The following is a 57,671-nucleotide window of genomic DNA, read 5'->3' as shown; positions in this document are numbered from 1 at the left end:
GAGGCAGATTAACTACGCAGTGTGATGTCGCGGAATATCAAAGGGCGGTAGCGTTCCTATCTTTGATATTAAGTGGGAGCGATATCACAGTAATAGCCCTCCTTAACTCTATTAAATACTGCGTAGCTGATAAAATTGTTTGTTCTAACTTCTTTGGGTGTCCTTTGGGATATCACGACACATTCCGTTTCTATGACTTGGTTAACATGAAGATTAATAAAAATCGTCTCCTTTTAGCGCTCCTTCCTGTATTGCTTGCAGGGTGTACTACTCCAGGAACTCACCTTTCTACTGGCAACAAGAATGTGATTCAGCCTTCAGAGGAACAGCAAGAATCTGATATCTCTGATGTGGTGAATGTGTATCCGCTGACGGCGCAGCTAGTGTCGACTTACCAAACGGGTACATTGTCGGTGTCACAAGCCAACCCTGAACTCGACGTAGACATCGCAAAGTATGAATACAAAGTCGGCGTGGGCGATATCTTAAATATCACGATCTGGGATCACCCTGAACTGACAATTCCTGCGGGTTCTTACCGTAGTAGTACTGAAGCGGGTAACTGGGTTCATGCTGACGGCACCATCTTCTACCCGTACATTGGTACAGTCGAAGTGGCAGGAAAAACGGTTCGTGAAATTCGTTCTGATATAGCGGAACGTTTGGCGAAATACATCGAAAGCCCTCAAGTTGATGTAAACGTAGCGGCTTTCCGATCTAAGAAAACCTACATTACCGGTGAAGTATCTAAACCTGGCCAGCAGCCAATCACTAATATCCCTTTAACGTTACTGGATGCCGTGAACCGTTCTGGCGGTTTGTCTGAAGATGCTGATTGGCGTAATGTTTCATTAACCCGCAATGGCGTGGAAGAGAACCTTTCACTTTACGGTTTAATGCAACGTGGTGACCTAACCCAAAACCGCTTACTGCAAGCCGGTGATATTGTTCACGTACCGCGTAATGACAACCAGAAAGTGTTCGTGATGGGTGAAGTGAACGATCCTCAACTACTTAAGATTGATCGCGTTGGGATGAGCCTAACCGAAGCACTCAGCAACGTAGGTGGTATTAACCAGCTGACGGCAGATGCAACGGGTGTGTTTGTGATCCGAACTTCTGATGATAAATCAGAACGCATGGCAGACATCTACCAACTCAATATGGAAGATGCATCAGCTTTAGTGATTGGCACCGAGTTTGATTTAAAGCCTTATGATATTGTTTACGTAACGGCCGCACCCATCAGCCGCTGGAACCGTGTAATCGGTCAGCTTGTACCAACCATTTCAGGCTTCAACGACCTAACCGAAGGTATGTTGCGCGTTCGTAATTGGTAATAAGCCCTGGTTTGTAATAAACCCTAATTAATCATCAGGTTGCATTGTACGTGTAACCTGATTTTTACATCTAAAAGTAAACCCAGCTTATAAGCCCAATACAATTAGAGACCATTATGTTTAATAAAATTTTAGTCGTATGCGTGGGCAACATTTGTCGTTCCCCGACTGGAGAGCGAGTTTTACAAAACTTGCTGCCCAACAAAGAAGTGGCCTCTGCCGGTATCGCTGCTGAGAAAAGCCGTTTAATTGGTAAGCCTGCAGACGACACTGCTATTTTAATCGCCGCTGAAAATGGGGTTGATGTTGAAAACCATCAGTCTCAGCAAGTTACGCCACAGCTTTGTGCTCAGTATGACTTGATCTTGGTGATGGAGAAGGGCCATTTAGAAGCGCTTACTCAAATATCGCCGGAGGCTCGCGGAAAAACGATGCTGTTTGGTCAGTGGATTGGCCAGAAAGACATTCCTGACCCTTATCGTCAAAGTCGTGAGGCGTTTGAACACGCTTATAAGCTGATTGACGAAGCGGCGCAAGCTTGGGCAAAAAAACTGTAGGTTTAAATGCAATAGATTTTAGATGCAGTAGGTTTTAAATAGACAGCTTTTTAAATGTCATGCTCTAAATGTAGGCATGGCAAAGCCACCAACGGAATAATATAAAAGAGAAGTACGCGGAGCGTATATAGTCTCTTAAATAGCAATACTTTAGGAAGTAGCAAACAAATGACAACACAACCCTCTCAGCAATCGCATACAGATAACTCTGATGAGATAGATTTAGGAAAACTGCTTGGCATCTTATTAGATGCTAAATGGCTAATCATGCTCACCACATTCGTTTTTGCTGTGTTTGGTATTGCGTTTGCTTTGCTTTCGACGCCGATATACAAAGCGGATGCCCTGATCCAAATTGAAGAGAAAAGCTCTGGTGGCATCTCTTCTATGGTTGGTGATATGGGTGAATTGTTCTCTCAAGAATCTTCAGCTACAACCGAAGTCGAGATCATCAAATCTCGTATGATTTTGGGTGAAACGGTTGATAAGTTTAACTTAACGACTGTGACCTCACCTAACTATGCGCCAATCGTCGGCAAAGGCTTTGCACGCTTAACTGGCGACATCAACCACATTGCGGTTAGCCGTTTCAACATGCCAAGCTATGCGAGCGACTACGGGCACACGATCCAGATCCTAGATGCCGAGCAGGGCACTTACCAATTAGTTCGCGACGATGAGCGCGTTATCCTAAAAGGCAAAGTGGGTGAGCTAGCAACAGCAGACGACTACAGCTTGTTTGTGGCAGGTTTTGAATCACACAACGATTTTGAATTCTCGATTGGTCAACGTAGCCGATTGCAAGCGATCGAATGGCTGAAATCTTCTTTGTCTCTTTCTGAGCAAGGAAAGCAAACCGGTATTTTGAAGCTAAGTTTCGAAGGGGAAAACAAGCAGCAGATTTCTGAAATTCTTAATCATATTAGTCAGACTTACTTCTTACAAAACGTGAAACGTAATTCTGCGGAAGCAGAGAAGAGCTTACAGTTCTTAGAGAGCCACCTTCCTGGTATTAAATCTGAGCTAACGGGCTATGAAGACACGCTAAACAACTATCGTCAAAAGAACGAATCGATCGATTTGGGTTTAGAAGCACAATCAACCCTGAAGGTAATGGTAGAGCTTGAAGCGCAATTGAATGAACTGACGTTTAAAGAGAGTGATATCAGTCAGCGTTTCACTAAAGATCACCCGGCGTATAAGTCACTGATTGATAAGCGTAAAACGTTGTTGGGCGAGCGAGAGCGCCTGAACAAGCAAGTGCAAAAGCTGCCGAAAACACAACGTGAAGTACTACGTATGACACGTGATGTTGAAGTAAACCAACAGATCTACATCCAGCTTTTAAACAAGGTTCAAGAACTGAGCATTATTAAAGCCGGTACGGTCGGTAACGTTCGTATCTTAGATGACGCGCAAGCTTACGCTCGCGCCGTTAAACCGAAGAAGCCATTGATTGTTGTATTAGCGACGCTACTGGGTGGCATGTTAAGTGTCGCATTTGTATTAGTGAAAGCAGCGTTCCACCGTGGTGTGGAAAGCCCAGACCAAATTGAACAAATCGGCCTGCCTGTTTACGCAGCGGTACCAAAATCTGATTTACAGATTGAGCTAACCAACCGCTTTAAATCGAAGAAAGTACAAACAAAAGGCGTTCAGGCACTGCTTGCTGAATCGAACCCTGCCGATCTTTCGATTGAAGCGCTGCGTGGCCTTCGCACCAGTTTGCACTTCGCAATGCTAGAAGCGAAAAATAACATCTTGATGATCTCTGGCCCTGCGCCAGGCATTGGTAAATCATTCATCTCGACTAACTTTGCCGCAGTAGCCGCAAAAACAGGCCAGAAAGTATTGTTGATTGATGCCGATATGCGAAAAGGTTACCTACAACAAAGCTTTGGTGTGAACTGGGACAATGGTCTTTCTGATGTGCTGAGCGGCAAGCAAGAGTTCGCTCAATCAGTGAAAACCACACCGGTAGAGAACCTAGATATTATTACTCGCGGCCAAGTGCCACCGAACCCATCAGAGCTGCTGATGCACCCACGCTTTGCAGAACTAATGGAATGGGCATCGAAAGAGTATGATTTGGTGATTGTTGATACCCCGCCCGTACTTGCGGTAACCGACCCAAGCATTGTCGGCGCCTTCGCTGGCACCACATTAATGGTGGCGCGTTACGGTCAAAACACCATTAAAGAGATAGAAGTGGCTCGTAACCGTTTCGAACAATCAGGTATCGAAGTGAAAGGCGTTATCTTCAACGCCATCGAGAAGAAAGCATCAAGCTCTTACGGCTACGGTTATTACAACTATGCGTATTCGAGCGACAAGAAATAAAGTTAAAGAGCAGTAACGAGATGCGAGTAACCGGGTAAACGAAGAGCTAAAGACAGGAACGGGATGCGAGTGGCGAGATACGAAAAGCGCCACTCGAATCCGTTCTTCATCTCTTGTTACTCGTTTACCCGCTCCGCTGCTCGAATCTGCTCTTTTAGCTCTTCGAATCCCGTCTACCCACCACCCGTATCTATTCTTTATCCAATCTTCAAATTATTCGAAGACTTAGCTTTTGGTTCTCCCCCTTGAACACCGGACTATTGTGAGTGATGGTGTTAATAGAAGGGGGAGTTAGAGGGGGTTGCTAGCGATGCCTAATCAACCCCTCCCAGCCTCCCCTTATATTGATATTTTCTGCCAAGTAATAGTCGTGATAAAGGGGAGGAGCTAAAAGCACCACTATCATATTCTTGTCCTCGCTCTTCACCTCTGCTCTTCACCTCTGCTCTTAATCTCCTCGCATCCCGTCTACCCGCCACTCGAATCCGCTCTTAATCTCCTCGCATCTCGATACCCGTCACTCGAATCTGCTTTTCTACTTCTTCACCACGCCACCCGTTAAATACAATCCAATCGCCGCTAACACCGGATAACCAAACGCTTCATTGGTCATTTCCCCTAATGGTTTCCAATCGTAGCCGTGCATGCAGCCTAAAATAACCATCACATGCAGTGCCACATAAGGAATGGTGAACAACAACACAATGTAGCGCTGTACCAACTTAAAAGGTTCATACGCTTTAAGCAGTGCCAGCTTGTGCTTCGCTTTTTCTTCATCAGTAAAAAACATCGCATCTCCTGTGTTGGTGAGTGCATCTAACCCCTTGCTAATCGAAGACTGGCTCCCGAATATTCTTCCGAACAATGTCATACTGCTCCTTGGTTGATTGATTGGCTTTGACCGCATGTATAGCCTTTGACTGTATAACCCTCTCACTCTTCATCTCTGCTTTCCGTTCTTCGAATCTCGCTACCCGCCACTCTCATCTGCTCTTAAGCCTTTCGCATCTCGTTTACCCGAATCCCGCATCTGCTCTTAAGCTTTTATCTTCAAAACAGGACACGCCTTATTCACGCCCCAATCTTTATGCCCCTTAACATTCTCATCTGAAATCAAGAACTGCTCTTGCAGTGCAGCCATCAAACCAAACAGTGCCTTGCGCTGCGCAAGTGTGGAGTTATCTTCTGGTTGCAGCTCGGCATTACAACCGCCAACCAAACAAACCCCAATATTGCCCTTGTTGTGTCCTTTCACATGCGCGCCAGTTTGCGACAGCGGCCTGCCCAATTGGACATCCCCATTGCGACGAATAACAAAGTGATACCCCACATCGCGCCAGCCTTTCTTTTTATGCCATTGGCGAATCTCGGCTACGCCTACATCTTGCTGTGGCGGCGTGGCGCTGCAATGCACAGTAATAAAGGAATATGGCGGGCAATGAGGTAAGCGGAGTAAAACCGAAACCAGGCTGAATGAATAGGATGCTGAAGGTAAACAAGGATCTAACGAAGGGATAAGCTCCATCTTGCTAGCCTGCTCTTCCGAATCAATTCGTTCTTTGGTGTCAGCCCGCTCTGGCAAAACAGACGCTTCTAACGGCTGATTTGGAACTCGATCAGTTGCTGGTGGAGTGTTTGACAAAATAAATCCTCGTGTTGTTGTAAATAGGCGATTAAAGACGTTGATAGCGATTCTTTTAAATCAGGGTGCAATGCGATGTGTTGTCGCAGACTGGTGGCTACGGTTTTTTCATAGCCGGGGTGGTGGCTGACATAACGTAAATACATCACGTAATAACCCAGAGGCTGCTTACGCCGTGCTCGGCTGATCATCCAACAAATATCTTCATAGCTGGGGGTGTCACCGCATTCATCCTCATTAAAATAACAACCTTCCAAATGGCTTTCTTTATAACCGTTAACTTCATAGCTCAGTACTTGGCCAAACCCATCACTATCACTAAAAAATAACGGCTGACGTGATTGAGTGAGGGAGTTAGCACGGCACTCGATGCTCGCCATACCGGGTTGATACGCTGAAATAAAAAGAGAAACTATCGCCTTCATTAAGCACCTTATTACTGCATGGGGAGGGCAATGTACTTCAACATTCTTGATTGGGGTTGGCGGGAATAACACGAAAACAGAGGAATACAGAAAAATGAGAGGTGCTTCGAAAAGCCATTGCTTAATAAGGTTGATGTTGCATATCTATCCGAGGCGATTAACCAAACATCTTTTCTTACAACTTATCTCATGGGCCTTTCGCCCCTAAAGCGCCAAAAAGTGTTGTTAATGCTCTGTATATCAATGGATTTCTATACGAATGACTAATTAACAAGGAGCGTTAACCATGTGTGTTTCTCTAATTCTTTCTTTCATCCCATTAAAAACTGGCTCTCCAATAAGCAAGTTGGTGTTATTAAAATTGGCCGATAACGCCGACGCGCGCGGCGTGTGTTTTCCTTCCCTAAATTACTTGGCGCAATATTGCGAAGTGTCGGTAAGAACCGTGAAACGACATGTTAACGAGCTCGAAAAGCAAGGCTTTGTGAAGCGGATAAAGCGGTTTGATGATTCAGGACGCCAGCGCAGCAACATATATCAGCTGCGCCTTCCCAGCGACAGCCACATTCAACAGATCGATCTAGACCAAGCGAATCAAGAGAACACGAATGTAGAACAAACAGGTTTACCGTCAGCTTCGTCGGAATATCCACAGAAGACAGAACATGCGAAGAAAACCGACCATTCAGACACTCCCCTGGGTGACTCAAGATCCACCACGGAGAGTGATCACCTGGCACACATAATCTTTCATAAAGAACATAAAACAGAGTTGAGCTTGAAAAACGGCAGCTTGGATGACACCGATGTACTTGATCCCCCAAGCGGTTCTGAACAACATGAGATCTCGACACCTAAAACCAACGTCACAAACCCCATAAGCCAACAGAATGAAGCCGTGATTCACCTGCTCACCAAAGAGGGCAGCGCGCCGATTTATCATGAGTTCTACAAAATCTTAGAGCGAACCTACCCAAAGTTAGATGTGCTGCAAGAACTGCATGCCATGCAAGCCTGGCTGTACATCAACCCCGATAAGCGCAAACCCTTTGAGCACATTGGTCACTTTGTGAATGGCTGGCTAAGAAGAAGCGCCCAAGCCAAAGCGAAGCGAGACTCATCGCCAGTCTTTAAGCAGGCTAGAGCGGCTAAGCAAACAAAAGCGGCTAAACCAGCAAGGGCTTCTGCTTCTACATCGACCAAGGAAGCTAAAACCCAACCGGCAGCCAAGCCCATGGTTCACAAACAACCCACGCCCGTCTCTCAGGCCCTAGCGGATTACCAAGCCAAAAGCACCACCAATCCGTTCGAAGCACGTATCAAGGCCCTAGTTCAATCCAAATCGCCCTGCACGGATTCTAAAAAGTGACCATTCGATTATTCACAGACGAAGCGCTTGCTCACACAGCTAAAAGCTATTGAAAACCAATAATTTAGGAAGCGAAAAGCTTAGGGAAACCAAAGGCTAGGGCAGACCAAGCGCGAATACAGACAAAAAACGTCAAGATACAAAAGTAGAATTAGGGAGAGGGCAAATGGACGATATCAGCCTAAAAAAACTGACAACGGAAGAAAAAGTCACCATTTTAGAAAAAGAGATAGCGCGAGTAGAAGGACGCATTGGCGAGTTCTTGAAACTGCTGGTTAAGCACTACCCACAAGGGCTAACACGTACCGAGATTAAAGCGTTATTGGCGGTAAACAATAACCCGAGCTTCGTCTCGCTGTACAGAAACGGCAATATTTTCATTGATATAGAAAAGCGCTACTGCGATGCAGCACAAGAAAACCGCTACTTCATAGGCACTCAGTACCTGCAAGACGTACAATGCTCTCGCTGGTTGAATGCGTGGTGAGAGGATTGTCCAAATAGGGTAAATTCCAAACTAGTCAATATGCACTTACTTTGCTAGAATACGCAGAAAATTAAAACCGTATGAAAACCGCATAAAGCGAACAAATTGTCACTATTGCCTTTAGGAGCCAAACCTAAGGGCGGTAGCATACCCAAATGCAAGAGTGGCCAGTGAGTAGTTAGCAAGTAAAAAGCGCTACAAGCCACAGAAAATCTGTTTTCCCCCCGTTGAGGCGGTTTTCAGGGCAAGATCATGAAAAACCCATATGGAATAAGGGGTAGCGTGAAGTGATGTTTCCACTAATTTGTACACTGAAGTCACAACAAATTCAATACATTCAAGATCGATTTGATGATCAGATTTAGGTGTGATCATATACTGTTTTTTAACAGCAGATATTTAGCCATAATGAATGGATTAAGCCTTTTGGACCATATTTCAGTTATTCGAGACCCTCGCCAAGCTTGGAAAATAGAGCACACGCTAACCGACATTATCTTCTTAACAATTGCAGCAGTGATTGCTGGTGCTGAAGGTTGGGAGGATATTGAAGATTTTGGTGAAGATAACTTGGAATGGCTTAGGCAGTATGGTGATTTCAAACAAGGCATACCAGTACACGATACCATTGCCCGAGTTATCAATCTTATTTCCGCCAAGCAACTGCAACGATGCTTTACTGCGTGGATGAAAGACTGTCATGAGACGACAGAGGGTGAAGTGATTGCTATCGACGGCAAAACTCTCAGAGGCACATACAACAAAGACAAGCGTTGTGGTGCAATCCATATGGTTAGTGCCTTTAGTGCAGCAAACCAAGTTGTACTAGGACAAGTGAAGACTGCGGATAAAAGCAATGAAATAAAAGCGATCCCTGAACTGCTTGAAATGCTTTCCTTGCGAGGTTGTTTAGTGACTATTGATGCTATGGGATGCCAGAAGGATATAGCTGAAAAGATAGTCGCTCAAGATGCAGATTATCTCTTAGCGGTAAAAGGTAATCAAAAACGATTGGAGCAAGCGATTAGCCAAGTGTTTAATTCTAGTATGATTAATAGTTTTGAAGGTGATAAATACGTCACTCAAGAGAAAGGGCATGGTCGTACAGAAACGCGTTTGAGTATGGTTGTTCACAATACAGATTTCTTAGGCTATATAGCGTTTGATTGGGCTGAACTCTCCACAATTGGTATGGTCGTTTCAATTCGTCAAGAAGGTGATAAGCCAGCAGAAACAATGCAAATCAAGCACTACATAAGCTCAGCAAAACTAACGGCTAAAGCTTTACTAGAGAGCACGCGAGCACATTGGAGCATTGAAAATCAGATGCACTGGCGATTAGACGTTGGTTTTAAAGAAGATGAATGTCGGATACGTCGAGAGCAAGCCGGTGAGAATTTAGCAGTTATAAGACATATAGCTTTAAATCTGCTGACGGAAGAAATCAGCTTCAAAGCAGGGATCAAAAGAAAGCAGAAAAAAGCGAACCGCAATAACGCTTACCTTTCGCAAGTCCTTGCAGGGCAAGGGGCTTCGTAATCTTGCCCTGAGGCGGTTTTAAGAAAGTAAGCAAAATCTAAATTTTATAAGATACTATTTAAAATAGACTATCTCAAAATGAATGAGAGTTTTGTGTAAAAACGTTGAGAAAAAATATCAAATATCACTTCGTGTAATTTAAAGTCTTGTAAGGTTTAATTTTAGAGAAAATGATTGAAATACGCTAAAGTACCACAAAATATGCGTGATGAATTCTGAGTTATTTTTGAGAGGTTTTGTAAGCCCTATGTAACAGTGATATTCATACTATTTCTTTCCCTTAGGTAAGTGTATATGTTTTTTTTAATAAGAGAAAATGTTGAGTAAACTAAAAAAAGACCTATCAATAACTTTTTTAGGGTCAATAATAAATGCTGTATGTAACATAATATGGTTAGCTTTAATATCAAGAGAATATGGAGTAGAAAAATACGGAATATATGTAATTTGTCAGAATTTAGGTGTGTTTATAGCTACATTTGCTAGTGTCAGAACCGGTGACTTGATATACAAAAATCACAAAGAAAACTCACTTTATAATTTCATAAAACTATTTTCCTTTATATTGACAATGGTTGTTTCAATATTAGTATTTGTTGCTTGTTATTCCTTCATTGACTATGTTAGTGAGAGCATATATTCCGAAATACCGAAGAATATGATTGTGTTATCTTTTGTTTACATAATTTTATTTAGTTTTAATAATTACGCACTTGCTATTTTGAGATGTGAAGGGAAGTTCAATACGTTAGTGAAAGTTGAATCTACGCTTAAAGTTATCCAGTTACTGACGGGAGTAGTGTTACTTAATTTCACAAGTTTACTAAGTAAAGTCGAATATATTTTTTATATATGGTTTAGTTTCAATAGTATATTGCAGATAGTACTAATTGTTTTTGCAACCAAAGGTGTTTTTAATAATTTCTCTTTTTGTGACTTTAAAATTAATTATTTGTCAAATAAAGATAAAATATTAAATGTATTATTTCACTCCAATTTGTTAGGATACTTCAAAATAGCAACTAGCCCAGGAGATACTTTTTTAATTGGATTGTTTGCGGGGGCGCATCAAGTTGCTATTTATAATGTGGCGCTTCAAGTGATCAACATTGGAGTGCTAGTTAAAAATAATTTAAGTAATGTTCTTACCGCGAAGATAATACAATTATATAATGGCAGTATAAGTACTCTAAAGACTTTTGTTTTTAATTACATGGCTATAACTTCAATTTTATCTGTGTTGTTTATATTGTTTATATGGTTTTTAGGTAAGCCTATACTTGATATTTTTTTTGGAACACAACCAGATGAAATATTGTTGCTTTTAGTGTTAATGTCATTTAACTATGTTATCACTCTCATTTCACTTTGTTATTACCCTATAGCTTTATCTGCTGGAGATCTAAAATCTCGAACAATATTGCTAACTGTGAAAATATTATTCCTTATTAGTTATATACTTCTGTTTGAATTGTCTGCTATAGCTTTCGTAATAATAGAGCTTGTATTTTCAATTATAATAAGATTAATTAATGACTATCCGTTACATAAAAAGGTTTTTCATGTTTAAAAAACTGTTAAAAAGAGTATCTCTAATTGTTTATTCTAAGAGGTTGATTAGAGCGATTTTACAAATCTCAGCAAACTATCTGGCTGATTGTAAGAGATATATTAAGTATTCTTCTTCAATAAAGTTTGATGATGATATAAGCAAGCTGGAGGGAAGAATATGCGTTTTTTATCATGCTCTAGAAAAAGGGTTGTCATTACCAAATCCACGTAAGGGGTTTGGTGAGCAAAAAACGTCAGATTTGATCGACTTTACAGTTAAATACGCCTCATTTAAAAAACATAACCCTGCACTTATTTCAACCGTTTCAGGTGTACTTGAAGAATACTTTAAATTCAACAGTGGTTTTCTGAGCGAAGAGCTAGAGATTAAATATAAAAGGCAATATCAAGAAAAGTTACATATTAAACCAAGTTGCATATCAGGGACAACAGTAGTTTATAAGCCAAGAATGTCTTTTGATGAATATAGTGAATTTTCAAAAGCTAGGCGTAGTATTAGAGAGTTTATAAACAAACCAATTGAGCGTGAAGAGATTGAAGAATGCATAGAGTTAGCAATATTTACACCATCAGTATGTAACAGACAGCCTTGGAAAGCATATATATACCAAGGTAATGATGATGTACAAACTGCTTTATCTGTTCAGCACGGTAACAAAGGCTTCTGTGATGAATTACAATCGCTAATTCTTGTAACATGTGATAGGTCTAAATTTTGGCATGCACTTGAAAGAAACCAAGCATATATAGATGGAGGTATGTTCTCTATGTCAATAGTAAATGCTTTGCATGCTAAAGGCTTTGGAAGTTGTTGTCTAAATCTTTCTTTAACTAGTTCTCAAGAAATGAAACTACAAAAAACACTAAACATTCCTTTTTCTGAAGTACCAATAATGATGATTACAGTTTCACACTATGAAAATGGAGCAAAAGTAGCTTCATCAGAAAGAATGCCACTTGATATGATTTTAGGTAATTAACAATGAAAATCGGAATTTTAACTTATCATGACACTTTTAACGCTGGTGCCTTTTTACAGACGTTTGCTACCTATGAGTATTTAAAAAAAATAGGACTAGATGTAGAAGTTATTGACTATGTTCCTAAAACTGGTTTTATTAAAGAATATAAAACAAAAGTTATTACAAAACAGCCTTTAAGAGGGATAAGAGCAATTTTATCTCAACGAAAATTTTTAAAGAACAATTTAAATTTGTCTACTAAAAGAGTTATAAGTGACTCATTCGATACTTCTAAAAAACAACTAGCAGGGTTTGACTTGTTAGTTGTAGGTTCAGATACTGTTTTTGAAGTAAGACCTAGAGAAAAAGCTTTCGCTCCCGAAATTCCTAATATTTACTATTTGCCCGCAGATCTAGAATGCAAAAAAGTATCTTTTGCTGCTTCTGCAGATAAATCTGATTTCAGTCTACTCAATGCAAAGCAAAATAAATACTTAAAAGATTCATTGCAAAACTTTTCTCATTTATCTGTTAGAGATAAGTTCACTCAGAATTCACTCTCAACGATTGCTAACGTTTCATCAGATTTAGTATTTGATCCCACTTTCTTAATCGAATTCCCTAGTACAGGTGTGGAACGGAAATTGAAAGGATTTGGGAAGTTTGCGATTTTAAATGTTGCAAATAAGAAGTTTGGACAAATTGTTGCGAATGAATATAAGAGAAGAGGGTGGACGATAGTTTGTCCTACAAAATGTAGTTTGGCCGATGTGAATTTAAATGGATTAATAAATCCACTCGAATGGGCAGAACTCTACAAGTTTGCACAATTTACGGTAACAGATCGTTTTCATGGCACTATTTTTAGCCTTAAAGCTAACTGTCCGGTACTTTCAATTGATGATGCGGTAGAGTATAAGAATCAAACAAGCAAAAAAGAAGATATGCTTGCCAGACTAGATCTTATTTCACTTTTAGTCGATTATGAAGCTGTAAATGCAATATCACATAGCGATATTGGTAAGTTGATTGAAAATACGATGAAGGATTGGGATGAGTCTAAAATTATTAATAGTTTAGAGATGGCTGCCAATGTATCAAAGAGCTATTGGTCAAAGGTTCTTTATGATTAATATAGGTTTTTACGTACCAAAGTTAAATGGTGGTGGAGCGGAGAGAGTCTTTGTTAACCTTGCTAATGAGATGTCAAAAAATGAAAACTACAATGTTTTTATTTTTGTCTCAAAAATGGGCGGGGAGTACGATGATCTAGTTTCTGACTCTGTAAGGTTTATATCTTTAGGTAATGTTTCATTGCTAAAAAGCATTATTCCTTTAGCAAAGTTTTTAAAGAAATATTCTATTAATAACCTATTTTGTGGAATGCCATTCCCTAATTTGCTTGGTGTCATTCAGAAAGTAGTTAACCCTAAGTTGTACTTAACTCTGGTCGAACATAATGATTTAAGTGTCCAACTACGCGAAGGTACGGGAGGTTGGAGGAAAAAGGTAACTCCCATTATCATTAGACATACCTACTTTATTGCAAATAAAATAATATGTGTTTCTGGCGGGGTCAAAGATTTTGTTTTATCTTGCGATTCGAAATTGATAAATAAAACAGAAGTAATATACAATCCAATATACTCTAATGAATTAGTTAACAAAAGCTTAGAGCCATTAGTTGATGATGACTTTGTTAAGGCTGATTTAACGCTGATTACAGTCGCGAGACTTAATAGGCAAAAAAATTTGTCACTTTTTATCGATGTTTGTAATGAACTTAAATCTAGGGATATGTCATTCAAAGCTTATATATTGGGTGAAGGTGAAGAAAGAACTAAACTTGAGAATAAAATTAAGTGCATGGACTTATACAATAATGTTAAGTTAGTTGGTTTCAAAAAAAATCCATATAATTATGTACGAGAATCAGATGTATTCTTACTTACCTCTAAATGGGAAGGCTTTGGAAATGTAATTGTAGAATCGGCAAGCTGTCATACGCCAGTGGTTAGTGTCAATTGTCCAAGCGGTCCTGCTGAAGTTATTGATTTTTTGAAGTGTGGTGAACTCGTTGATAGCTATGATCCTAGAGTATTAGCCCAAGCTATAATCTCTTGTAACAATAACAAATACACAATATTAGAAAGCAACCTTTTAGAATTATCTATTAGAAAAATAGCTAATAAATATCTTGAAGTTACTTTTGATTGAGTTTTATTAATTAGGATAAGATTAGTATTGTATATTAAAAAATATAAGGAGCTAAAGTATCGCACTTAATAAAAATAGAGAGTTTTTTTTTATAGTCATTTTTTGCTTTGCATATTTGTTCTATCGCTCTTTTAGTCCTATTCTTTTCTATATAAGTTGGGGACTGCAGTTTTTACTCGCAGCTTATGTCATAGTTTTTGTTTTTTATGTAAAAGAGCTGAAAAAAATATCAGTTAAGTTGTTCTGCTTTTTTTTTCCATGGTTAATGCTTTCTATATTTTTAACTCCTCAATATGACTACGTTGATCATCATATTAGAACATTAATAATTTCATTTTGGTATACATTTGTGTCCATTTTACTTATTGGATATTTTGAACATAAAAAAATAAATTTACATTTAATTTCATCATCATTATTATATATTTGGTCTTGGCTTAATATATTCCTATTGTTTCTATTTTTAATTGGATTATATATACCACCTAAAGGTGATTTCTCAGGAGTTTTTCATGATCGAAATGTATATGCCATAAGTTCTGTATTGGTAGTTATTTTCTATTATTGTACCAACAAATTTTGCGATATAAAAATAGGGCTATTAGCAAAAGTTACAATAACGACTTTATTGATTAGCATTTTGATTTCAAAATCTGTTACAGGGTTTATTGGAATAATTGTTATTTCTATAATGGTTTCTCAATCGAAAAAAACTGTAAGTAAAGCTGTAGCATTTTTTATCCTTATCTCTTTTTTAATTGCATTCTTTACCATAGATAATCCACTCCTTGAAAGGATGTCCCGATTTTCTATGATATTTACTGGTGATTATTCTCAGTTAAATAATAATGAAAGTGCATTTTTGAGGTTCTATTTACTAGAATCAGGTTGGAATCTTTTTATTCAATACTGGCAGACTGGTATTGGTTTAGACTCTGCAAGATATTATGTTTTTTGGCCGACAGATGGCAGAGGAACTTTCTTACATAATAATTACCTTGATATGGCAACTAGTGGTGGGCTATATGTTTTTATTCTATATTTCTTCCCTATGTTATATGTACTATTCAAACTAATGGTACAGAGGGGTTTGATTCGTAATAGGAAGTTAAAATTATATTGGTCTTTAGCTTTTTACACCTTGTTATATAAATTGCTTTATAACTTTACTTGGCCAGATTATTTTGAGTTTGGCATGGTTTTTTTCTATATATTGGGTGTATATTCATATTTTAAGTTTAAGATCCTCCTTGCACAGTGTGGTTCATGATTCGGTAATGGTAGAGTTAAAAATAATTGGTAAGTGATTATGAATAGAAAAAAAAAGATATTGTATATAGTTAGTAATTTAAGACGGACTGGGCCTGTAAACCAATTGTCTTATATCATATCTCATCTAGATTTGGATAAATATGAATGCAGAGTATTAACACTTTCACCTGAACCTATGGACTCAAAATTTGAAAGCTATGTTTCCCAAGGGATCATTGTGGATACTCTTTCTTTAACTCGTGTTCAAAGTGTCTTGTTTGGTAGCTCTAAGTTGTCTCAATATGTAAATAATTATTCTCCAGATATTATTCAGACACAAGGGGTTCGAGCTGATTCATTGGGTTGCGCTCTTAAAAATAAAATTCCTTGGGTTACTACTTCTCGAAATTTCCCAATTGAGGATTATCCATCAAAGTTTGGTAAAATTAAAGGAACGTTGATGGCCAAAAAGCATATTAAAGTGTTGGCTCAGTGCAAATATTTGGTTTCTTGTTCTAATGCGATTGCATCTAAATTGAAAACTGTTGGTATAACGTCAACAGTTATTTCAAACGGTGTTCCTCCAAGCCGTTTTCCTATAATTGAAAATATGGATACAACTACAATTAAGCTGATTACAGTTGGTAGTCTTATTCCAAGAAAGAATATGGAGTACTTAGTAAGACTTAGTAACAAGCTTGATGAGTTGAATTTAGAACATGAGTTTTTAGTTTTAGGCGATGGTCCATTATTGAGTGAATTAAAAATGCTCTCTAATGGCCGTATGAAATTTATCGGAAATGTTAATAATGTAGGGGAACATTTATCCAGGTCTAATATTTTCTTGTCATCTTCTTTATCTGAAGGTTTACCCAATACTGTTCTTGAGGCCATATCATTTGGAGTTCCCGTTTTCTTGTCTAATATTCCTCCTCATCGTGAAATAGCAGATAAGTTGCCGAAGAATTCGAGTTTTATTTTCTCATTAAGTACTCCTCCTGAAACTTTGGCTTTAGAGTTTATTGACAATGTTAATAGAATTTGTAGTGTAGATCGAAGTGAGTTGGTTGATGCGGCTAACGATAAGTTTGGTGCGAAGGCTATGTCTGAAAAATATCAAAAAATATATGAGATTTCTGAAAATGAGTGATGATTATAACCCTTTAGAAAAAATGATTGCACGAGTATTGTCTAGTAGCCCGGGAATAAAGAAGCTTGTAAAGCTTTCCTACTCTTATATCTTTTACCTTCTAAAAAAGAAAGATTATAAATTTTACTCAAACGAAAAGGTTGAAGTCATAGAAGATAATAATAATGAAACCTTTTTTGGCTATTATGATAAAACTCCTGATAATGGGAAAGGGCTTGTATTGGTCTTTAGCACTGCTAGTTCAACAACCCTCTTACCCAGAGATGTAGAATTAATCGAGCTTGATGTTTATTGTCTTAAATCTAAGAAGTTTATTCTTTCAGATAGGATTAAAATTTCAGCTTTTAACTGGCAGCAAGCGAGTAGAGCTCATTGGTTAGATGAGGATATATTTGTTTACAACAACTTTGATTTTTTATCAAACACATATAAAACTTATATGTATTCTATCTCTTCTCAGGAAATTATTGATTCATTTGAAAGTGCTGTTCAAGATTCCTTCAAAAATAAATTCATGCTGTCAATTTGCTATAAGTCTCTTGCATTATTAAGACCCGACTATGGCTATTTTAAACACACAGGTAATACACTGCCAAATTACAATGAAACAGGTATCTTAAAATGTGATTATAGTTCTCATGAAGAGAGAATGTTATTTTCTGTAAGCGATGTTTTTAATTTTAGGTTTGAAGGCAATAAAAATAATTTTAAACACAAATTGAACCATGTAATGATTTCACCTAATGGTGAATTTTTTATCTTCATGCACAGGTATTATAATGATAGTGGAAGAAGATTCGATCGTTTGATCTTAGCTAATTCAAATGGAGACTTATTAAAAGTATTATCAGATTATCAAATGGTTAGTCATTGTTTTTGGTATAATGAAACTACTATACTCGGTTATTTACGCTCTCCTGAAGGTAAAGATGCATACTGGTTAATAAATATAGAATCAGGTACTTTTACAGCGTTTCATGATAATGTTTTTGTCAATCGGGGGGATGGACACCCATCTGTCAATGGTAATTATATCATTACAGATACTTACCCTAATAAATCGAGAATGCAGTCTTTGTTTATGACGAAGAAAAACTGTTCTATGGAAGTTCAAGTTGGTGAGTTTTTTCATGGTTTTAAGTTTTCTGGTGAAACTCGTTGCGACTTACATCCTCGATTCTCAAATGATGGAAACACTATATTCTTTGATTCAATTTTTAGTGGTAAAAGGCAGTTGTGCTATATAGATGTTAGCGTTACAAAAAAGAAGCTTGATGATGATGTATAAAAAAGTTGCTGTTGCAATGTCCGTATATAAATCAGATATCGCCGAAAATATTAAGTTATCTATAGATAGTATTTTGGGGCAAAGTTACTCAAACTTGGATGTTTTTATTGAAGTCGATGGTTATATCTCTGAAGATTGTGTTGAACTATTAAATTTATACTCTAAATTAGATAACGTATTTGTTAATTTTAATTCAGAAAACCGAGGTTTAGCAACTCGGTTAAATAGCATTATTGATAAAATAATAGAAATTGGTGAATATACTTATATTGCTAGGATGGATGCTGATGACATTGCGTTTACAGAAAGAATTACTGAGCAAGTAAATTTTTTAGATGAAAATTCAGAAGTATCTGTTGTTGGTACCGATTTGATTGAAATTTCTGATTCAGGAGAGGAGATTTTTCATAAGAAGATGTATTATGATCATCATAGTATTTCTATTGCTATTATTAGAAAGTGCCCTTTTAGCCATCCAACAGTAATGTTTAGGGAAAATGTTTTTAGTAAATCTTATATTCGGTACAAACCAGAACTAATGAATACGCAAGATTATTATTTATGGGTTGACTTATTAAGTGCTGGTCATATATTTGCAAACATTCCTCGACCGTTACTTTATTATAGGGTTAATGACGACTTTCATTCGAGAAGGGGGTGGAATAAAGCTATGAACGATTTACGGTCTAGAGTTTATGCCTTCAAAAAATTGGATGTGCTTTCTTTTTCAAATGTTCTTCATACATTGATGCTTTTCTTACTCAGAATTTCCCCATCATTTGTTAAATCTGCAGCGTATAAGTTTCTGAGGTAGTTAGACAATTTAACTTTTAATTTTTTCTGGCCCTAAACTAAACTGTTATCTTTTTTATTTTGAGGTGAATTTTGTCTTTTTACCTTTTGTTACAACAGTCATTTAGAGAACGGATATTTATAGCTAGATAGCTTTATCCATATTATTTAACGAACACTCTAGAAATCTCATACTATTTACAAGTATGAAAATTGATTTTTATTTAATCTAATCTATTAACTCACCAGTTGGCTAACATATGAAAATTGCAATTGCCGGAACAGGCTATGTAGGCTTATCAAATGCGATGTTGTTATCACAGCATCATGATGTTGTCGCAGTCGATATTATCGAAGAAAAAGTAAAATTACTGAACGATAAATTATCTCCAATCGTTGATGCTGAAATCGAAGATTTCCTGGCGAATAAGCCATTAAACTTCACCGCGACACTCGATAAAGAGTTAGCGTATGCTGATGCGGAATACGTCATCATCGCGACACCCACGGATTACGATGTTGAAACTAACTACTTCAATACCTCTTCAGTGGAAGCGGTAATTAAAGATGTGATGGCGATTAACCCAAATGCGGTGATGGTGATCAAATCTACCGTGCCTGTGGGTTATACCGCCCGTATTAAAGCGGAACTTGAATGTGAAAACCTGATGTTCTCACCGGAGTTTTTACGTGAAGGTAAAGCGTTATACGATAACCTGCACCCGTCTCGCATTGTAGTTGGTGAGCGCTCTGAACGTGCACAAGTTTTTGCGAACCTGTTGTTAGAAGGCGCGGTTAAAAAAGACGTTGAGGTCCTTTATACCGATTCAACCGAAGCCGAAGCGGTAAAGCTGTTCTCTAACACCTATTTGGCACTTCGTGTCGCTTACTTTAATGAGCTAGATACTTACGCAGAATCCCACGGGTTAGATACGCGACAGATTATCGATGGTGTCAGTTTAGACCCTCGCATTGGTTCGCACTACAACAACCCTTCATTTGGTTATGGTGGTTACTGCTTACCAAAAGACACCAAGCAACTACGTGCTAACTACTCTGATGTTCCAAATAATATTATTGGAGCGATTGTCGATTCTAATACTACACGTAAAGATTTTATTGCCGACTCTATTATTAAAAGAAACCCAAGACGCGTTGGTATTTACCGATTAGTGATGAAGTCTGGCTCTGACAATTTCCGCGCTTCGAGTATTCAAGGCATTATGAAGCGCCTTAAAGCAAAAGGCATTGAAGTAGTGGTGTTCGAACCCGAACTTAAAGAAAAAGAGTTCTTTCGCTCATTAGTGTTAACGGATTTCGAGCAGTTTAAGTCAAGCTGTGATGTAATTGTCTCAAACCGCATGGCTCAAGAGTTAGCGGATGTAAAAGACAAAGTGTATACACGTGATCTATTCGGTTCAGATTAAGGATTAAGTAATGAAGTATTTGGTAACAGGCGCAGCGGGTTTTATTGGCAGTGCTGTGGTAGAACAGTTAACTGCAAAAGGCCATCAAGTTGTTGGTGTTGATAACCTAAATGATTACTACGATGTCGCTTTGAAAGAAGCGCGCTTGAATCGCATCCAGCATGACGACTTCAAATTGGTTCATTTGGATATCGCCGATCGTGATGGCGTAGCTAGCTTGTTTGACGCTGAGCAATTTGATCAAGTGATTCACTTGGCTGCACAAGCGGGTGTTCGCTATTCCATTGAAAACCCACACGCGTATGCGGATTCCAACTTAGTCGGTCATTTGAACATTCTTGAAGGGTGTCGTCATAATAAAGTGAAGCACTTGGTTTATGCCTCTTCAAGTTCTGTATACGGGTTGAATGCTAAAACACCGTTTGCAACGTCAGATTCGGTGGATCACCCCGTTTCATTGTACGCAGCGACCAAGAAGTCTAATGAGCTGATGGCGCACAGCTATTCTCACTTATACGACATTCCAACCACAGGCCTGCGTTTCTTTACCGTGTATGGCTCATGGGGCCGCCCTGATATGGCGCCGTTTATCTTCACTAAGAAGATTTTGGATGGCGACACAATCGATATCAACAACAACGGTGACATGTGGCGTGATTTTACTCACGTCAATGATATTGTTGAAGGCGTGGTGCGCATCGCGGATGTGGTACCAACACGTGATAACGATTGGACAGTAGAAGCGGGCTCTCCAGCAACCAGCTCTGCGCCTTATGCGGTGTATAACATTGGTCATGGCTCTCCAATCAACCTGATGGATTTTGTGAAGGCGATTGAAGACGAGCTAGGCGTTGAAGCGAAGAAAAACTTTCGTGAAATGCAACCTGGTGATGTTTACCAAACTTATGCTGACACACAAGACTTGTTTGCAGCTACGGGCTACACGCCAAAAGTAACGGTTAAAGAAGGCGTCGCTGAATTTATTCAGTGGTACCGCGAGTTTTACAATAAGTAACTCTCTATAGGGGCGTACTTAAAGTGCGCCTCTAGGAAATACCTGCATTTATAAAAATAAAAAATTCTTATATCTATAGTGTCTTGTTTCAATTTTGATGTTGAGACACTTCGTTTCGGTATTTCCAATACTATCCGCAATATTTTATACATACGTCAGTTAATAAAACATAAGAAATTAAATAATGATTAAACACTGCTTATTCCCCGCCGCTGGTTATGGCACGCGCTTTTTACCTGCAACTAAATCCATGCCAAAAGAAATGATGCCTATCGTTAACAAGCCGTTGATTGAATATGGCGTTGATGAAGCCATTCAAGCGGGCATGACCAGCATGGCCGTTGTTACTGGCCGTGGTAAAAGCTCGTTAATGGATCACTTTGATAAGAACTACGAGCTTGAGCACCAAATCCAAGGCACCAATAAAGAGTCTTTGCTGGATGACATTCGTTCCTTGATCGACTCCGCTCAGTTTACCTACATTCGCCAACGTGAAATGAAAGGGCTAGGCCATGCTATTTTAACGGGCAAAGAACTGGTGGGTGATAACCCATTTGCTGTGGTATTGGCCGATGACCTTTGCATTAATGATGACCAAGGCGTGCTAGCACAAATGGCCGCGCTGTACCGTCAGTTCCGCTGCTCTATTGTCGCGGTAGAAGAAGTACCAGAATCGGAAACGCATAAGTACGGTGTGATTGCCGGCGAGCACCTAAGTGATGACCTGATTCGCATTACCGATATGGTCGAGAAGCCTGAGCAAGGTACTGCACCAAGTAATCTCGCGATTATTGGTCGCTATATTCTAACTCCAGATATCTTCGATATTTTGGAAGACACACAGCCGGGTAAAGGCGGCGAAATCCAAATTACGGATGCGCTTTTAGAACAAGCCAAAAATGGTTGTGTGATTGCGTATAAGTTTAAAGGTAAACGTTTTGACTGTGGCAGTGTCGATGGTTACATCGAGGCGACGAACTACTGTTATCAAAATGTCTACCTCAAAGGTAACAAAGCCGAAATGGATAAAACAGCAACTGAAAAGGTGTAGTGAATCCAAATTTGATGAATCGCGATGGCAGTTTTTATTGTCGTCGCTTCATCGTTCTACTGAATTACCTTTATCTAATAACCCAAAGGGCTTAAATCAATGTCGCTGTTTGATTACCTTATCGAACTCTCTATGTTCTTCTTTCTTGCCCTTGCGGTGTTGTATTGTATGCGAAAAGTCGGCTACGCCATTGGCTTAGTTGATAAACCGAATGCTAGAAAACATCATGAGGGTGTGGTCCCTTTGGTGGGCGGTATTTCCCTTTGTATTACCTTGTTGTACTTCTTCTACGTGAGTGCGTCAGAAATCAATAACATAGAGGTAATCGCCACGTGCTTAACGATACTGGTGCTGATCGGTGTGGCAGATGACCGCTTCGATATCAGTTTTAAACTTCGCATGGGTGTGCAAGCTGTCTTGACGCTGATCGTAATGCATTATACCGGTCTAACGCTTTCTCATGTTGGTAATGCGTTTGGGTTTGGTGTTTGGGACTTTCCGGTTGCCATCGATTATGTTGTTACCATATTAGCTGTGATCGGTGCAATTAACGCTTTTAACATGGTTGATGGTATTGATGGGCTGCTGGGTGGCTTAAGCATGGTAGTGTTTGCATCGTTGGGTGTGGTGTTCTTTGCTTATGAAATCGAGTTTTACACCTTTTTTATGGCTGTGATGGTGGTGATCTTATTACCCTTTGTTCTGTTCAATTTAGGGTATTTTGGCAAACTACGTAAAGTGTTTATGGGCGATGCCGGTAGCATGATGATCGGCTTCCTTGTGATTTGGATTTTAATCCGAGGTACTCAACCTGAACACGGTCATTACATGATTCGACCAGTGACGGCCCTATGGTTAATTGCAGTGCCTTTGATTGATATGATGGCCATTATGATCCGTCGTATTCGAAAAGGGCACTCTCCGTTCCAACCTGACCGCGAGCATTTTCACCACATTATGCAGCGTATCGGCTTTACCCCTCGTGAGTCGTTAGTGGTGATCTGTTTGGTGCAGTTGCTGTACTCAACGTTGGGGTTATTGGGCGAATACTTCCAAGTGCCAGAATACATCATGTTCTACACCATTGTTGTGTGTTTCTTCCTCCACACCTACGCGATGACACACTCGTTTAAAATGGCGAAGATTGTAAGAAAGTGGAAGAAGTTAGAAGCGAAATAGTTTGATGTGTCGTTAACGGACAAGTCTACTATCGCAGTGCTTAGCTGGGTAAATTAGAGAGTTAAAGCAGTTAAGTTACAATAGCTCAAACTAAGACAAATATAGAAAAAGAGCCCAATCTTATCGAGATTGGGCTCTTTTGCGTTTAGCTTGAGAAGTTTTAGACTTGAGTGCTTTTGCTCTTAATCATCTTCACTTGAAAACCTAAGCCATTAATACACTGTTAATCACTAGTAGACTTTTTCTGGAAGGTTACGCAAACTTCTAATCCAGCTGGTGATGCGCCAAACATAGCTCATGGCTACAGTGTATGAAGCAAAACACATCATAAACAGGATGAACATGGTCGATTCAGCGATCGCTAGGAATTCACCGTAGATACCGAAGCCAGCGAAGCTACTTGCGATAGCACAAATGATGGCGAGCGTTTGACGCGATGTAAAACCAAGGCGTTGGAAGATGTGGTGTAGGTGTTCACGGTCGGGCTTGAAAGGGGAGTCACCGCGGCGTACGCGTCTGAACATGATGGCAGCCATGTCCATCAGCGGAACAGCAATTAACCACAGTGCAGTAATCGGTCGCATCATAGCTTCTGATGGATCTTGGCTTGCGCCCAGCAGTAACCAAATCACAGTAAAGCCAATCATCATACTGCCAGCATCTCCCATGAAAACCTTACGCTCACGCCCAAGAATGCCAAGATTCATCATGATATAAGGAATGGTTGCGACAATGAACACCACGCATAAATACGCTAAGCCATGTTGGCTGTCGACTTGAAGTAAAACGGCGATACCGCCAAAAGTTACAATAGCAAGCCCACCTAACAATCCATCAATGCCGTCGACCATATTGAACGCGTTAATCGCGCCAATCACTGCGAGTATGGTTACTACAGGGCTCAGGAAGCCTAAATGCAGGTCGCCAGTACCAAACAGGTTACCAATGTTATCTAATCGAATGTCGGCGAAATACATCATGCCGATGGAGAGAATTGCTTGCACCACCAGTCGTATTTTGAAGCTAATGTCGAATTTGTCATCAAGCGCCCCGATAATAATAAGAGCAATAACAGAAGCTAAAAAGAGTGGGCTATGCGGGATGACGTCTGGATGGGTAACGATGAATTGGCCAATGGTTAAGCTGATCGCTATACCACCTACCAATGGGATCGCACCAGTGTGTAACTTTCTCTCATTCGGTTTATCCACTAAGCCAATGGATTTTGCCACTTTTCGCATCAAAAAGAGTGAGGAAAAGGAGAAAAAGCCAACAAATGATAGCTCTAATAACATGATGAACTCTAGCCAATTTTTTGTAGGAGTTTATTTGCGTGTATCTTACGCTAAAACCATCAATATGTACACCTGGTTGAGTATGTTTTGTTCGTTGTTTTTTGAGTGTGACATTTGGTTTTAGTATGTAATTTAGTGATAATAAAGAATGGCTATAACGATGTATTGGGCTGTATTATTTCTAACTTTTCATAGATGCCTTAAACACAAAATGACATTTTTTTCACATCCGATCCTCTTACCTGAGCCCTTTCTTGATCTTCCACTACAGTTTTGACTGTAAACTGTAGTAAAATTACGCTAATTTGTTTTTATACCGATTTATTTTGAATTGAACGAGGTCAGTCCTATGTCAGCTAAGAAGCCAATGGCTCTAGTGATCCTTGACGGTTACGGTTACCGTGAAGACAACCAAGACAACGCTATCGCGAACGCTAAGACTCCAGTTTTAGACGGTCTTATTGCTAACCAACCTAACACGCTAATCTCGGCTTCTGGCTTAGATGTAGGCCTACCTGATGGCCAAATGGGTAACTCTGAAGTGGGTCACACCAACATCGGTGCGGGTCGCGTGGTATACCAAGATCTTACTCGTATTACTAAGTCAATTTCAGATGGTGAGTTCGGCCAAACTGAAACGCTAGTGAACGCTATCGATAAAGCGGTGAAAGCTGAGAAAGCGGTTCACATCATGGGCCTTATGTCTCCAGGTGGCGTTCACTCTCATGAAGATCACATCTACGCAGCTGTTGAAATGGCAGCAGAACGTGGCGCAGAGAAAATCTACCTACACGCATTCCTAGACGGCCGTGATACGCCGCCACGTAGCGCAGAAAACACACTGGCACGTTTCCAAGAACTGTTCGCTAAGCTAGGCAAAGGCCGTGTGGCTTCGCTTATTGGTCGTTACTACGCAATGGACCGTGATAACAACTGGGATCGCGTTCAAGAGTCTTACGACCTGCTGACTCAAGCAAAAGCAGAATTCACGTTTGATACAGCGGTAGCTGGTCTAGAAGCAGCTTACGCTCGTGACGAAAACGATGAGTTCGTTAAAGCGACTGAAATCAAAGCTGAAGGCGAAGAGTCTGCCGCTATCGTTGATGGCGATGCGGTTATCTTCATGAACTACCGTGCCGACCGTGCTCGTGAAATTACACGTGCATTCGTTCCTGATTTCGACGGTTTTGCTCGTAACGTATTCCCAGCGATCGATTTCGTAATGCTGACTCAATACGCGGCAGACATTCCACTTCTATGTGCATTCCCACCGGCTTCTCTAGAGAACACTTACGGTGAATGGCTATCGAAGGAAGGTAAGACGCAGCTACGTATCTCTGAAACAGAGAAATACGCGCACGTTACTTTCTTCTTCAATGGCGGTATCGAAGACGAGTTCGAAGGCGAAGAGCGTCAACTTGTTGCTTCTCCAAAAGTAGCAACTTACGACCTACAGCCAGAAATGAGCGCACCAGAGCTAACTGAAAAGTTAGTTGCAGCGATCAAAGGCGGCAAATACGACGCTATCGTGTGTAACTTCCCTAACTGTGACATGGTTGGCCACACTGGCGTTTACGATGCAGCAGTTAAAGCGGTAGAGTCGCTAGACGAATGTCTTGGCAAAGTGGTTGAAGCAATCAAAGAAGCCGATGGCCAACTGCTTATCACTGCAGACCACGGTAACGCAGAAATGATGGTAAACCCAGAAACGGGCGGCATCCACACAGCGCACACGAACCTACCAGTGCCACTTATCTACGTAGGTAACAAAGACGTTGAGTTCAAAGAGGGCGGTAAACTGTCTGACTTAGCGCCAACGATGCTTTCTTTATCTGGTATCGCAATCCCGGCTGAAATGTCAGGCGATGTGATCGTTAAGTAATTACTGTTTTAGATAAATAGTTTTTAACTTTCATCGAATACTAGAACGGCTGCACGCGAGTGTAGCCGTTTTTTTGTATCTGGAATTTGAGTATAGATACGGGATACGAGTAAACGAGATGCGGGTAAACGAGTAGCGAAGAGCTTAAGGACAGGTATTGGGTAAGAAAAACATGCAGGGGAGAACATAAGGGCACGACCTTAAACAAAAGACGAAAAGAACAGTTTTGATGAATATCGAAAGAGTGACATTTCTTGAATGATTAGGTAGCTTAAGGCTCATACTATACTTGTCTTTTACCTTATATTTAGGCTGTTTATATGAACTCAAACCCAGACCGTTGGAAGCAACGACTGCAAAACTTAATGAAAGCGCAGCAAAGGCTTGAGAGAGCGTGCTCACAAGATAGCTACAATGAGTTAGAGCTCGCTGGGTTAGTACAAACTTTTGAATTTTCTTTCGAACTGACATGGAAGACCCTTAAAGACTTACTTGAGTTTGAAGGGTTTGATGTGGCTTCGCCGAGGAGCGTTTTTCGTACGGCCTTAGAAGCTAAGCACCTGTCTTCGGAGCAGTGTGAGATTATGCTTGAAGCACTCATAAAACGAAATTTATTGTCCCACAGCTATGATGAGGAAAATGTCCTTGAAGCTCAGTCACTGATCTTAGAGTCATTTTCACCAGTGATAGGGCAAGTCACACTCTATTTAAAGCTTAAATGTGATCAAGAGGGTCAATGCGAACAAGAGGTTAAATGTGATCGATAGTTATTTGGTTAAACCAGACTCGGTCGGCCTTAAGCCTCATCAGTATCAGTTGATTGAGGATATTGTTTTGAGTCATGCCGCAGTCATTCATGCCTGGGTATTCGGTTCTAGAGCCCTTGGAACTTATAAAGATAACTCCGACATCGATATTGTTATCGAGGGGCATGGGATTTCGTTAAGTGTCGTCGCAGGCTTGCAAGATCGTTTAGAACAATCGTCACTTCCGTTCAAGGTTGACTTGCTCGTTAAACATAGAATTACATCAAGCGAGTTACTTGCCCATATTGACACTTATGGGATTAAACTAAAGTAACCGAACGTATTATTATCAGCGTAACGGTGATGTTGATTCTTGAACCGATTGTTTACGTTTTGCCAGTTTATCTCGAATCTGAGTACCTGAATTGACTCGGTCATGTTTTTTATCATCAATAGAAAACGATAATAGTTTCATTAGCGCTATAGCTCCATCTCTACGCTTTCGATCTTCATAAGATTCAATCGTATCAGTGGACATTACCATCACCTCTTTGTATGAAATTTTAAATATAGACTATATGTTGTCTGGTGATAATGGCGCTTCTTGATGGCGAAATTTTATATTATTGATCTAGTGAGATAAGGTTTACTTCTTTTTATTTAAGATCGAACGCTCAAAATCTAACAACCACTCTTTGCGATTCATACCGCCGGTGTAGCCGGTTAATGTTCCATTCGCGCCGATGACTCTATGGCAAGGCACAACAATACTAAATGGGTTCTTGCCATTTGCACCACCCACAGCTCTTACTGCTTTTGGGTTATCCATTATTTTCGCTTGTTCACCGTAACTGATGGTTTCGCCATAAGGAATGGTTGTTAAAGCTTGCCAAGCTACTTTTTGAAAGTCAGTGCCTTTTATCGCTCTTAATGGCAAATCGAATTCTATTCGATGACCTGCGAAGTACTCATCTAACTGTTTCGCTGCCAGTTGGCAAAGGTCATCTGGATTGCTAATCATTAGCTCTTCGTGATTTACATGGTCAATTTCAATAAGCGACACACCATTGCTCACAATGATCATCTTGCCAATCGGCGCGTCATAGAACATTTTGTAAGTGGTGTCTTCCATGTCATCTTCCTTTTTTTAGTCTTTTTCTGCTCTCAAGCTCTTCGAATCTCGTAACTGCTCTTAAGCTCTTAAATCTTTTCGCATCCCGGTTACTCGCATCTCGTATCTGCTCTTATATCTTTTCGTATCCCGCATCTGCTTTACCCCTTACACGAAGCGCAAACAAGTACCCTGAAATACCGCCGACAATGTTCCCCAAGGCTAAACCAATAAACAGCCCTTCTACGCCGTCGATTTGGCTGCCTATCCAAGCGAATGGCAAGGTAAAGACAAACAAACGCATGAAGCTCCATTGAAAGGCTTTGAGTGGTTGATGCATGGCATTCATCCCACTGATCAGCATCATCACAATGCCTTGGAATCCATAGCTAAAGGGCACGACTAACAGGTAATGCCACAATATGCCTCGGACGGATTCTTCTTGAGAGAACAGGGCAGCCAAAGGAATGCTCAACGGCACCATCATTAAGAAAATCAAACCTTGGAACATCACAGCAAAACGCATACTCAGAAACAGTGCCTTAAAACTGCGTTGTGGGTTGTTTGCGCCAAAGTTCTGCGCCATGAAAGGCGTAAGCGCCGAAGTAAGAGACATCAACACAATGATAAGAATGGACTCGATACGTTGCGCTGCGCCATACGCCGCCACGGCTTCAGTCCCTTGTTTGGCCAGCATCATCATGATGATAGCGCCGGCAAGTGGGTTCAGAGCGTTAGACAAAGCCGCTGGGGTGCCTATTTTTAAGATCTGTCGCCAGTCACTGACGATGTTTGTCAGCTTAGGCGGCGCAAGCAGTTTTTCTCGCACCATCAATACGTAGAGTGAGCCACACAAAGCACCAAACCAACTGAAACCACTGGCAATCGCAGCGCCTTGAATCCCCAGTTCAGGAAAAGGCCCATATCCGAAGATGAGTAGCGGATCTAAAACGCCATTGATAAGGCCAGCCAGTAGCATAATCTTGGCGGGTGTTTTAGTATCGCCGCTGGCACGAATGGCGCTGTTGCCTGCCATGGGGATGACCAAAAATGGGATCGCGAGATACCACACCGACATGTATTCCGATATCAGTGGCAACAACTCTTGCTTTGCTCCTAGCAGGGTAAACATAGGTTCTAAGGCGATAATACCTAATGTAGACGCGCAGCCGACCAGAAGCAGAGCCAGCAATAAGCCATGACAGGTAAAGCGTGCTGCATTTTGTGCGCTGCCTTGGCCAAGTAATCGACCGATACATGTCGATAAGCCAATACCAATCCCCATGGTGATGCAGTTGATGGCAAAGGTGACTGGAAAGGTAAAACTCACCGCGGCTAAGGCTTGGGTGCCAAGCAATGAGATGAAGAAAGTATCGACGAGGTTAAACATCAAGATCGCCACCATACCGAATATGGTCGGTATGGTCATGGTACGCAATGTACTCTCAATTGGGGCAGTTAATAGCCCGTGCTTATCTTGCATGCAAAACGCCGATAGAAACCAAAAGCGTAGGATAAACAGATGCGGGATACGAGTAAACGAAAAGCAGGGAAAGATGAGGGGTGAGAATCTGCACTTTAGCTCACAATTTTTTCGTTCCCCCCTTGGGATCTTTCACATCGCCCCCAACATATTGTTTGACCCACGCTAATCGTGGCAACTATCAAAATTTAAATGGAAATTATCAGGAGATAAGACCGATGAATATCCGTCCTCTACATGACCGAGTTATCGTTGAGCGCCAAGAAGTTGAATCTAAATCTGCTGGTGGCATCGTTCTAACTGGTTCTGCCGCAGAAAAATCGACTCGCGGTATCATTCTAGCTGTCGGCAAAGGCCGCATTCTAGAAAACGGTTCAGTGCAACCGTTGGACGTAAAAGTTGGCGATACCGTTATCTTTGCTGAAGGTTACGGCACGAAAACTGAAAAAATCGACGGCAAAGAAGTTCTGATTATGTCTGAAAACGACATCATGGCGATCGTCGAGTAATCTATTTTTCATTTAACTCTCAGTAAAAGTTATCAGAGCCAGTATTGGATGATTCATATCGTCATTCCAGAAATGAGGAACGAATTATCTGGAATCTAAACAGAGTGCGATTTGAGTAGATTCTGAATCACGTTCGTCCCTCACTGTTCAGAATGACGCGATAACGCTGAGACGCCCCGAAACAAAGAATTTGAAAGGAAATTAAGATGGCTGCTAAAGACGTTAAATTTGGTAATGACGCACGTATTAAAATGCTAGAAGGTGTAAACGTTCTGGCTGACGCAGTAAAAGTAACGCTAGGTCCTAAAGGCCGTAACGTTGTTCTAGACAAATCATTTGGCGCACCAACGATCACTAAAGATGGTGTTTCAGTTGCACGTGAAATCGAACTTGAAGACAAGTTCCAAAACATGGGCGCGCAAATGGTTAAAGAAGTGGCTTCGCAAGCGAATGACGCGGCGGGCGACGGAACAACAACAGCAACAGTATTGGCTCAGTCGATTATCGCTGAAGGCCTAAAAGCGGTTGCTGCGGGTATGAACCCAATGGATCTTAAGCGCGGTATCGACAAAGCGGTTATCGCGGCTGTTGAAGAGCTGAAGAACCTTTCTGTTCCATGTGCAGATACGAAAGCTATCGCGCAAGTAGGTACTATCTCTGCAAACTCTGACGCTACAGTGGGTAACATCATTGCTGAAGCGATGGAAAAAGTAGGCCGTGATGGCGTTATCACTGTTGAAGAAGGTCAGGCTCTACAAGACGAGCTAGACGTAGTTGAAGGTATGCAGTTCGACCGCGGTTACCTATCTCCTTACTTCATCAACAACCAAGAAGCGGGTTCTGTTGATCTAGAAAGCCCATTTATTCTTCTTATCGACAAGAAGATTTCGAACATTCGTGAGCTTCTTCCGACTCTAGAAGCAGTAGCAAAAGCATCTCGTCCACTTCTTATCATCGCTGAAGATGTAGAAGGCGAAGCGCTAGCAACGCTTGTTGTGAACAACATGCGTGGCATCGTGAAAGTAGCGGCTGTTAAAGCGCCTGGTTTCGGTGACCGTCGTAAGTCTATGCTACAAGATATCGCTATCCTAACGGGCGGTACGGTTATCTCTGAAGAGATCGGCCTAGACCTAGAGAAAGTAACACTAGAAGACCTAGGTCAAGCTAAGCGTGTAACTATCACTAAAGAAAACTCAACCATCATCGATGGCGCGGGCGAAGAAACAATGATCCAAGGTCGCGTTTCTCAAATCCGTCAACAAATCGAAGATGCAACGTCTGACTACGACAAAGAGAAACTTCAAGAGCGCGTAGCTAAGCTAGCTGGCGGTGTTGCAGTAATCAAAGTTGGCGCTGCAACTGAAGTTGAGATGAAAGAGAAGAAAGACCGCGTTGAAGATGCACTTCACGCAACTCGCGCTGCCGTTGAAGAAGGTGTGGTTGCTGGTGGTGGTGTTGCACTTATCCGCGCTGCATCTAAAGTTGCTGGCCTTGAAGGCGACAACGAAGAGCAAAACGTAGGTATCCGTGTTGCACTACGTGCAATGGAATCGCCTATCCGTCAAATCACGAAGAACGCAGGTGATGAAGAATCTGTTGTTGCTAACAACGTTCGTGCTGGCGAAGGTAACTACGGTTACAACGCGGCGACTGGCGAATACGGCGACATGATTGCAATGGGTATCCTAGATCCAACTAAGGTAACTCGCTCTGCACTTCAGTTCGCAGCGTCAGTTGCTGGTCTTATGATCACAACAGAAGCGATGATCACTGATAAGCCACAAGATTCTGGCCCTGCAATGCCTGATATGGGTGGCATGGGCGGTATGGGTGGCATGGGCGGCATGATGTAATCATCCCCCTTTCTCTATAGCAGAGAAAGTCACACATAAGCTTTAGAAAACGGAGACTTCGGTCTCCGTTTTTTTGCTCTTAAGCCTTATTTATTCGCATCCCGTATCTGTATTTCAGCTTCACCATCCCCCTTTTTTCCAAAGCTCCTTGGTCAGCCTGCCTTGTGCGTAAACTGTTGTTCATCAATTTTTTGCAGCATCATGTCACGCTTAAATGGTTTTGGAAGATAATCGTTCATTCCACACTCGAAGCAACGTTTAATATCATCATCGAGCACGGATGCCGTTAAAGCGAGGATATGTGTTGCCTGAAGTTGCAGGTTTTCTTCATAGCGCCTGATTCGCTCTGTTGCCTCAAAGCCATCTACATTCGGCATCATGCAGTCCATCAAGATAAGGCCGATGTCTTGATGATGCCCTTTATATAAATCAATCGCTTCTTGTCCATCATTGGCAACCCAATATTCAATCCCTAACTTATCTAAATTGATACATACCACCTTCTGGTTTACGCGGTTATCTTCAACTACGAGGACTTTTTGACGTACAGTCGCTTCTATCGGCTCAGGTTGATGTTGAGGGGGTTGTGGCTGTGACCTTTCAAGCACGGAGTTCAACATGCTACTTAAGCGGGAACCGAGCATAGGAAGAGTCACATAGCCTGAGATAAAATGACACTCACTCATAGGATCACTAAGATTATCTTTCACTATGATGATTTTCACCTCTGGTGCTAAGCGATGCAGTGTTTTGGCTTGGTTAATATCTTCCATCAAAGCGATCTCTGGGAGGTCAGTTGCCGCCAAGTTTGTTTCGATTGATTTTAGTTGTGGTGAGTAACCAAGGCGGAACAAGTCATCGAGTAAAAGTTTCGATGGCGCATCTGAATAATAGACAACGGTTTGTTTACGATTTTTATGTTCAGAATGATCTGATGGCACTACGGTTAATTGGAAATGAAAGCAACTGCCCACGTCTTTCTCTGACTCAACGTTTATCGAGCCTCCCATAATTTCCACCATACGTGACGAAATACTAAGCCCTAATCCGGTCCCCGCAATATTGGAGGTGATGTTGGTATCTTCTTGGCAAAACGCTTTGAAAATGTGCTCTTGTTGGTCTGCTGCGATACCAATACCCGTATCTCGAACAGAAAACTCGACCACACACTCTGTTTCCAATGATGGAAGCCGTTTAGCGGTGAATACGATAGAGCCTTGTTCTGTAAATTTGATCGCATTTGAGGCTAAATTCATCAACACTTGGCGAATTTTATTCCCATCAACATGAATGTACTCTGGGAGCTCGCCATCAATTTCAACTTCCAACTTAATCTGCTTTTGATAAGCTTTAGAAGAAATCAGAGTCACGCTATCAAACAGCAGCTCTCTTAAGTCTGTCGTATGTGGATTAATTTCCAGTTTACCCGATTCAATTTTGGACAGATCGAGAACATCGTTGATCAACATAAGTAAGGTTTGAGAAGAGGTATAGATAGTCCCAAGGCAGTCTTTCTGTTCTGCGGATAGTTTGGTTTCTGCCAGTATTTCTGACATACCAATCACGCCATTAAGCGGTGTCCGTATCTCATGAGACATATTGGCAAGAAAGGCACTTTTTGCGCGGTTTGCTTGTCGTGCTTTCTCTTGTGAAACAATCAATTGAGTTTCAAGTTGACTGGCACGCCACACAACATAAAGCAGCACCAGTAACGTCACCCCTCCTAATGCGGCTGTCGATAAGTAGCTGTACGACTTTATCTGCGTCAGGCTCTCTGCGATCTGCTTGGGTGTTTCGGTGAAAAGTAAGTTGAGCTCATCTTCAACATGATAAATACTGCTGGTGAGTTCTCCTTTGAGGCCGCTATCAGAGCTGTACCCGACACTCTTTAACCCTCGCTGCAATCGCCAAAAGTGGCGTTTAAAATTATTAAACGAAGCTAATGCACTGATCGTTCGGGAATTCTGTTCTATTTCATCTTGGATTTTGAACAATGAATCGACAATCTTATCTAATGTTGTCTGATCAAAATCGGTAAAGAACTGATACATGAGATCTTGTGTTTCTAAAGTCAATTCTTCAAGCTGCACATTATTGGATTCATGTACGAAGCGCTCAAGTGTCAACGCTGCATTTTTTAGTTTCTCAATGAGCCCAATTTGGTCCCTCTTGCCATGTATGCTGACTAACTCAAGGGCTAATAATGTAAAGGCGGTGTGGTACTCGTCGAGATACTCGACAACTTTGGCATAATTAAAAGAAATATTGAGGTCGCTTCGTACGATTTTCCCATCGATCTCAGCCAGCTTTTCGATCAGCTGACTTCGCTTTATATTGAGTTGTTCTTGAATCTCTGGTTGCCTTGTGGAAACAAACTGCTGCTCTTGTCGTCTGACAGAGAGCATAACGCTATAAGCTTCAGAAAGACTGAGCTGGAGATTAATCATGTCCTGCTCTTTGTTCTTCAGAGCATGGCTAACATAGATATAGAGGCCTAAAAATAACACGATAGCCAAAAAACCACGCGAAATAATCGCTTTAATGGTCTGTTTATTCGTAGGTTCCTTAACCATGATATTCCCACTGTTTCATATCGTTCTGTTCCTATATTAGAATTTAGTTTATTTTCAGAATTTTACGAACATTAGTTTTTGAATACCTGAGGTCTGTTGAGCTTTTATCAATAAATTTTTTAGGATGACATCGCTTTAGATGCGGCAATAAGTGTGTGGGCTATAAGCTTGTGAAACATGTTGATTTTCTCGCCTAGATTTTTGTTTGGAATAATAAGCGTTAGAGCGGAGGTTTCGGTCTCTGTTTTTTTTGCTTTTCGCATCTCGTTCACTCGAATCCCGCATCTGCTCTTAACCATTGCTCTTTATGATTTAGCGGCTTATATTCAACAGTACAGTTATTACATTGATTTAACATGGGTAGCTGTTGAATAAAGGACAATAAATGCTTGATTAAAAATGGATTAATCAAGTGAACAATAAGTCAGTGGAGACTCCCCAATGAAAAAACTACTTTCAGTACTTGCTGTGTCTGCAGCAGTAATGGCACCGGCGGCATTTGCCTCTTCGCCTGTTATGTTTTCAACGATCAATGGCTTCAACGCACCTGACTCAGACGCTGTTGGCGGTGTGCGCTTGGCTTTACTTCACGGACAAGTGAACGACCTTAAAGGTCTTGATCTTGCTGTTGTTGGTATGTCTGAGACGCAAACGACCACAGGTGTGAACCTGGGTATTTTGGGTGCATCAAAAGTGAACCAAGAAATGACCGGTGCATCTCTAGGTTTCTTCAACTGGAACACGGGTAAAACAACGGGTGTTAACCTTGGTGCTGTGAACATTACTAATGATGTGAAAGGCGCGAACGTGAGTTTCGTCAACTACTCAGAAGGTAACACTATGGTTGATGTTGGCGCTGCGAACCTTTCAGAAGTGTCTACGGTTCAGGTTGGTATCTTCAACAAAACCAACAAAATCGAAGGCGTACAAGTTGGTCTGATCAACTGTGCTGACAACGGTTTCTTCCCGTGCTTCCCGATTGTAAACTTTGCTAAATAACGCTGTCGTTTAGCCTTTGGTTCTCCCATTGGCGAGCAACGTTCAGTTAGTGCATTAGCTTTTAAGCGCTAAGCCTATCAACGCCTAAACCCTTGTTTGGGCGTTATTACATTCAATTCTACTTCCACGATAAACTTCTCAAATTACCCAATAAGCATGTTGTTTTATATTTGTTGTTGCGATGTTTGAATTTATAGGCACAATGTGCGATAAACTCCCAATGATGATTTATATGCTTTGATTAACCACCATACCGTCGATTTTAAAAAGGCTTTCTTAGGCCTGACCGCCAGTTTTTTAGTAGTTTTGAGCTTGTTGCTCGTTGATTCAGCGGAAGAATCAGATAAACAGTATGGAATGGAAAACCAAGGCGTAACACGCTCTTTAGCGGAGCTCACACAGATCATAAATGCGCTTGAGTACAACATCACTGCGCTTTATCCACTGCATGGGGATACCTACGTATTCTCGCATGACAAAAAGATCGAGGGTGAGACGTGTTACTTCACCAGTGAGGAGCAACATGCCCCTCGTTTTGATTTTATGTTCTCTGGCCCTCGCGAGATGTGCAACCCGGAATCGGACCTTTATACCGAAGCGGGTAAGCGCCTGTTCATCGCGCCGACCATGGCTTATTTTGCCAATACCATTGATACCATCTCTGCGATTTATTTCATTTCAAAAGAGAAATTCATTATCTCTTCGCCTTCTGATTTTGCCAGTTACATTAAGGGCGACACCTTTGATTCGGTTGTGAATAGCAGGCCTTATTGGGTGAACACGATTCGCTTTGGCTTAGCTCAAGGGCAAGACCAAGTGGTGTATACCGGCCAATATGATGACTACCTGACAGGTCAGAAAGTGGTGACCTTAACCAAAGGAATCTACGTTAATGGTGAGTTTAAAGGGGTGTTGGGTGTCGATGGTTATGTCTCGAACCTAGTATCGAACCCTACCCATGGCTATAAAGTCACCAGTACTCGAGGCGCAAACAAATACGGGTTTATGGATTTTACGTATTCCAAGCCTCTGTATGTTGATGACATTAACACCCAGCTATATCTGAGTATTGAAGAAGATAAGAGCGAGCACTTTCTGCATGTATTGGAGATGGAGAAGATTCAGCTTACGATACTGTTGGTTTTGTATCTGCTCTCGGTTTTATGGCTATGGCGCTTCTATACAAGACAAGAGCACCAGCGTTTAAATGAGCTAGCAATGCGCGACCCATTAACGGGCTTGCTGAATCGACGTGGTTTTGAGGCTCGATTACTGGCGCAAGATGAAGAGCCGATTATTGGTGTTGGCGTGTTTGATATCGATGATTTCAAAGTCGTTAATGATCAGCATGGCCATAAAGTGGGGGACGAGGTGATTTGCCATGTTGCTCGGTTGATGCTGAACAGCGTTAGACAGCAAGATATCGTGGCTCGATTTGGTGGCGAAGAGTTTGTTGTCGCGATTACGGGTGAATCGTCTGAGTTGCTTTCATCGATCTTTGAGCGAATTCAAAACGACATTAGCCTACAGAGTTATCGATGCCCTACGGGTGACAAGATTAGTATCTCAGTGTCTGGTGGCGCGACGCTTTACTCTTTGTATAAGTTCGACAGCGTAGGGCACTTGTGGGAAAACCAGAGTATTCGTTCGTCTGATGAGCAGCTCTATAAGGCAAAGGCTGCGGGTAAGAATCAGGTGTGTATTCAGGTGTATTAATTAGTTGGATACACAAAGGCCTAGTCGTGTGACTAGGCCTTTTTAATGTCTGTTTCAGGTTGAGGTTACTTCTTCACGCGGCCTTTTCTCATCCACTTCTGATGCACACCACGACGCAGGCTCTGGAAGCTGTTTTCCACTTTATCGACACCAAGCAGAATCACTAGCGCCATTAGCGTGATAATGACCGATTGGGAAAGATGCCCTAGTGCGATCATCATACCTAATGCTGCGAGTACCCAGATAATTGCGGCTGAAGTCACGCCATGAATCTTGCCATCCAGTGTCATCATTACACCAGCCCCAAGAAATCCAACACCCGTAATTATCTGACCAAGCACACGAGCTTGATCGAGTGTGTTGGGGGATAGGCTGATCGCCATGGTGAGGAAGAAATAGGTACCACTGATGATCAGAATCGACGTTCGGATTCCGACGGGTTTACCGCGTGTTTGCCTTTCGATTCCGATTAAAGAACCACACAGCATGCATGCAGCGAGGCCTGCCCAGCTAAAGGGGGCAAGGTTGAGAGTTTGTTCTACAAATTGTGACATATCACCCCTCCTAAAAATTTAGAATAGAGCCGAGTATGCTAATAATAGACCGGACGATCGAACAAAAACTTTTTGTCTTAACGATTGATAAAGATTACTTAAAACCTAGCAGCCGCTTGTTGTTAAGGTGAAGGCTGGTGTCGTGGTCTCTGTCGCTTCTTGGTACTCAAGGTAGCAGTTTTCATCTACCTTTTTGCGACTTGCTGGAGCGTAGATGATTTTCCATCTGCGTGATTACTATTCGTAAAATACCAATCTGCATTACCCACGCCCCATTCTGCATCCAGAAACGTGGATTCGATTAGCATTGACCAAGCGTCACTGTTGATTGCCGCCGGGTAGCCATAGACCACTGAGATATTGTAACCCTCAACATTAATCGATGCGCTAGCTGCTTTATCTAAGCCCAATGCTGATGTCTTACCATAAAGCATAGCACTTGCGCCCTCCATTCCGCCTTTAAGGCCGTTTAATGTCGAGATACGAGCATCGGTTTGAAGGTTGAGGAACTTAGAAGCTGCAGTGACCGACACAATACCTAGAATCACGATCACCACGACCAGCTCGATGATGGTGAAACCTCTTGAGCTGAACCTAAGCGCTGGTTGAGATGTGGTTGCTGGTGGAGCAACTGAGGTATTGTGTTTCATTGATACAACTTCTCTATTCAATATGTAGGTCGAGTGGTGTCTTACTAGTGCGGCCGCCAATTTCACGAGTTAACTTAGGTACGAGGTAGCCAGAAACCTCAGAGATTAATCCCTTAAAGTGACGCTTGGCTTCTTCATCTGAAATATAGAAATGAGCGGCGCCCTGAACCTTATCAAGTACATGCATATAGTAAGGTAAAACACCGGCGTCGAATAGCTTTTCGCTTAATTCTTTCAATGAGTTAGCGTTGTTATTTACACCTTTTAGCATCACGCCTTGGTTGAGCAGAGTAGCCCCAGTTTGCTTTAGCTTATGAAAGGCTTGCTTGAGTTCTAAGTTAATCTCGTTGGCATGGTTAATATGGCTCACCATCACCACATTAAGGCGAGTTTGAGCTAACAATTGGCACAGTTCATCCGTTACTCGAGCGGGAATCACAACCGGTAATCGGCTATGAATTCGAACTGTTTTCACATGTGGAATTTGTGCGATAGCATGAATTAGCCACTCTAGTTCGCTGTCTTTTGCCATCAGTGGATCGCCACCCGACAAGATAACTTCGTTGATCTCTGGGTGAGCAGCCACATAGTCTAGGCTGGTTTGCCAAACAGACTTCGAGCCCTTGTTATCTTGGTAAGGGAAGTGACGACGGAAGCAGTAGCGGCAGTTTACAGCGCACCCCCCTTTCACAATCATCAGTGCACGGTTCTTGTATTTGTGCAGTAGCCCAGGAATGGCGTTGTCTTGCTCTTCCAGTGGATCAGCGGAATAGCCTTGGTGTACCTCAAACTCTTCGCTTAGCGGTAAAATTTGTCGTAGCAATGGATCGTGTGGGTTGCCTTTTTCCATTCGTTCGACAAAGCTAAGAGGTACCCGAAGTGCAAATAACTCACGAGCAGCGAAGCCTGCTTGCCACGGTGTTGGGTCTATTTCCAATGCCTCAAGCAGTTTTGTCGGGTCAGAGATCGCATTCGATAGTTGTTTGAGCCAGTTTTGCTCAACAGATTCGACTTTTCGGGTTATGATATGCGGCATTGAAATTAACTCAAAGATGTGGAAGAGAAAATCATGGCGTCAGTAAGCACCAATGAATTCAAAGGCGGTTTAAAATTCATGATGGATAACGAGCCTTGCTCAATTATCGAAAATGAATACGTTAAGCCAGGTAAAGGCCAAGCGTTTAACCGTGTTAAACTTCGTAAACTGCTGTCAGGCAAAGTGTTAGAGAAAACATTTAAGTCAGGCGATACAGTAGAACTAGCGGACGTTGTAGACGTTGAACTAGGCTACCTATACAGCGATGGCGAATTCTACCACTTCATGAACAACGAAACATTCGAGCAAATCGCTGCTGATGCAAAAGCAGTAGGCGAGACTTCTAAATGGTTAGTTGAAAACGACGTATGTACTCTAACGTTGTGGAATGATAACCCTATCACAGTAACTCCACCAAACTTTGTTGAGATCGCAGTAACAGAAACCGATCCTGGCCTTAAAGGCGACACACAAGGTACTGGCGGTAAGCCTGCAACTCTAGCAACAGGCGCGGTAGTTCGCGTACCTCTATTCATCGCTATCGGTGAAGTTGTTAAAGTTGATACTCGTACTGGCGAATACGTTGGTCGTGTGAAGTAATTGACTTCAAGTATCTGAAAAAGGTCGCTTAGGCGGCCTTTTTTGTATCTGGAGATCGGGGAAAAGCAGAAGAGCAGACACGCGTAAACGAGATTCGGGATACGAAGAGCTTGAAAATCAAGAGTGAGTAAGCCAGATGCGATTCATAATGGTTACAAGGCTACATTATGTGACCAGTGTCATATTTTGGTTGTATTCTGGATGAAAATCAAAAATTTTATCTAACTTATAGATTTACAAGGTGTTGTTGGCGTTTATATATCGCAACAAAAATCTCTCAATTCAATATGTGACTGTTTGGCATTGATTTTGTGAATGTGTATGAAGGGAAGGGAATCTGATTACAATATTGTTAGAATGAGTAGAGTCTACTAGCTTTATACGCGATGTTATTAAGCAACTATGTGGATATTGATATGAGACTTAATGCAATTACGTTGGCTCTTGGTTTGGTTAGTATCGTCGGGCTTTCAGGATGTGATGACGATGATACAACCGTGTCAACCACGACTCCGAGTGAGACTCCCTCGACTCCCAACTCCCCATCTGAAACGACTAAATACAGTGTGACTGCCATTGATGGTTATTTACGTCATGCTCGAATTTGGTTAGACCTTAACGGCAACTATGTTTTAGACGACGGTGAGCCTAATGCTATTTCTGGTGAGGGTGGTGTTGCAGATTTAGACGTCACCGATGTCGACAACCCTGAACAGTACCCTGTCGTTGTGCAAGCGATCTCCGGGCAGACGATTGATGAAGATGAACCTGATGTTACGGTGTCTGACGACTATATTATGTCAGCCCCTCCAGGTGAAAAAGATGTCACCCCTTTGAGTACGCTAGTTCACGTATTGATCGAGCAAAACACTACAGATTCTGACGATGCTGCTGCGGTTGAAGCAGCAAAGCAAGCTGCCATTCAGCAAGTCGCTGATCAGCTAGGCTTAGATGAAGATGAAATCTTAGGTGATTTTGTTGAGTCAGGTGTTGAGGCTGCCGCTTATGCCGCTGAAAACTTGGTTGATTCAAATGTTTTGCCTTCATCTCCTCAAGAGTTGCAAGAAGTTGCTGAAAGTGAAGATAAAGGGACTAAGTTTATCTCTGTGATTGCATCTGTGAATAATGAAATCAAAAAGAAAATTGAAGAAGTTGCAGGTGATAGCGATAAGACATTTGATAATGTTGGTGGTGCGACAGAGGGTGTCGATTTTTCTAATGACACAGATGATGACGGCGTCCCCAATGACTTAGATGACTTTCCGAATGATCCCGATGAAAGTCTGGACTCCGATGGTGATGAGATCGGTAATAATGCCGACCTAAATGATGATACGGTGGACGGAGAAGATGACATCTACCCTGATGCCAATGATGCGTTTCCAACGGATCGTTCTCGTGCTGGTGACCATGATTCGGATGGGGTAGACAGTATTGATGATGTCTTCCCACAAGATCCAACTGAGTGGGCTGATAATGACTCTGATGGCTATGGTGACAATCAAGATGTATTTGATAATGACCCAACCGAATGGGCAGATACGGACGGTGATGGTGTTGGTAATAATGCCGATAAATTCCCATCGGATCCCAACGAGTCCTTAGATACGGACGGTGATGGCGTTGGTAATAATGCCGATGAATTCCCAACCGATGCGACCGAATGGGCAGATACGGATGATGATGGCTTAGGCGATAACGAGGATGACCCGTATCCAAACGATACGGATAACGACAGTTACAACAATGATGTTGATGAATTCCCAACCGATGCGACCGAATGGGTCGATGTGGACGGTGATGGCGTTGGTAATAATGCCGATGTTCATCCAGAGGATGGAAATAAGTCAATTGCTGATGTTGTGGCCAATGTTAGTGCAACTGATGTAGCAATTTTCAACATAACAGATCGCGATATCATTACACTGGATATTGAGGTCGAAGAAATGGTTGAGACACTGAATAGCGGAGAGATTGTTACCACCATAACTACTCAATATATCACTGCTGATGACGTGGTATATGGCACGACACAAAGTGTCGATCACCTGTTAAATGATGACTTTACTCGTATCCAGACCTTTGCGTACGACTATAACCTCGATGGTACTGCACGTTACGAAGGCATGTCTCTTGAAATTGGTACTAGAACCGAAACAAGCGAGACGTATTGGCGCTATATCGATGAGGGTGATGCATCTCTTGAGGGCGGTTTCGGCGGTAATGGTCGTGTCTATGAACAAGGCGTAGCCTTAACATCTAGAGTTCACCCAAATGACTTATCTCAAATAGATACAATACATAGTGTATCAGTGGAATTTGAGGACGTCGCAGAGGGCGTTCAAGCGGTCGAAACGTTAACCGAATACACGGTAAATGGCTTTGATATCGACGATGTTCAAACCCATCAAGCTCAATGGGCTCAGACTTTAACCACTGTAACGCAGGATTACGTGCAGAGTTTCGTGGAGTCTAAGCAGGACTGGGGTGCAGACGGTTACATCAATGTTGAACTTCGATTTAATAATATCCCTGATGGTAGCTATGTCTACGAATATTCGACACCAATATGGGCAAACCCACAAGATGGTGAATTCCATGAGTACGCAGACTTTAACTTTAATGATGGCAAATGGGACGATCTCACCTCGTACTGGAACTATTACCGCAAAGAGGTGCTAATCAATGGTGATGTTCTTGAAAGTGGAGAGCGTTCGGTTCTAAACGAGGAAACGAACACACTACTCATTGTCGATAGTGATCCAATCAATACCTTGTTCCAAGAATGGAATGCCGTGTCTCGTTCTGTCAGTGATGTGGAAAAAAATAAACACATAGAGTGGCAGCACTACCCATTAGCGGATTATTCATTTACGACTGACACTGATAATGTCGGACAGGCCTATCGCGTTTACCAGAAACAATCTAATGGCCTTTGGGTTGCTACCTCATTTGATGAGTGGGGAACACAAGCGGTTGTTGATCTACCACAACAGGTAGAGGATGCCCGTGCTGATGGCACAGAGTTGGAGCTTATTGATGATCAAATCATTCCAGGCCTGAGCCGATACGCTACGCTGTTACCTACAAGCAGCTTCCAATACGATGACAATGGGCCAATTCAATGGCACGTTGTAACGCAAGACTACCTATTGACTTATACGGGTATTCCAACACTGGTTACATTGAACCTTGGTGATAGTGGTGTGGTTCCTGGTTCGTTCACCGGAGTGAATGACGTTGATATGGTGCTTATGGTCCCGGATGTTGAGAATCCTTGGCCTTGGCACAATGCTTACTATCGCAGGGGCATAGACACTTGGAGCATGGACCTAACGGAGGAAGCGTTTAGTTGGCATAACAGTCTAGGAGTGTTCTTCTTAGACGAGACAGCTGCGCAAGATTATCTTGCAGAGTTTTTAAATCAAGATAGCGACGACGATGGCTTTAAAGACTACGAGGATGCTTTCCCTAATGATCCAAATGAATGGGATGATAGTGATGGTGACTATGTTGGCGACAATAGCGATGCCTTCCCTTATGACTCATTAGAGTGGGCGGATTCTGATAGTGATGGTTTAGGCGATAACCATGAGAATGCAACCGAAGGTTTAGATCCGAATAATGCTGATTCAGATGAAGACGGCGTTTATGACGGTGAAGACCTTTATCCAACCGACCCAAATAAGTGGACTATTACCGCCCAAGAGTTTGCGGAGCAAGAGGGGACTCTTTACGGATTCTTCAGCGATTGGAGCGAACTATCGTTCGTAGATATTCTGTTTAAAGAAACCTTGAGTTATGGCGGTGATACGTTAACCCTTACGGAACTCATACAGTACCGTGGTGATCAATCCTTTATCCAGCTACCACTTGAAGCTGAGGGGGACGTACAGCTCACTGAAAACGGCTGGCAAACTCCGGTAGGTTATACGATAGACTTCTCTGGAGAGCAACTTATTGCCTATCCAGAAGACAATTCCAGTTTCTATTATTCAGTAGAATCAGAAGTGGTAAACCTATCGGGTATGGCATTGTATGAAGTCTACTTTGAGTGGTTCGACTTCATGGAAGAGGCGAGGTTCGCTGAAGGCTCACAAGCGGTAATGTTTACCTTCTCTCCAGCCGTAAACCAGTACTTCCTATGGGAGGGTGGTAGTCCGTACGTGAGGTTCTCTGACGTCGGTTATGATACGGATGGTAGCTCTATTACAAGTCTGGACGACATTATTGTGTCGCAGTCGGTCGGTGAGTCGGTTTCCACAGATCTTACTACCTCTGTTGGCCTCTATCTAGACTTTGATATCGAGTTAGTGAGTGATGGCACGGCGCATTATTACTTCTTTGATTGGGACGCAGGAACGGCAAGTCGCGTCGCTACTGCGGATTACTTACGTTACACATTACACGGTGAAGATATCGTCGAATTTACCGTACCAGTTGAGGCTATGCCCTACATGGGAGAGGGGGATACGCCTACCATGATCTTTAGCATGTACAATGGTGAACTTACGGTAGGTGAGATTGAGGCGCCAAGTGCTGAACCGTCGGACGATACTATGTACGCTTTCAATGGTATTGCCGCACAGTCTATAGAAGATGGTGTAGTGTTGAGCGATTACCTATTTACCTGCTACTTGGGTGATAGCGATGATCAGTCAAGCCCAATCATGGCTGACTATGAGCTTGCGATTACGGATTGTGGCGGTCGAACTCACATTACCAGCGAAATGGTCGAGGGTCTAAACTTCCAACGCGTTAAAGGCAATGGAAATACTCGTGACTACTTGTTCAATGCTGATGGCACAGTGCATGTATTGAAGGGAGAGGGCGGTAACTATACTGACGATTGGGTCATAGAAGATGGCTTGGTTAAGATCAGCTATTCTGATGAATCGGAGAGCTTCACGACTTACTGGGCACTGTTAGATTCGTTGGATGATACGTGGTCAATCAAGTTCTATGAGAACGAAGTTGTGGACGGTCAATCAAGTAGCTATATCTGGATGGATACTATTATTCAACAAGATCGTCCGATTGTGCTTGAAGAGTGCTACATCGGTGATGCAGAACCTGTTGAGGGGCAACCTATCCCGAGTATGAGTGACTACGAAACGGCGATCACGGATTGTGGCGGTCGAACTCACATTACCAGTGAGATGGTCGAGGGTCTAAACTTCCAACGCGTTAAAGGCAATGGAGATACTCGTGATTACTTGTTCAATGCTGATGGTACTGTACATGTATTGAAGAGTGAGGGTGGTGACTATATCGATGACTGGGCCATAGAAGATGGCTTTATTAAGGTTAGCTATTCTGATGAATCGGAGAGCTTCACGACTTACTGGGCGTTATTAGAGTCAATGGAGCAAACTTGGTCAATTAAGTTCTTCGAGGAAGAAACGTTAGGCGGTGTGACTGAAAGTTGGATATGGGCAGATACCGTGGTGCAACAAGATAGAAACGCTCTGCAGTTTGACCCGACTAACTTGGTATTGATGGAGTACGATGGTAACACCCTCTTTTTCCATGATAACGGCAGTATGAGCTATATCGGCAATGATGGCACTGAGACCTATGGGAACAGTTGGATGAAAACTTCAGCTAATACCATGATGATAACTTATGAAGATACCTCAACCGAGCAATGGGTACTTTTATCACAAACTGATGATGAATTAACTATCTCTAGGGATGGTTCAGAGGAGGTGCTTACAAATGTTACCTACGAGGGAACAGTAACGGTCTGTGAGGATGGTGATTCACCGTGGGATGATTTTACGGACCAACCCTCTGACTTTGGCACTCGTTCGGACTATGACAGCGCAGTCGCCAACTGTACCGTTGGTGGTGCTCAGTTTATAGAGTCTGATTTCACAGGTAATGGCAGTGAAAGTTCTCGTTGGGAGCTCATCGATCTTTGGGAGATAAATGGCACCGTCATGGCTGTAGTTGAAGAAGAGGTTGTGTTCCATAGTAACGGTACTGGCTACTTTGACGATGATGAGGGATTGTTCGGGTTCGATTGGGTGATTTTGAATGGTGAGGTGACCTTAACCATAACCGAAGAGGAATTTATAGGAGCCAAAGACACCTGGAATAAGGTTGATCAAGATGGAGAGTATATTACGACTAAATCCTTCTGGAGCGATCCAACCTGGAGCAACCCTGCGCCGGCAGAGGGAGAAGCTGAGATATTCTCGGGTGTGATGCGATTTGTGGGGTTTGAATCGCCGTAACGCATATAGACTTATCATCTAGCATAGAATAAACGCCTAGGGTCAAACCTAGGCGTTTTCTATTTAACTGTTAAATCATAAAAATGAAAATAATAGACAGTGCGCTGATTAGGCCTGCAACGAAGTAGCAGCCCACTTTACCCGCAACACCGACATGGAACTTAAGGTCGTGCATGCCGTGGTGAAGGCGGTGCATTGCGTGCCACATTGGCAGTGCTAGCGTACCGATGATGAATAGCGCACCGATAATGCTGGTGGCAAATTCAGACACACGCTCGTAGCTCATTGCGTCCGCATCGATGATGCCCATTGGCACTAAGATACCTAACACTAGAACCGTGATTGGTGTGATCATCGCAAACCAAGTACCGCCAGCGCCAAATAGGCCCCACCAGATTGGCTCATCAGAGCGTTGTGGGTTGTGGTTAACAGGTTTTACTTTGTAATTTGTGTTCATAACGAAAGCTCCTTACACCACAACAAGAACGATTAAAGAAATAAAAGCCACCGCTGCCCACTGGGTCAGTACGATGATTTTTTTATCAACCAATTTGCCTTTAAGACGGATTGGCATTACTTGAGGCATCATGCTGAAGAAGGTTTGAGCGTGCAGCAAGCTGCCTAGCAGTGCCACGATGTTGATACCAACGACGATAGGGTTAGCCATAAAGCTCAACCAACCAGCCCAAGCTTCAGGGCCTTTCACTAGTGCACCCAAACCGAAGGTTAGGAACAGAGTGAATAAAATCAAAGGCAGTACAGTCGCTTCACGTAGCATGTAGAAGCGGTAGAACGGATGGTTGCTCCACCACGTTCTCTTCATCTCACGAACATAAGGCTTACGATTGCTCATATTATGCCTCCTCTGCTGTTTTTACTTGCGATCCATCAGGCTTGAACATCGAGATAACGAAGTCCATTGAAGACTCAACTTTGCCTTGGTTTACTGCAGCCGCTGGGTCTACTTTCTTCGGACAAACGTCAGAACAGTAACCTACAAACGTACAGCCCCAAGCGCCGTTGTCGCCATTGATAAGCTTCATGCGCTCAGCTTTACCATTGTCACGGCTATCTAGGTTGTAGCGGTGAGCAAGAGCAAGTGCCGCAGGGCCAATGAACTCAGGGTTTAGACCAAACTGAGGACATGCTGCGTAACACAAACCACAGTTGATGCAGCCAGCGAACTGTTTGTATTTCGCCATTTGCTCTGGAGTTTGGATGTTCGTGCCGTCTTCTGGCTTACGGTCGTTACCAATGATGTAAGGCTTGATTGCTTCAAGGCGTTCGATGAACGGTGTCATGTCGACAATCAAATCTTTTTCGATTGGGAAGTTAGCCAAAGGCTCAATCTTGAAGCCATTCGGGTAATCACGTAAGAAGCTCTTACATGCCAGTTTTGGCACGCCATCAACCATGATGCCGCAAGAACCACAAATCGCCATACGACAAGACCAACGGTAAGACAGGTCTTTATCTAGGTTATCTTTGATGTAACCAATCGCATCAAGTACCGACATGGTTTCATCAAATGGTACTTCAAAGGTTTGAAAGTGAGGTTCTGCATCGTGCTCAGGGTCATAACGCAGGATTTCAATTTTTTGGATTCGATTCGCTGACATTATGCTTGCTCCTCTTCGCTCTTCTTCGCATTCTCTTCTGCTGCTTTTTCAGCGGCAGCGGCTTTCTCTGCAGCTTCACCGTACAGACGAGCTTTAGGTTGAGATTTAGTAATCTTAACGCCGCTGTAGTCGATGGTTGGTGCTGCATCTTCGTTGTAGAAAGATAGAGAGTGTTTCAGGAAGTTCACGTCATCACGTTCTGTGCAGTTGTCGTCTAGACGTTGGTGTGCACCGCGAGACTCTTTACGAAGAATCGCTGAGTGGACCATCGCTTCTGCAACTTCAAGGCCGTAACCCACCTCGATAGCGTAAAGTAGGTCAGTGTTGAACACTTTGCCTTTGTCTTTAATGCTGATCTTCTTGTAGCGAGCTTTCAGTTCAGTGATTTTGTCGATGGTCTTTTGCATCAAGTCTTCTTGACGGTAGATACCACAACCCGCTTCCATGGTGTGACCCATTTCAGTACGGATATCAGCCCAGTTCTCATCGCCTTCTTGGCTTAGTAGACCTGCGATGCGATCTTCAACCGCTTTCACTTGCTTAGCGATAGACTCTTCGTTCCAGCCTTTGAATTCAGCAGCGCGTTTCACCGCTTCTTCACCAGCAACGCGGCCAAATACTACGAACTCAGCCAGAGAGTTAGAACCTAGGCGGTTTGCGCCATGTAGGCCAACTGAAGCACATTCACCAACGGCGAATAGGCCTTTAATGCGAGTTTCACAGGTACCGTTAGTTTCAATACCACCCATGGTGTAGTGAACGGTTGGGCGAATTGGGATTGGCTCTTTTGCTGGGTCTACGTTTACGTACGCTTTTGCCAGCTCACAGATGAACGGAAGACGCTCTTGCAGGTACTCTTCACCAAGGTGGCGAAGGTCAAGGTGTACGACATCACCAAGTGGGTGCTTGATGGTGTTGCCTTTCTGCTGCTCGTGCCAGAATGCTTGAGAAACTTTGTCACGAGGACCCAGTTCCATGTATTTGTTTTTCGGCTCGCCCACTGGAGTTTCAGGGCCCATGCCGTAATCTTGCAGGTAACGGTAGCCGTTCTTGTTGACGATGATACCGCCTTCACCACGACAACCTTCGGTCATCAAGATGCCAGTGCCCGGTAGGCCTGTTGGGTGGTATTGAACGAACTCCATATCACGCAGTGGTACACCGTGGCGATAAGCCATTGCCATACCGTCGCCCGTTACGATGCCGCCGTTGGTATTACAGTGGTAAACACGACCTGCGCCGCCGGTTGCTAGAACAACAGATTTTGCTTTGATGGTAACAAGCTCACCTTCAGACATGTGAATCGCGATTAGGCCTTGTACTTCGCCATCTTCAACGCCGCTCTGGTTTTCTACGAGAAGGTCCACCACAAAGTACTCATCAAATCGTTTGATTGTGTCGTACTTCATCGAAGTCTGGAACAGAGTATGAAGCATGTGGAAGCCGGTTTTATCCGCTGCGAACCACGTTCTCTCTACTTTCATACCGCCGAATCGGCGTACGTTTACTTCACCGTTTTCTTTACGACTCCATGGGCAGCCCCATTGTTCCATTTGGATCATTTCGCGAGTCGAGTTTTCAACAAAGTATTCAACAACATCCTGTTCACATAGCCAGTCGCCACCGCCAACAGTATCGTTGAAGTGGTTATCTAGGCTATCTTCGTCTTTAATTACCGCTGCTGAACCGCCTTCTGCCGCTACCGTGTGCGAACGCATTGGGTAAACTTTAGAAATCAGTGCTACTTCCAGTTCAGGATTAGCTTCAGCCGCAGCAATAGCTGTACGAAGACCAGCGCCGCCTGCGCCGATGACTGCGATATCTGTGGTAATTGTCTTCACAGTTATTCTCCAGTGTGATGCGGAGTATTCCGCTTGTTATTATAAAAAGCATTTAGAGAGTACTTAAACGGCATCAACCGTTTATCACCCCTAAGCCTTAAGTGGTAGGTTCAGTGTAAGAGAGGAAGGTATTCGAAAAGTTGATGCATTTGGGTTTTTAGGTCGGTAGTGCATATGGAGGCATAGAAATTATAGGTTATGTGACTGCAATCACGGCAATGAATTGTTGATAACGATTAACCCACAAGACTTGTGTTAACGGCTTGTTGAGTATGATTTTTGTTATCAATGTGGATGTGAAAGCTGTATTGATAATTGTATTGTAGAACGTAATTTTCTGGCTTCATTAAAGCAACATTTTGCTTCCATCTATAGAAAGATAGAAGCTTACAAAAGAGGCGAAAGGTGGTAATTTCCGTCGCCTAGAATTCAGTAATATGGAACTTAATAATGCACTCAACATGGCAACCAGCCGCAACCATTAAGCAGTTAAAGCAACGTGCTGATATCCTTAATCAAATCCGTCAGTTCTTTGCTGAGCGAAACGTGATGGAAGTGGATACGCCTGCGATGAGCCACGCCACGGTGACGGACGTGCATTTGCATACTTTCAAAACTGAATTCGTAGGGCCGGGTTATGCGCACGGTCAGCCTCTATTCTTTATGACTAGCCCTGAGTTTCATATGAAACGTCTATTAGCGGCCGGCAGTGGCTGTATTTATCAAATTTGTAAGTCTTTCCGGAATGAAGAAAATGGCCGTTACCACAACCCTGAGTTCACCATGTTGGAGTGGTATCGCGTTGGCTTTGATCACCATGACCTGATGGATGAAATGGATTTGCTGTTACAGCAGGTACTTAAATCGGGCTCAGCAGAGCGAATGACTTACCAACAAGCCTTTATTGACGTGTTAGGTGTGTGTCCCCTGGAAGATTCGATGGCTACGCTAAAGCAAGCCGCAGCAAAACTTGGGCTCAGCGATATAGCTGACCCTGAAGAAGATCGTGATACCTTGCTGCAGTTGCTGTTTAGTATTGGGGTTGAAGCCAAAATAGGCCAACAAGTCCCTGCGTTTGTTTATGACTTTCCGGCTTCACAAGCGGCATTGGCTAAGATTAATCCTGAGGATTCGCGAGTGGCGGATCGCTTTGAGGTGTATTTCAAAGGCATCGAGTTAGCAAACGGCTTCCATGAATTAGATAAGCCACAAGAGCAGCTCAAGCGCTTTGAAGATGACAATGCCAAACGTATTGAGATGGGCTTATCGCCTCAACCGATTGACCATCACTTGATTGAGGCATTAAAAGCGGGCTTACCAGACTGTGCGGGTGTTGCTTTAGGTATTGATCGTCTGATCATGCTGGCGTTAGGTTATGACCACATCGATGACGTGACGGCTTTTCCGTTCCCGCGCTCTTAGCTCTCTATTCAGTTAGTCTTACTTACTGTTTGGCTAACTGACCAGAATCCCAGTGCCACTATCTTACTAGGATACCAGTGCCAATAACGGCAACAATGGCACCGATCCAAGCGTAGGCATTTGGTCTCTGTTTGGTGTACAGCCAAAGTATTGGTAACAACATGATAGGTGTGGTTGAAGACAACAGAGCAACCATGCCGACATTTCCTTCTTGCAGTGCATACAAGATCAGCGTCATTCCCACCGCCATCGCTAAAAATCCGTTCACTGCGGTAATCGCAAATATTTGACCATTCATCGGGTTGATTGCGCGTGAGAGCTTAGCGCCAGTTAGACGAAATGCGGAGTGAGCAACAAAAGCGGTGATCATACGAATTGCTGAAGCGGCAACAGGGTCTATGCTGGTTTGCATCACGGGTTTTGCGATGATCCCACCTAATGCTTGGCAGATAGCCGCTGTGATTCCGAGAGCTACACCAATCCACACGGTGCCCTTGATGGTTTCGAGTTGGTTGTTGGCTTGTCCTCGACGACCAAAGAATATCGCGGTTAAAACGCCGCTAAACACCAAAGCCGAGCCAATCAGCTCCACCGAAGTCATGCTTTCGCTAAATAGGAAGTAACCAAGAATTGCCGAGAACACGGCGTGACAAGAGAACAGCAAACCTGCTTGGCGCGGTCCCATTCTGTTCAAACAAGCAAATAGGGCGGTATCACCAATGAAGATGCCAATTAGCCCAGACAGCATCATCGGCGTGACGAGGTCTGCTTCGACCGTTGACCAGCCACCAGTAAACCAAGCCATGCTCGATAAGATGATAGCAGTGCACCCCATGCGCCAACGGCTATAGGCGAAAGAACCTAAGTGTTGAGCAGGCTTTACTGACATCAGGCTCGCGATAGCCCAAAGAAAAGCGGCAGCAAGAGCCAACCATTCGAATCCCATTGAAGTGTACGTCCGTGTCAAAATGTAGAAGTGGGGGATTCAATATGCACTAAACCTTCCAGATAGCAAAGACGTGATTACTATCTGGAAGGGCATTAGTAGGGATTAACGTGCTAGGTGATGATAAACAGGGCGAGGTAAACCATCAGCAAGCCCACAATACCTAAGATGATGCCCATCTTCGCCATGTCTTTGCTTTCGATAAGCCCGGTCGAGTAGGCCAGTGAGTTTGGTGGTGTCGATACTGGCAGAATCATGCCAAGTGACGCAGAGAAGGCGACCACAACCAGCAAGCCTTGCAGACCACCAATCGCAACTAGGCTTTCCATGGAAGCACCAATTGCAGCGGCTATCGGCATCAGCAAGTTGGCCGTCGCAGTGTTTGACATGAAGTTCGCCATTAACCAACACACGATAGACAATGTCAGTACCACAGCTGCAGGTGAGAGCGATTCATAGTCAATTGCGTGTGCGAGTGCAGCGGCTAAGCCTGTTTTATCTAAGCCAATACCAATCGCAATACCACCTGCGACCAGCCACAACACATCCCAGTTAATCAGCTTGAGTTCTTCTTTGCCCATGATGCCAGTGAGCGTAAACACAGCCAGTGGAATGATAGACACGACATAGGTGTTCATGCCGTGCAGTTTGGTGGTCATCCACAATAAGATTGTCGCAGCGAAGGTGATGTAAACCACAATCGCTCGCCAGCTCTTTCTAAATTGTCCATCAAGCTTGAGCACCATGTTTCTTTCTTTAGAAGGGAAGAGTTTTTGTAGAAGAAACCAAGCGATGGTGAGTTGGATGATCACAAAGGGTAAGCCCATCATCATCCAGCTGAGGAAGTCGATGGTATTTTCACCCGTTAGGTATTGCAGCGCGATGGCATTGGGCGGTGTACCGATTGGGGTTGCGATACCGCCAGTATTGGCAGCAATTGGAATACACAACACGAGCGCTTTGATACCCATATCGCCTTTTGGTGCAGATGCCACGATAGGGCCGAGCAGCGCAAGCATCATTACCGTCGTTGCGGTATTTGACATGAACATTGAGAACACGGCGGTGATCAGCATTAAGCCGAGCATAATGAAGCGCGGTTCTGTACCAAATGGTTTAAGTAGCACTCGAGCTAGGTTGTTGTCGAGTTCGTACTTGGATGCGGATATCGCAAGAGCAAAACCACCCATGAAAAGGATGATGATCGGTGACGAAAATGCACCGAAGATGTCGGTATATTTGATTAACTCACCGAGATCGTGCCCCGCTGGTGGATTTCTAAATAGGTGTAAACCTTTGTCAGATATCATCACCAGTTCAAGCGCAATGATCAAAATGGAAGTGGCGAATACCGGAACAGGTTCAAGCACCCACAGCAGGGCTGCTAATAAGAATATCGCCAACAGGCGGTGTTGAATCAGCGTGAGATCATCGATTGGTATTGAATCTATCGGCATGAATAACACGCCTAAGGGAATCGCAAAACAAATCAACAGCTTGACCAGAACGCCAACATTGAGTTTAGGCATGTACAAAGACCCTATAAATAAAATATCTTCAAATAGAGTAAGTTATCTGGATTTCTGGTACTTGGAGACGGGTTGTAAAATCGGAAAGTTGTTTAAGGTTTCGACAGTTGTTTTGTTTTTGGTCAATCTTTTATCTGGGCAATTAGAGACAAGAGTGAGAAGCAGCAGGTGGCTGGGCAGGATTTGAAAGATTGAGTTGTTAGAGCTTGAGTAGCAAATGAATCGGTAGAGTTAAGAAAAAGGCGCGTTCTTCTCTGAAATAGAAAAAGTAACGCGCCTTGAAAGCTTAAATGAGTTAACTCAAATTGTTAAGCTTGGTCAGTGTTCTCAGCAGAATCGGTAACAACATCGTCATTTTCTTGCGCTTCTTTGCCAGCAATGTGCGCGAAAGGTGTACCAAGAACCGTTTTCTCGCCATTTTGCATAGTGTCGTCAAACTTGATCGCATCTTTAGCGAACAGGTTGATAACGGTTGAACCAAGCTTAAAGCGGCCCATCTCTTCGCCTTTCTTCAAGATGATTGCTTTGTCACCTTGTGCAGGGTAATCCCATTTGTAAACCGAGTTACCACGAGGTGGGGTGATGGTACCTGCCCATACTTGCTCGATGCTACCTACGATCGTTGCGCCAACCAGCACTTGTGCCATTGGGCCAAATTCCGTATCGAAGATACAAACGACACGCTCATTACGTGCGAATAGGTTTGGAACGTTTTCTGCCGTTAACGGGTTAACTGAGAAAAGGTCACCTGGAACGTAGATCATCTGGCGCAGTGTGCCGTCGCATGGCATGTGCACGCGGTGGTAATCACTTGGAGACAGGTAAAGCGTTGCGAATTCACCGTCTTTAAATTCATCCGCTAGCGCAGCATCACCACCCAATAGCTCGCGAGCTGAGTAGTTATGGCCTTTCGCTTGAATCAGTTGACCGTCAGTAATTGGGCCAAATTGGCTCACACGTGCATCTGCAGGGTGAACAATAACAGACTCACCTTCAGCGATAGGACGCATGCCTTCTTTCAATTCACGCACGAAGAATTCATTGAATGTTTTAAAGTGTTTTGGATCGCTATGCAGAGCTTCATCCATGTTCACTTTGTATTGCTTGATGAACCAGTTGATGATCGCTGTCGTTAAGCCGCCCGCTTTAGCAGACGCAAGTTTGCCGACTAGGCGAGTTAATCCATGTTGTGGAATCCAGTACTGCAATCCAACTTTAATCTTATCCATTGTATTAATTTTCCAATGCTAATTGTTTTTCAATTAAATCTGTCGATGACGGTTTAGGGCGCGAGATGTTACTTAAATTCGCGCCAATTGTCAGTAAATGCACACATTTGTTCACAAAAACGCGATTAGAGATCGGCTTTTTTGTTGCGTGAATACTGACGGTTATCTTTGTTACTCGCCATGCTTTCAATGATGCGGTGGTAGTTGTCGAAACGTAATCGACTGATCTTTCCGTTTTCTACCGCTTCGCGCAGGATGCAGCCTGGGTCATCAATGTGTTTACAGTCACGGAACTTACAACCGCCAAGGTAAGGCTTGAACTCGATAAAGGCTTCAGTGATTTCGTCGGCCTCTAGGTGCCATAGGCCGAATTCACGCACTCCTGGTGAATCAATCAGATCACCACCAGAAGGGAAGTGGTATAAACGAGCTGCCGTGGTTGTGTGCTGACCAAGACCTGAGTTCTCAGAGACTTCGCCTTCTTCAATGTCTAGCGTAGGCATTAATGCATTCACTAGGCTTGATTTACCCACACCCGATTGACCAACAAAGATGTTGATACGGTCTTTGAGTTCAGCTTCCAGCTCTTTGATGCCGTAGCCAGACTCTTTACTCACGAACATCACTTTATAGCCGATCTTCTCGTACTCTTTAAGTGTTTCACGGTATTCAGCAATCTGCTCATCAGTCAGTAGATCGACCTTGTTCAGTACAACAAGCGGCGCGATGTTTACCGTTTCTGAAGCAATTAGGTAACGGTCGATAATATTAAGTGATAGCTCTGGTAGCACAGCCGATACGATAACCATTTGGTCGACGTTCGCAGCTACTGGCTTTAGGCCATCGTAGTAATCAGGGCGAGTCAGCATTGAAGTTCTCGGCTCAACCGCTTCCACAACGCCAGAAATACCGGCCATTGATTCTAAGCCTGCGCGCCAAGTCACTCGGTCACCAGAAACTAAAGTCTCGATACTACGGCGTAAGTTACAACGATGAACTTCGTTAGTTTCAAGATCTTCGATATCAGCATGTTGGCCAAAGCGCGTAATCACGAGTCCGCTTTTGGTTCCGCCAAGCATGTTCTCATCCCATTGGATAGAATCTTCTTTCTTGAGTCGCTTGTTCTGGTTGCTACGTACACGACGTACTTGACCTTTGGTTAACTTCTTTTTTTTAGCCACAATTTTTCACTTAACACATCTAACTTGATGATTGGGGACTCAAACAGGATGTTGCTGGTACCACGTGATTTCGATGGTCCTAAAGCTAGTTTGAGTATAGTTATTTGGGTATAGTACCTCTTTTACACATAAACAAATAGGCGACGCCTTATGTCCTTTAGCGATCAGAACCTTATTTGGGTTGATCTAGAGATGACAGGACTTGATCCTGAAACTCATAAAATCATTGAAATTGCTACTATCGTTACTGATAGTGAGCTTAACATCCTGGCTGAAGGACCTGTTTTGGCTATTCACCAACCTCAGAGTGAATTGGACAAGATGGACGAGTGGTGCACAACGACGCACACTGGCAGCGGCCTTGTGAAGCGAATTCAAGAAAGTACGGTTTCAGAGCAAGATGCCATCCAACAAACCATTGAGTTTCTTGAAAAATGGGTACCAAAAGGTAAGTCACCAATTTGTGGCAACAGCATTGGTCAAGACCGCCGTTTCCTATACAAGCACATGCCAGAGTTAGAAGAGTACTTCCACTACCGCTATGTTGACGTAAGCACTCTGAAAGAGCTGACTCGTCGTTGGAAACCTGAAGTGTTAGATGGTTTTTCTAAGTCGGGAAGTCACCTTGCGTTAGACGATATTCGAGAGTCGATCGCCGAGCTGCAGTACTACCGAAAAACGATTATTAACATCTAGTCGAATAAAATGATCACGTTTATCTAACTTTTCAGGGACATAAGAGCCGTTTTTTTTGCAAATCTGTGTGCTTTTGCAGCAGTTGAGTAAAAAGTTTCGTAATTTTGCATTAAGGACTTGCATCACAAAAAAATGCTCTTATAATTCGCAGCCCTGAACGGAGAAAGACGTTTTCAGATTGCGATACTAGCTCAGTTGGTAGAGCGCAACCTTGCCAAGGTTGAGGTCATCGGTTCGAACCCGATGTATCGCTCCAATTTGTAGGTTACGGCGAAAGCAGTAATCGAAAGGTGAAAGACCTTTTATAATGCGATACTAGCTCAGTTGGTAGAGCGCAACCTTGCCAAGGTTGAGGTCAT

General features: G+C 42.7%; 47 protein-coding genes, 1 tRNA gene and 1 pseudogene. 30 read left to right on the top strand and 19 right to left on the bottom strand.

Annotated features, from left to right (window positions below; genetic code table 11):
- Positions 1-206 precede the first annotated feature (206 nt).
- From A6D97_RS12710 to A6D97_RS12700, 3 genes are all read left to right on the top strand, one after another.
- Entirely contained in the window at positions 207-1,340 is a 1,134-nt protein-coding gene (locus A6D97_RS12710) for a polysaccharide export protein (RefSeq protein ID WP_065584525.1), read from the top strand.
- A gap of 116 nt (positions 1,341-1,456) precedes the next feature.
- A complete protein-coding gene (locus A6D97_RS12705) occupies positions 1,457-1,897 on the top strand; it encodes a low molecular weight protein-tyrosine-phosphatase (protein WP_017069276.1) in 441 nt (146 codons plus the stop codon).
- Between the two features lie 168 nt (positions 1,898-2,065).
- Positions 2,066-4,237 (top strand): polysaccharide biosynthesis tyrosine autokinase, encoded by a 2,172-nt coding sequence (locus A6D97_RS12700; RefSeq protein WP_065584524.1) that lies wholly within the window; start codon positions 2,066-2,068, stop codon positions 4,235-4,237.
- A gap of 535 nt (positions 4,238-4,772) precedes the next feature.
- Here the strand turns inward: A6D97_RS12700 and A6D97_RS12695 are convergent.
- From A6D97_RS12695 to A6D97_RS12685, 3 genes are all read right to left on the bottom strand, one after another.
- Positions 4,773-5,108: a hypothetical protein gene (locus A6D97_RS12695; protein WP_004733275.1), complete on the bottom strand. Its 336-nt coding sequence runs from the start codon at positions 5,106-5,108 to the stop codon at positions 4,773-4,775.
- Positions 5,109-5,273: 165 nt separating this feature from the next.
- The gene (locus tag A6D97_RS12690) at positions 5,274-5,819 is read right to left on the bottom strand and encodes an N-acetylmuramoyl-L-alanine amidase (protein WP_065584523.1); all 546 of its coding nucleotides are present in this window, start codon (positions 5,817-5,819) and stop codon (positions 5,274-5,276) included.
- 11 nt (positions 5,820-5,830) lie between these two features.
- Positions 5,831-6,304 (bottom strand): hypothetical protein, encoded by a 474-nt coding sequence (locus tag A6D97_RS12685; RefSeq protein ID WP_065584522.1) that lies wholly within the window; start codon positions 6,302-6,304, stop codon positions 5,831-5,833.
- Positions 6,305-6,590: 286 nt separating this feature from the next.
- Here A6D97_RS12685 and A6D97_RS12680 point away from each other — a divergent pair, with 286 nt between their 5' ends.
- From A6D97_RS12680 to wecA (A6D97_RS12610), 15 genes are all read left to right on the top strand, one after another.
- Positions 6,591-7,673 carry a helix-turn-helix domain-containing protein gene (locus tag A6D97_RS12680; RefSeq protein ID WP_065584521.1) on the top strand — a complete coding sequence of 361 codons (1,083 nt, stop codon included), beginning with the start codon at positions 6,591-6,593 and terminating at the stop codon, positions 7,671-7,673.
- A 166-nt stretch (positions 7,674-7,839) separates the two neighbouring features.
- Positions 7,840-8,160 (top strand): hypothetical protein, encoded by a 321-nt coding sequence (locus A6D97_RS12675; RefSeq protein WP_065584520.1) that lies wholly within the window; start codon positions 7,840-7,842, stop codon positions 8,158-8,160.
- Between the two features lie 408 nt (positions 8,161-8,568).
- Positions 8,569-9,699, top strand: coding sequence for an ISAs1 family transposase (locus tag A6D97_RS12670; RefSeq protein ID WP_065584519.1), 1,131 nt, complete (start codon positions 8,569-8,571; stop codon positions 9,697-9,699).
- Between the two features lie 316 nt (positions 9,700-10,015).
- Positions 10,016-11,269, top strand: a complete 1,254-nt coding sequence (locus A6D97_RS12665; RefSeq protein WP_065584518.1) for an oligosaccharide flippase family protein — start codon at positions 10,016-10,018, stop codon at positions 11,267-11,269.
- Complete coding sequence (locus tag A6D97_RS12660) at positions 11,262-12,251, top strand: nitroreductase family protein (protein ID WP_065584517.1); 990 nt, start codon at positions 11,262-11,264, stop codon at positions 12,249-12,251. The genes A6D97_RS12665 and A6D97_RS12660 overlap by 8 nt, the downstream gene beginning before the upstream one ends.
- Positions 12,252-12,253: 2 nt before the next feature.
- Positions 12,254-13,366, top strand: a complete 1,113-nt coding sequence (locus A6D97_RS12655; protein ID WP_065584516.1) for a polysaccharide pyruvyl transferase family protein — start codon at positions 12,254-12,256, stop codon at positions 13,364-13,366.
- Positions 13,359-14,450 carry a glycosyltransferase gene (locus tag A6D97_RS12650; RefSeq protein WP_065584515.1) on the top strand — a complete coding sequence of 364 codons (1,092 nt, stop codon included), beginning with the start codon at positions 13,359-13,361 and terminating at the stop codon, positions 14,448-14,450. Before A6D97_RS12655 ends, A6D97_RS12650 begins: the two co-directional genes overlap by 8 nt.
- A gap of 349 nt (positions 14,451-14,799) precedes the next feature.
- Positions 14,800-15,720 carry an O-antigen ligase family protein gene (locus A6D97_RS12645; protein ID WP_170791824.1) on the top strand — a complete coding sequence of 307 codons (921 nt, stop codon included), beginning with the start codon at positions 14,800-14,802 and terminating at the stop codon, positions 15,718-15,720.
- Positions 15,721-15,759: 39 nt separating this feature from the next.
- On the top strand, positions 15,760-16,851 hold the full coding sequence (locus A6D97_RS12640) for a glycosyltransferase (RefSeq protein WP_065584513.1): 1,092 nt from the start codon (positions 15,760-15,762) through the stop codon (positions 16,849-16,851).
- On the top strand, positions 16,844-18,139 hold the full coding sequence (locus tag A6D97_RS12635; RefSeq protein WP_083190235.1) for a hypothetical protein: 1,296 nt from the start codon (positions 16,844-16,846) through the stop codon (positions 18,137-18,139). Before A6D97_RS12640 ends, A6D97_RS12635 begins: the two co-directional genes overlap by 8 nt.
- On the top strand, positions 18,126-18,953 hold the full coding sequence (locus tag A6D97_RS12630; protein ID WP_240492699.1) for a glycosyltransferase: 828 nt from the start codon (positions 18,126-18,128) through the stop codon (positions 18,951-18,953). Before A6D97_RS12635 ends, A6D97_RS12630 begins: the two co-directional genes overlap by 14 nt.
- A 238-nt stretch (positions 18,954-19,191) precedes the next feature.
- Positions 19,192-20,358 carry a nucleotide sugar dehydrogenase gene (locus A6D97_RS12625; protein ID WP_065584512.1) on the top strand — a complete coding sequence of 389 codons (1,167 nt, stop codon included), beginning with the start codon at positions 19,192-19,194 and terminating at the stop codon, positions 20,356-20,358.
- Between the two features lie 10 nt (positions 20,359-20,368).
- Positions 20,369-21,373 carry an NAD-dependent epimerase gene (locus A6D97_RS12620; RefSeq protein WP_065584511.1) on the top strand — a complete coding sequence of 335 codons (1,005 nt, stop codon included), beginning with the start codon at positions 20,369-20,371 and terminating at the stop codon, positions 21,371-21,373.
- Between the two features lie 184 nt (positions 21,374-21,557).
- On the top strand, positions 21,558-22,424 hold the full coding sequence (gene galU, locus A6D97_RS12615) for a UTP--glucose-1-phosphate uridylyltransferase GalU (RefSeq protein ID WP_065584510.1): 867 nt from the start codon (positions 21,558-21,560) through the stop codon (positions 22,422-22,424).
- Positions 22,425-22,523: 99 nt separating this feature from the next.
- Positions 22,524-23,603 (top strand): UDP-N-acetylglucosamine--undecaprenyl-phosphate N-acetylglucosaminephosphotransferase, encoded by a 1,080-nt coding sequence (wecA, locus tag A6D97_RS12610; RefSeq protein ID WP_065584509.1) that lies wholly within the window; start codon positions 22,524-22,526, stop codon positions 23,601-23,603.
- A 230-nt stretch (positions 23,604-23,833) separates the two neighbouring features.
- Here wecA (A6D97_RS12610) and wecA (A6D97_RS12605) read toward each other — a convergent pair whose 3' ends face one another.
- Positions 23,834-24,898 (bottom strand): UDP-N-acetylglucosamine--undecaprenyl-phosphate N-acetylglucosaminephosphotransferase, encoded by a 1,065-nt coding sequence (wecA, locus tag A6D97_RS12605; RefSeq protein ID WP_065584508.1) that lies wholly within the window; start codon positions 24,896-24,898, stop codon positions 23,834-23,836.
- A 349-nt stretch (positions 24,899-25,247) separates the two neighbouring features.
- Between wecA (A6D97_RS12605) and gpmM the strand changes: the two genes are divergently transcribed.
- From gpmM to A6D97_RS12590, 3 genes are all read left to right on the top strand, one after another.
- Positions 25,248-26,780, top strand: coding sequence for a 2,3-bisphosphoglycerate-independent phosphoglycerate mutase (gene gpmM / locus A6D97_RS12600; RefSeq protein ID WP_017060549.1), 1,533 nt, complete (start codon positions 25,248-25,250; stop codon positions 26,778-26,780).
- A gap of 320 nt (positions 26,781-27,100) precedes the next feature.
- A complete protein-coding gene (locus tag A6D97_RS12595; RefSeq protein ID WP_065584507.1) occupies positions 27,101-27,547 on the top strand; it encodes an HI0074 family nucleotidyltransferase substrate-binding subunit in 447 nt (148 codons plus the stop codon).
- Positions 27,537-27,860, top strand: coding sequence for a nucleotidyltransferase domain-containing protein (locus A6D97_RS12590; protein ID WP_017063157.1), 324 nt, complete (start codon positions 27,537-27,539; stop codon positions 27,858-27,860). Before A6D97_RS12595 ends, A6D97_RS12590 begins: the two co-directional genes overlap by 11 nt.
- 15 nt (positions 27,861-27,875) lie before the next feature.
- On the opposite strand, the gene A6D97_RS22310 is transcribed toward A6D97_RS12590, so the two are convergent.
- From A6D97_RS22310 to A6D97_RS12575, 3 genes are all read right to left on the bottom strand, one after another.
- Entirely contained in the window at positions 27,876-28,001 is a 126-nt protein-coding gene (locus A6D97_RS22310; protein ID WP_260302023.1) for a hypothetical protein, read from the bottom strand.
- Between the two features lie 171 nt (positions 28,002-28,172).
- A complete protein-coding gene (locus tag A6D97_RS12580) occupies positions 28,173-28,658 on the bottom strand; it encodes a methylated-DNA--[protein]-cysteine S-methyltransferase (RefSeq protein ID WP_017063159.1) in 486 nt (161 codons plus the stop codon).
- A gap of 112 nt (positions 28,659-28,770) precedes the next feature.
- A complete protein-coding gene (locus tag A6D97_RS12575) occupies positions 28,771-30,120 on the bottom strand; it encodes an MATE family efflux transporter (protein ID WP_065584506.1) in 1,350 nt (449 codons plus the stop codon).
- Between the two features lie 218 nt (positions 30,121-30,338).
- On the opposite strand from A6D97_RS12575, the gene A6D97_RS12570 reads away from it, so the two are divergent.
- The gene (locus A6D97_RS12570; protein WP_010433998.1) at positions 30,339-30,629 is read left to right on the top strand and encodes a co-chaperone GroES; all 291 of its coding nucleotides are present in this window, start codon (positions 30,339-30,341) and stop codon (positions 30,627-30,629) included.
- A gap of 206 nt (positions 30,630-30,835) precedes the next feature.
- Positions 30,836-32,482, top strand: coding sequence for a chaperonin GroEL (gene groL, locus A6D97_RS12565; protein WP_065584505.1), 1,647 nt, complete (start codon positions 30,836-30,838; stop codon positions 32,480-32,482).
- A 152-nt stretch (positions 32,483-32,634) separates the two neighbouring features.
- Here groL and A6D97_RS12560 read toward each other — a convergent pair whose 3' ends face one another.
- Complete coding sequence (locus tag A6D97_RS12560) at positions 32,635-35,055, bottom strand: ATP-binding protein (RefSeq protein ID WP_065584504.1); 2,421 nt, start codon at positions 35,053-35,055, stop codon at positions 32,635-32,637.
- A gap of 441 nt (positions 35,056-35,496) precedes the next feature.
- On the opposite strand from A6D97_RS12560, the gene A6D97_RS12550 reads away from it, so the two are divergent.
- Together A6D97_RS12550 and A6D97_RS12545 are read left to right on the top strand one after the other, a co-directional pair.
- The gene (locus tag A6D97_RS12550; RefSeq protein ID WP_017061293.1) at positions 35,497-36,054 is read left to right on the top strand and encodes a hypothetical protein; all 558 of its coding nucleotides are present in this window, start codon (positions 35,497-35,499) and stop codon (positions 36,052-36,054) included.
- Between the two features lie 237 nt (positions 36,055-36,291).
- The gene (locus tag A6D97_RS12545; protein ID WP_065584503.1) at positions 36,292-37,770 is read left to right on the top strand and encodes a diguanylate cyclase; all 1,479 of its coding nucleotides are present in this window, start codon (positions 36,292-36,294) and stop codon (positions 37,768-37,770) included.
- A gap of 65 nt (positions 37,771-37,835) precedes the next feature.
- Here the strand turns inward: A6D97_RS12545 and A6D97_RS12540 are convergent, their stop codons facing one another.
- The 3 genes and pseudogenes from A6D97_RS12540 to epmB all read right to left on the bottom strand — a co-directional run bounded on the left by A6D97_RS12540 (position 37,836) and on the right by epmB (position 40,010).
- Entirely contained in the window at positions 37,836-38,324 is a 489-nt protein-coding gene (locus tag A6D97_RS12540; protein ID WP_065584502.1) for an MgtC/SapB family protein, read from the bottom strand.
- 105 nt (positions 38,325-38,429) lie between these two features.
- Positions 38,430-38,974 (bottom strand): annotated as a pseudogene (locus A6D97_RS12535) (prepilin-type N-terminal cleavage/methylation domain-containing protein).
- Between the two features lie 13 nt (positions 38,975-38,987).
- Positions 38,988-40,010 carry an EF-P beta-lysylation protein EpmB gene (gene epmB, locus A6D97_RS12530; RefSeq protein WP_065584501.1) on the bottom strand — a complete coding sequence of 341 codons (1,023 nt, stop codon included), beginning with the start codon at positions 40,008-40,010 and terminating at the stop codon, positions 38,988-38,990.
- A gap of 33 nt (positions 40,011-40,043) precedes the next feature.
- On the opposite strand from epmB, the gene efp reads away from it, so the two are divergent.
- Together efp and A6D97_RS22215 are read left to right on the top strand one after the other, a co-directional pair.
- Positions 40,044-40,610 carry an elongation factor P gene (gene efp / locus A6D97_RS12525; protein ID WP_017067165.1) on the top strand — a complete coding sequence of 189 codons (567 nt, stop codon included), beginning with the start codon at positions 40,044-40,046 and terminating at the stop codon, positions 40,608-40,610.
- A 416-nt stretch (positions 40,611-41,026) separates the two neighbouring features.
- Positions 41,027-46,849: a hypothetical protein gene (locus A6D97_RS22215; protein ID WP_240492698.1), complete on the top strand. Its 5,823-nt coding sequence runs from the start codon at positions 41,027-41,029 to the stop codon at positions 46,847-46,849.
- Between the two features lie 70 nt (positions 46,850-46,919).
- Here the strand turns inward: A6D97_RS22215 and frdD are convergent, their stop codons facing one another.
- From frdD to frdA, 4 genes are read right to left on the bottom strand one after another with little or no spacing between them, the layout of a single operon-like run.
- Entirely contained in the window at positions 46,920-47,306 is a 387-nt protein-coding gene (gene frdD, locus A6D97_RS12515) for a fumarate reductase subunit FrdD (protein WP_065584500.1), read from the bottom strand.
- Positions 47,307-47,318: 12 nt separating this feature from the next.
- Positions 47,319-47,702, bottom strand: a complete 384-nt coding sequence (gene frdC / locus A6D97_RS12510) for a fumarate reductase subunit FrdC (protein WP_017061300.1) — start codon at positions 47,700-47,702, stop codon at positions 47,319-47,321.
- A gap of 1 nt (position 47,703) precedes the next feature.
- Positions 47,704-48,468 carry a succinate dehydrogenase/fumarate reductase iron-sulfur subunit gene (locus tag A6D97_RS12505; protein ID WP_009847917.1) on the bottom strand — a complete coding sequence of 255 codons (765 nt, stop codon included), beginning with the start codon at positions 48,466-48,468 and terminating at the stop codon, positions 47,704-47,706.
- On the bottom strand, positions 48,468-50,309 hold the full coding sequence (frdA, locus tag A6D97_RS12500) for a fumarate reductase (quinol) flavoprotein subunit (RefSeq protein WP_065584499.1): 1,842 nt from the start codon (positions 50,307-50,309) through the stop codon (positions 48,468-48,470). Before frdA ends, A6D97_RS12505 begins: the two co-directional genes overlap by 1 nt.
- Positions 50,310-50,759: 450 nt before the next feature.
- Between frdA and epmA the strand changes: the two genes are divergently transcribed.
- Positions 50,760-51,731, top strand: coding sequence for an elongation factor P--(R)-beta-lysine ligase (gene epmA / locus A6D97_RS12495; RefSeq protein WP_017071212.1), 972 nt, complete (start codon positions 50,760-50,762; stop codon positions 51,729-51,731).
- A 58-nt stretch (positions 51,732-51,789) separates the two neighbouring features.
- Here the strand turns inward: epmA and A6D97_RS12490 are convergent, their stop codons facing one another.
- The 4 genes from A6D97_RS12490 to rsgA all read right to left on the bottom strand — a co-directional run bounded on the left by A6D97_RS12490 (position 51,790) and on the right by rsgA (position 56,616).
- Positions 51,790-52,677 carry a DMT family transporter gene (locus A6D97_RS12490; RefSeq protein WP_017063171.1) on the bottom strand — a complete coding sequence of 296 codons (888 nt, stop codon included), beginning with the start codon at positions 52,675-52,677 and terminating at the stop codon, positions 51,790-51,792.
- Positions 52,678-52,790: 113 nt separating this feature from the next.
- Positions 52,791-54,206 carry an SLC13 family permease gene (locus tag A6D97_RS12485; protein WP_017061303.1) on the bottom strand — a complete coding sequence of 472 codons (1,416 nt, stop codon included), beginning with the start codon at positions 54,204-54,206 and terminating at the stop codon, positions 52,791-52,793.
- 308 nt (positions 54,207-54,514) lie between these two features.
- The gene (gene asd / locus A6D97_RS12480) at positions 54,515-55,435 is read right to left on the bottom strand and encodes an archaetidylserine decarboxylase (protein WP_065584498.1); all 921 of its coding nucleotides are present in this window, start codon (positions 55,433-55,435) and stop codon (positions 54,515-54,517) included.
- A 125-nt stretch (positions 55,436-55,560) separates the two neighbouring features.
- Positions 55,561-56,616: a small ribosomal subunit biogenesis GTPase RsgA gene (rsgA, locus tag A6D97_RS12475; protein WP_017061306.1), complete on the bottom strand. Its 1,056-nt coding sequence runs from the start codon at positions 56,614-56,616 to the stop codon at positions 55,561-55,563.
- Between the two features lie 150 nt (positions 56,617-56,766).
- Here rsgA and orn point away from each other — a divergent pair, with 150 nt between their 5' ends.
- Together orn and A6D97_RS12465 are read left to right on the top strand one after the other, a co-directional pair.
- Positions 56,767-57,312 carry an oligoribonuclease gene (gene orn / locus A6D97_RS12470; protein WP_010434065.1) on the top strand — a complete coding sequence of 182 codons (546 nt, stop codon included), beginning with the start codon at positions 56,767-56,769 and terminating at the stop codon, positions 57,310-57,312.
- A 180-nt stretch (positions 57,313-57,492) separates the two neighbouring features.
- Positions 57,493-57,568, top strand: a tRNA-Gly gene (locus A6D97_RS12465).
- The last annotated feature ends 103 nt before the right edge of the window (positions 57,569-57,671 follow it).

The sequence above is a fragment of the Vibrio sp. ZF57 genome, from assembly GCF_001691235.1.
Lineage (GTDB): Bacteria > Pseudomonadota > Gammaproteobacteria > Enterobacterales > Vibrionaceae > Vibrio > Vibrio crassostreae_C.
The sequence above is the reverse complement of the archived record's forward strand: the minus strand, read 5'-3'. Positions and strand labels throughout refer to the sequence as shown.

Excerpts from the sequence above, each read along its gene's own strand:
- efp (WP_017067165.1), top strand. The coding sequence starts at position 40,044 with ATGGCGTCAGTAAGCACCAATGAATTCAAAGGCGGTTTAAAATTCATG.
- A6D97_RS22215 (WP_240492698.1), top strand. The coding sequence starts at position 41,027 with ATGAGACTTAATGCAATTACGTTGGCTCTTGGTTTGGTTAGTATCGTC.
- A6D97_RS12570 (WP_010433998.1), top strand. The coding sequence starts at position 30,339 with ATGAATATCCGTCCTCTACATGACCGAGTTATCGTTGAGCGCCAAGAA.
- A6D97_RS22310 (WP_260302023.1), bottom strand. The coding sequence starts at position 28,001 with ATGAAACTATTATCGTTTTCTATTGATGATAAAAAACATGACCGAGTC.
- orn (WP_010434065.1), top strand. The coding sequence starts at position 56,767 with ATGTCCTTTAGCGATCAGAACCTTATTTGGGTTGATCTAGAGATGACA.
- A6D97_RS12680 (WP_065584521.1), top strand. The coding sequence starts at position 6,591 with ATGTGTGTTTCTCTAATTCTTTCTTTCATCCCATTAAAAACTGGCTCT.
- groL (WP_065584505.1), top strand. The coding sequence starts at position 30,836 with ATGGCTGCTAAAGACGTTAAATTTGGTAATGACGCACGTATTAAAATG.
- A6D97_RS12705 (WP_017069276.1), top strand. The coding sequence starts at position 1,457 with ATGTTTAATAAAATTTTAGTCGTATGCGTGGGCAACATTTGTCGTTCC.
- frdD (WP_065584500.1), bottom strand. The coding sequence starts at position 47,306 with ATGAACACAAATTACAAAGTAAAACCTGTTAACCACAACCCACAACGC.
- A6D97_RS12485 (WP_017061303.1), bottom strand. The coding sequence starts at position 54,206 with ATGCCTAAACTCAATGTTGGCGTTCTGGTCAAGCTGTTGATTTGTTTT.
- A6D97_RS12710 (WP_065584525.1), top strand. The coding sequence starts at position 207 with ATGAAGATTAATAAAAATCGTCTCCTTTTAGCGCTCCTTCCTGTATTG.
- asd (WP_065584498.1), bottom strand. The coding sequence starts at position 55,435 with ATGGATAAGATTAAAGTTGGATTGCAGTACTGGATTCCACAACATGGA.
- wecA (WP_065584508.1), bottom strand. The coding sequence starts at position 24,898 with ATGTTATTAGAGCTATCATTTGTTGGCTTTTTCTCCTTTTCCTCACTC.
- A6D97_RS12675 (WP_065584520.1), top strand. The coding sequence starts at position 7,840 with ATGGACGATATCAGCCTAAAAAAACTGACAACGGAAGAAAAAGTCACC.
- A6D97_RS12630 (WP_240492699.1), top strand. The coding sequence starts at position 18,126 with ATGATGATGTATAAAAAAGTTGCTGTTGCAATGTCCGTATATAAATCA.
- A6D97_RS12665 (WP_065584518.1), top strand. The coding sequence starts at position 10,016 with ATGTTGAGTAAACTAAAAAAAGACCTATCAATAACTTTTTTAGGGTCA.
- A6D97_RS12640 (WP_065584513.1), top strand. The coding sequence starts at position 15,760 with ATGAATAGAAAAAAAAAGATATTGTATATAGTTAGTAATTTAAGACGG.
- A6D97_RS12670 (WP_065584519.1), top strand. The coding sequence starts at position 8,569 with ATGAATGGATTAAGCCTTTTGGACCATATTTCAGTTATTCGAGACCCT.
- frdC (WP_017061300.1), bottom strand. The coding sequence starts at position 47,702 with ATGAGCAATCGTAAGCCTTATGTTCGTGAGATGAAGAGAACGTGGTGG.
- A6D97_RS12660 (WP_065584517.1), top strand. The coding sequence starts at position 11,262 with ATGTTTAAAAAACTGTTAAAAAGAGTATCTCTAATTGTTTATTCTAAG.
- epmB (WP_065584501.1), bottom strand. The coding sequence starts at position 40,010 with ATGCCGCATATCATAACCCGAAAAGTCGAATCTGTTGAGCAAAACTGG.
- A6D97_RS12560 (WP_065584504.1), bottom strand. The coding sequence starts at position 35,055 with ATGGTTAAGGAACCTACGAATAAACAGACCATTAAAGCGATTATTTCG.
- gpmM (WP_017060549.1), top strand. The coding sequence starts at position 25,248 with ATGTCAGCTAAGAAGCCAATGGCTCTAGTGATCCTTGACGGTTACGGT.
- A6D97_RS12620 (WP_065584511.1), top strand. The coding sequence starts at position 20,369 with ATGAAGTATTTGGTAACAGGCGCAGCGGGTTTTATTGGCAGTGCTGTG.
- A6D97_RS12580 (WP_017063159.1), bottom strand. The coding sequence starts at position 28,658 with ATGGAAGACACCACTTACAAAATGTTCTATGACGCGCCGATTGGCAAG.
- A6D97_RS12540 (WP_065584502.1), bottom strand. The coding sequence starts at position 38,324 with ATGTCACAATTTGTAGAACAAACTCTCAACCTTGCCCCCTTTAGCTGG.
- A6D97_RS12695 (WP_004733275.1), bottom strand. The coding sequence starts at position 5,108 with ATGACATTGTTCGGAAGAATATTCGGGAGCCAGTCTTCGATTAGCAAG.
- A6D97_RS12595 (WP_065584507.1), top strand. The coding sequence starts at position 27,101 with ATGAACTCAAACCCAGACCGTTGGAAGCAACGACTGCAAAACTTAATG.
- A6D97_RS12505 (WP_009847917.1), bottom strand. The coding sequence starts at position 48,468 with ATGTCAGCGAATCGAATCCAAAAAATTGAAATCCTGCGTTATGACCCT.
- A6D97_RS12575 (WP_065584506.1), bottom strand. The coding sequence starts at position 30,120 with ATGCAAGATAAGCACGGGCTATTAACTGCCCCAATTGAGAGTACATTG.
- A6D97_RS12635 (WP_083190235.1), top strand. The coding sequence starts at position 16,844 with ATGAGTGATGATTATAACCCTTTAGAAAAAATGATTGCACGAGTATTG.
- A6D97_RS12550 (WP_017061293.1), top strand. The coding sequence starts at position 35,497 with ATGAAAAAACTACTTTCAGTACTTGCTGTGTCTGCAGCAGTAATGGCA.
- galU (WP_065584510.1), top strand. The coding sequence starts at position 21,558 with ATGATTAAACACTGCTTATTCCCCGCCGCTGGTTATGGCACGCGCTTT.
- A6D97_RS12685 (WP_065584522.1), bottom strand. The coding sequence starts at position 6,304 with ATGAAGGCGATAGTTTCTCTTTTTATTTCAGCGTATCAACCCGGTATG.
- A6D97_RS12490 (WP_017063171.1), bottom strand. The coding sequence starts at position 52,677 with ATGGGATTCGAATGGTTGGCTCTTGCTGCCGCTTTTCTTTGGGCTATC.
- A6D97_RS12625 (WP_065584512.1), top strand. The coding sequence starts at position 19,192 with ATGAAAATTGCAATTGCCGGAACAGGCTATGTAGGCTTATCAAATGCG.
- A6D97_RS12650 (WP_065584515.1), top strand. The coding sequence starts at position 13,359 with ATGATTAATATAGGTTTTTACGTACCAAAGTTAAATGGTGGTGGAGCG.
- A6D97_RS12700 (WP_065584524.1), top strand. The coding sequence starts at position 2,066 with ATGACAACACAACCCTCTCAGCAATCGCATACAGATAACTCTGATGAG.
- epmA (WP_017071212.1), top strand. The coding sequence starts at position 50,760 with ATGCACTCAACATGGCAACCAGCCGCAACCATTAAGCAGTTAAAGCAA.
- A6D97_RS12655 (WP_065584516.1), top strand. The coding sequence starts at position 12,254 with ATGAAAATCGGAATTTTAACTTATCATGACACTTTTAACGCTGGTGCC.
- wecA (WP_065584509.1), top strand. The coding sequence starts at position 22,524 with ATGTCGCTGTTTGATTACCTTATCGAACTCTCTATGTTCTTCTTTCTT.